The following is a 54,424-nucleotide window of genomic DNA, read 5'->3' on the forward strand; positions in this document are numbered from 1 at the left end:
CACTTCCTGCGGCGGCAGGGGGGTGGCTCCGTCGATATCCTTGACCGGAATGCCCAGCAGCGTGTCGCGCACCGCGCCGCCGACCCAGCGCAGATTGCCGGGGCCAAGCGCTTCGACCAGCCCGGCCAGATCGGCGCGCGCGGTCCATTCGGCGGGGGGCAGAGCGTCAACCATGGCGGGGCCGATCCCAGGCAATCCGTTTGGAAAGATTGGCGATGATGCCCGCGGTGACGCCCCAGATACGATGATCCTGCCACATGATTTCGGTGAAAGTCCGCCGTTTTCCGCCCCATTCGGCGGACTGGCGGTGCTGGTTCGCCGGATCGAACACGAAATCGACCGGGGCTTCGAACCATTGCGCGACTTCGCTGGGATTGGGCTGCAACTGCAAATCGGGGGGCACCACCGCCAATACCGGCGTGATCGCATAGCCCGATCCGGAATGGTAGACATCGCTTTCGCCGATGATCGTCACATCGCGTTCGCGGATGCCGAGTTCTTCCCATGCTTCGCGCAGGGCCGCTTCCACCGCCGATTCCGTGCCGTCGATCTTGCCGCCGGGGAAAGCCACCTGCCCCGGATGGGCGCGCATGTTGCTGGGCCGGTGGATGAACAGGAAGCCGGGGCGCTCCCGCTCCGTCACCGCCACCAGCACCGCCGCCGGGCGATAGGGCTGCGTGAAATAGCCGCTTTCGTCATGCAGGTCGGCCACGGCGGCATGGCCGGTGACATGCAGATGGCGCAGGCGATCGGCCAGCCCGCTCATGCCTCGGGCACCAGCGAAAAGCGCATGCCCTGGCTGGTCACGGCCAGATCGCCGTTCGCCAGCGCCAGTTCGGCCAGCTGGGTGTAGGTGCTCCGGTTGAGGCGGGCTTCGGTGCCGTGGCGCACGGCGAGGTAGAGCGCGGGCGTATCGGCATCGCCGCGCGCGATGATGGGATGATCGGGGCCGGCGATCAGCGTATCATCGGTGTTGAGCCGGAACGCCAGAGTATCGCCCTGCCGCACCATGTCGGTGGCGATGAACGCGGCATCGTCCACCGCTACCGATTGCTTTTCGTGCGGGGTGACGAGCCAGTGCTGCCCCGCATCGTCACGCCAGAGGAGCGAGGAAAAGGCCCGCACCATCGCCGGGCGGGTGATTTCTCCGCCATCGTGGAACCAGCGCCCATCGGCCGCGATCCGCATCAGGCTGTCGCCGGTGTGCGCCGGTTGCCACCGGTCCACCGGCGGCAACTCGCGCGCCTGCGCCAGCGCGGCGATTTCGCCCGGCGAAAGCGAGGCAAGGTCAGGGGGAGGTTCGTATGGCATCGTTTGCGATCGTCAGAGCGACTCGATGCCAGAACTGGTCAGCCGCGCCAAGGCCCCAACGTGCCTTCGCGGGGCAGCACGGCCGGATTGTCGCACCGCACCAGCAGCCGTTTGTGATCGACAGGACCGGGAACCTGCCATTGCTGGGTGGGGGCGGCGGTGAAACCGAAGAAGCGGCCATAATATTCGGCATCGCCGATCATCACCAGCGGCAGCGGCGCCCGCTGGTCGAGCGCGCCGATCAGCGCCAGCATCAGCGCCTGGCCATAGCCTTCGCCCTGCCGTTCGGGCACCACGGCCACCGGGCCGACCATGACCATCGGATGGGATCGGCCATCGGCATCGGTCAGCGCCACCGGCCACGACTGGATCGTGCCGACGAGATAGCCATCGGCATCGATTGCCGCGAAGCTGAGCCCGGGCAGCCAGTCCATCCCTTCGCGGATGCGATAGGCGGTGCGTTTCTGGCGGCCCGGCTCGAATGCCCGGTCCAGCAGTTCCTCGACCAGCGCGGGATCGATATCGGCAAGGGGAATGAGATCAGCCATGGATCGCGCGCGGATAGGGTCGCGGGCCCGCGTTGTCGATAGCTTTCCAGCATCGCCGCCGGTTTCGGGACAGGATCACCGGCGGTGTCTAGCGCGGTGTCACTTTCAGTAGGCGCGCGCCTTTGCCGTCTTCCGCCACCCACAGCGCGCCATCCGGGCCCTGAATCACCGCTCGCAGGCGTTTGCCGAAGCGGTAGCGGGCTGCTTCGTACGGGGCGTTGCCGTCCACGGCGACACGCACCAGGCCTTCGCTCATCAGGCCGGAAATGATCGCCTGCCCCTGCCAGTCGGGGAACAGCGCGCCGGTGTAGAAGATCATGTTGCCCGGCGCGATCACCGGCGTCCAGCTGACCGCCGGGGCGACGTATTGCGGCCCGGTGGCGTGGCGGGGAATCGGCTTGCCATCATAATGATCGCCGTTCGATACCAGCGGCCAGCCATAGTTCTGCCCCGGTTCGACCAGATTCAGTTCGTCCCCACCGGCAGGGCCATGTTCGAGATCCCACAGCCGCCCCTGACCATCGAAAGCGAGGCCAAGAATGTTCCGGTGGCCATAGGACCAGATTTCAGGCGATGCGCCGCTTTTCTCCGCAAAGGGATTGCCCGGCGCAGGCTTGCCATCGCGCGTCAGCCTGACGACGGTGCCAAGCGTGTTGGAAAGGTCCTGCGCCGGGGCCATTTTCTGCCGGTCGCCCGAAGCGATGAACAGGTGGCGCGCATCGGGCGAAAAGGCGATGCGGTGGGAATAATGCCCTTGTCCGGTGACTTTGGGCGTCTGCCGCCAGATCACTTGGAGGCTGGAAATGGCGCAATCGCCGCCGGGCGCGCATGTCAGCGTGCCTTTGCCGACCGCCGCGCCGCGCGTGTCGTTCCCGCCCGCTTCGGCCCAACTGAGATAGATCGGCCGCGGCCCTTGCGGATCGGAGGCGTCGGCCGGATCGAATGCGATATCGCCGAGCCCGCCCTGGCCGCCATAAGCCACCTCGGGCGCGCCGGTGACGGTGAACTTGCGGCCCGTCTGCGTATCCCAGCCGGTGATCGACCCCGCCTTCTGCGTGACCAGCAAAGTTTGCGTGCTGGGGATGAAGGCCATCGCCCAGGGTTCGTCCAGCGTTCCCTGTTCCGCGATAGTGAATGTCTTGGCGGCGTCGGTTTCGCTGGAGCGGGACGGTGTGGCGCCGTCCGCCGTTTGCTTGTCTTCTGGCTCGGCGGCACAGGCGGTGGTGGCGAGAGCCAGCGAGGCAAGGAAGGATGGGAAGGGTCTGTTCAACATCGGTCTGTCTCTCCTTTCCCCATCCAGCAACGATACTAGGCAGGCATGGCCCCGATGTGCAAGACTACGCGGGCAAGGTCAGGCCGGGGCGGACACAGCGCCGCGTATCGGAAAGTATAGGCCGGAAAAGGGAAAAGAGGCGCATATGGGGTTCACGGCAGGCGATGTGCCGTCGCAGCAGGGCAAATGTTTTATCGTCACCGGCGCCAACGCCGGGCTGGGGTTCGCGGCGTCTTCGGTGCTGGCGGCGCGCGGCGCGCGGGTGGTGCTCGCCTGCCGCAGCGCGGACAAGGCGCAGGCGGCGATGGCGCGCATCCAGGCGGACGTGCCGGGTGCGGATCTGGCTTTCCTGCCGCTGGATCAGGCCGATCTCGCCAGCGTGCGCGCGGCGGCGGAACAGGCCCATACAGAGCCGCGCATCGATGCGCTGATCAACAACGCCGGGGTGATGTATCCGCCGCTGATCCGCACAGCGCAGGGGTTTGAGCCGCAATTCGGTGTCAACCATCTCGGCACATTCGCGCTGACGGCGCTGTTGCTGCCCAAGCTGGCCGAAACGCCGGGCGCGCGCGTGGTCGTCACCGCCAGTCTGGCGCATCGTTTCGGCAAGATCGACTGGAACGATCTCGATGCGCACAAGAGCTACAAGACCTCGCAACGCTATGCCGACAGCAAGCTGGCCAATATGCTGTTCCTCTATGAACTGGACCGGCGGCTGCGCGCGGCGGGATCGCCGGTCATGGCGGTGGGGTGCCATCCCGGCGTCGCGGCCACGGAACTGGGCCGCCATTCCGGGGCGACGCAGTTTGCGTTCCGCTATTTCCGCCGCTTGCTCAACACTGCGGAAATGGGCGCCTGGCCGGCTTTGCAGGCGGCAACCGATCCGGTGGCCGAAGCGGGCGGTTATTACGGGCCGCAGGGTTTCGGCGAAATGCGCGGGGATTCCGGCCCGGCCAAGCGCAAGGCCACGGCCCGCGATCCGCAACGCGCCCGCCGCCTGTGGGATGTGTCCATCGAAAAGACCGGGATCGATCCAGGCCTGCCGCCTGTCTGAGGGAGGCGGCCATGTGGAAAGGCCGCCGATACCCCCTTGCCATGAGGGCCCTCTGCGCGCGATGGGCAGGGGATGAGCGAGCACGTGATCCTGACCCGGCAAGGCTTCGTCGCGGGTGTCGATGAGGCCGGGCGCGGGCCGCTGGCGGGGCCGGTGGTCGCGGCTGCCGTCGTGCTCGGGCGCGATGTGCCGGTGGGGCTCGACGATTCCAAGAAACTGACGGGCAAGCGCCGGGCGGTGCTGGAAGGCCAGATCAAGCAAAGCTGCCATTGGGCGCTGGGCGTGGCCGAAGTCGAGGAAATCGACCGGATCAACATCTTCGCCGCCACGATGCTGGCGATGACGCGGGCGATGGCCGCGCTTTGCACCGCAATCGGTTGCGATCCGGCGGACGTGCTGATCGACGGCAATCTCACCCCCTCCGGGCGGTGTGATGGCTGGCGCTGGCCTGCTCGCCCGCTGGTGGGTGGGGACGGGATCGAACCGTGCATTTCGGCCGCATCGATCATCGCCAAGGAACACCGCGACCGGCTGATGCGCGAAGCGGCGGCGCGGCATCCGCACTACGGCTGGGAACGCAACATGGGCTACGGCACGAAAGAACATCTTGCCGCCCTGCGCATCCACGGCCCGACCCCGCTGCACCGCCGCAGCTTTGCCCCCGTGGCGCAGCTCGCGCTGCTCTAGCCTCCGCAGGGCCTTCCCGGGTGGCATGAGGCGGCATGGTCTGCTAAAGGCCGTTTCGTATCCGGTTAAAGTGAAGGAGTGCCGCATCGTGAATGACAGCCTGGAAATCCGTTCGATTCCCCACGCTGCTTCCATGGTGCCCTATGCCTTCCTTCCTGACTTTCGACCGCATTGCCGCCAACCGGCCTGACGGAACCCCGCTTTTTTCCGAACTGACGCTCGCTCTCGGGCGGGAACGTATTGGCCTTGTCGGCCGCAACGGCAGCGGCAAATCGACTTTGCTGACCATCGCCGCCGGGCTGCGCGCGCCCGATCATGGCGCGGTCACGCGCCATGGGCGTATCGGCCTGCTGCGGCAGATATTGCCCGATGCGGGGCAGGTGGCGGATGCGCTGGGCGTTGCCCCGGCACTGGCGGCCATGGCCCGGCTGGAAGCGGGGGAGGGCACGGCGGATGATGCCGCGGAGGCGCAATGGGATCTGCCCGAACGGCTGGAACAGGCGCTGGCCGATGTCGGCCTGCCCGGCCTCGGGCTGGAGCGCGATGTCGCGAGCTTGAGCGGGGGTGAGCGCACCCGGCTCGGCCTGGCGGCGCTGTTGCTCGATGCGCCCGATGTGTTGCTGCTGGATGAGCCGACCAACAATCTCGATGCCGAAGGGCGTGCCGCGATCCATGCCCTGCTGGCGCGCTGGCAGGGCGGGGCGCTGGTGGTCAGCCATGACCGGACCCTGCTGGAGGATATGGACCGGATCGTGGCGCTCAGTCCCGTGGGAGTCATGGTGCACGGCGGCGGGTGGAGCAGTTTTGCCGCCGCCCGCGATGCGGCGCGCGAACGGGCCGGGGAGGAACTGGACCGGGCCCGGCGCGCTGTCGGCCAGCAGGCGCAGGCGGCGCAGAGACAGGCCGAGAAACAGGCCCGGCGCGACAAGGCGGGCCGCGCGGTCAAAGCGCGGGGCGATCAGCCGCGTATCCTGTTGGGCAAGCGGCAGGAGCGTGCGGAAAACACCGCCGCCAGCGGGCGTGCGCTGGCCGAACAACAGGCGCAGGAAGCGCAGGGCGCGCTCGATGCGGCCCGGCGGCAGGTCGAAATCGTCACTCCGCTGACGATCGTTTTGCCGCCTAGTGGGCTGCCCGCCGGGCGCACCGTGCTGGCGTTGCATGATGTGGTGGTGGCCCACGCGGGGCAGCCGCTGTTCAAACCGGTTTCGTTCACGATCACCGGGCCCGAGCGGGTGGCATTGCGCGGCCCCAACGGCAGCGGCAAGACCAGCCTGCTGCGCGTGGTGGCAGGCCTTGCGGAACCCGCATCCGGCGGCGTGCAGCGCGTGGAAGGCGCGGTGGCGATGCTCGACCAGCATGTTTCGCTGCTCGATCCCGATCTCTCTCTGCTTGACAATATCCGGTCGTATTATCCTGAAATGACGGAACATGATGCCTATGCGGTGCTGGCGCGATTTGCCTTCCGCAACCGCGAGGCGCTTCGCCTTGCCGGGACATTGAGCGGTGGGGAGCGTCTGCGCGCGGGGCTGGCGATCGTGTTTTCCGGCCAGAAACCGCCACAATTGCTGGTGTTGGACGAGCCGACCAACCACCTCGATCTTGAATCGCTCGAAGAATTGGAGCGGGCCCTGATAGGGTATGACGGCGCGCTGCTCGTCGTCAGCCATGACGATGCGTTCCTCGAAACGATCAGCGTCGGGCGCCATATTACGCTGTGTTAGAAAAATTTTTTGTGCCGCGAGTCTGCTTTGCCACACCCCTAGATATCGAGTCTTGCGTTTGCGCCATGACTCCAGATGCTGTGGCGGACTCGTTGTGTTCCGTTTTCGGGAAAGGTATTCTGACCCCGCTGCGCCAGGGCGCGTGGCCGCAGCCGGCTTGACGCGGACTCCGCGAGGACTCACCCTAGGGGCCACTCAAGGGGGTTTGCATCCGGATGGAACAGGTACTGACGAAACTTCGCGCGCCGCTGCGCACGGAAACGAGAAAAGCGGCGGTGGCCAAGGCAGACCTGCCGCTGGGCCGGATTCTCGATGGCGATTGCGTGGAAGCGATGCGTTCGCTGCCGGACAACTGCATTGATCTGATCTTCGCCGATCCGCCGTATAACCTCCAGCTCGGCGGCGATCTCAACCGCCCGGATGGCAGCCATGTCGATGCGGTGACTGACGACTGGGACCGGTTCGACAGCTTCGCCGCTTACGACCGCTTCACGCGCGATTGGCTGGTGGAAGCGCGCCGTATCCTCAAGCCCGATGGTGCGTTGTGGGTGATCGGCTCCTATCACAACATCTTCCGGGTCGGCGCGATCCTGCAGGATCTGGGCTTCTGGATTCTCAACGATATCGTCTGGCGCAAGTCCAACCCGATGCCCAATTTCCGCGGCACGCGCTTTACCAATGCGCATGAGACGCTGATCTGGGCGAGCATGGGCGAAAAGGCGAAGTACCACTTCAATTATCGCGCGATGAAGACGCTGAACGACGAATTGCAGATGCGCTCGGACTGGGTGATCCCGATCTGCGGTGGGCAGGAACGACTGAAGAAGGAAGGGCACAAGGTCCATCCCACGCAGAAGCCTGAAGCGCTGCTTTACCGGGTGATGCTGGCGACGACGGAGAAGGGCGATGTCGTGCTCGATCCGTTCTTCGGTACCGGCACCACCGGCGCGGTGGCCAAGCGTCTGGGGCGCGAATGGATCGGGTGCGAGCGGGAAGGCATTTACCGCGAGGCGGCGGTCGAGCGTATCGAAATGGCCCTGCCGCTGGATGAAAGCGCGTTGACCACGATGCAGAGCCGCAAGGATGCGCCGCGCGTGGCGTTCGGCGCGCTGGTTGAGGCCGGGCTGATCCCGCCGGGCGCACAGGTGTTCGACAAGCAACGCCGCTGGACCGCCACCGTACGGGCCGATGGCTCGCTGGAAAGCGGCAAGGAGGTCGGCTCGATCCACGGTGTCGGCAAAGTCCTGCAAGGCGCGCCGAGCTGCAACGGCTGGACGTTCTGGCAGATCGAGCACGAAGGCGCGGTCAAACCGCTTGACGCGCTGCGCCAGCTTTACCTGCTGAGCGTGGAAGACTGATCGTGCCGCCGCTGTCGCGGGCAATGGCGGCGGCAGCGGCTGAACGAGGCGGATGAGGGCCATGCCCGCGACCGAGCAACTCTATATCCGGCCGATCGGTTTCGCTGCCAGCCCGCAAAGCGAGGAAGGCGAAGCGATCCGCCTTGCCGGTGGGCTGGTCTATGCCACCCGCTTCGCTCTGATCCGGCGTGAGGGAAGCCGGGTCGTGGCGCGGGAGCGGGTGGCTGTGCCAGACATGGCGGCGGCGCTGGCGCGGTTGCCGGACAGTCTTGCCGCGGAGGGGGAGCGGCAATGGGCGGCCCTGGGCATGGCGCACCCGCCTCTCGTATGCGGTGCACGCACCATCCGGCTCGATCAGCCGCAGGTCATGGGTATTCTCAACCTCACGCCCGACAGTTTTTCCGATGGCGGGGCCTTTCTTGACAATGCGGATGTGGCGAATGCCCATGCCGCCGCGATGCTGGAAGCCGGGGCGGCGATTATCGATGTCGGCGGGGAAAGCACCCGTCCGGGCGCCCCCGCCGTGTGGGAAGGGGATGAGCTCAAGCGCGTGATCCCGATGATCGAACGGCTCGCAGCCGCAGGCGCGGCGATCAGCAGCGACACGCGCCGGGTGGCGGTGATGGACGCCGCGCTCAAGGCCGGGGCGCATATCATCAACGATGTTTCGGCCCTGCGCCACGATCCGCGCGCCATGGAATTCGCGGCGGCGAGTGGGGCGCCGGTGATCCTGATGCATGCGCCGGGCGAAGGCGATGATCTGCACGACGGCGGGCCATATGCCGATGTCGTGCTGGACGTGTTCGATTGGCTGAAAGCCCGGCGCGATGCGGCTGTGGCCGCAGGGATTGCGCGCGAGCGGATCATTCTCGATCCCGGCATCGGCTTCGGCAAATCGCTGGCGGACAATCTGGCCCTGCTTAACGCGCTGCCGCTCTATCACGCTCTGGGCCAGCCGTTGTTGCTGGGCGCCAGCCGCAAGAGGTTCATCGGCGCGTTGGCGAAAGAGGCCCCGGCGCACCGGCGGCTGGGCGGTTCGGTGGCCGTGGCCTTGCACGGCATGAACGCCGGGGTGCAATTGCTGCGCGTGCACGATGTGGCGGAAACCGTGCAGGCGCGCGATATCTGGCGCGGCCTGCGCGATGGCGCGCTGACCGATTTCAGCGATCTCGCCGATTGAAAGCGATCAGGCGGCGGTGCCTTCGATCCCGAGATCGGCCAGCTTGCGGTAAAGAGTCGAACGGCCAATGCCGAGACGGCGGGCCACTTCGCTCATCCGGCCGCGATAATGGCCGATGGCGAGCCGGATAACGTCCGCCTCGATATCTTCCAGCGGGCGCAGATTGCCGTCTTGGGTGTAAAGCTGAATGCCCGCGCCATCCTGCATCGGTTTGAGCGAAGTCTGCGCATCGCCCAGCATTTCCGACAATTGCGGGAAATCCTGCGCCGTCAGCGCATCGCCGTCGCAGAACACGGCCGCGCGGAACAGCGTGGCCTGCAACTGGCGGACATTGCCCGGCCAATCGTAAGCGGACAGCAGCGCCAGTGCCCCATCGGTCACGCCCAGCGGGCGCAGGCCCGGCTGTTCGCCGATGTGGTGGAGGAAATAGCGGGTCAGCGCGGGAATATCGCCCGGCCGCTCGCGCAAGGGCGGCATGGTGATTCGCGTTCCCACCAGCGCTTCGTAAAGGTCGGCGCGGAAATGGCCCGCCGCGACCATCTCCTCCAGCGGCCAGTTGCTGGCGGCGATAATACGCACATCGACGCGGAACCGGTGGTTCGCACCGATGGGGCGAACCTGGCGCAATTGCAGCGCTTCGGCCAGCCGGTCCTGCGCCATCGGGGGCAGGCGGTCGATCTCGTCGAGCACCATGGTTCCGCTGTCGCAGTGCTGCATCGCCCCGATCTGGCGGTCGAAAGCACCGGGGAACGCGCCTTTTTCATGGCCGAACAGGACGGATTCGATCGAATTGACGGGCACGCTGCCGATGTTGACGATGCGCAGTTGCGTCTTGGCGCGGGGGCTGGCGGCATGGATCGCGCGCACCAGCATTTCCTTGCCGGTGCCGCTTTCCCCTTCGATCAGGATACTGCCGTGCCCGCGCGCGGCCTTGGCGGCCTTGGCCAGCGCGGCGCGGAAATCGGGATTGGCGCCGATCATCGCATCGAAATCGAGCGTCGCAGCGATCTTCTCGGTCAGCGGTTGCAGTTCGTCGCGCGGGGCCTTGGGCGTTGTCGCGCTGCGCAGCGCCAGCATCAGCCGGTCGGGCGAAATGGGTTTGACGAGATAATCGGTCGCGCCCGCGCGCATCGCTTCCACCGCCAGCAGAGGGCTGGCGCTGGTGGTGAGCATCAGGATCGGCATCGCCGGGCGGTGGGCTTTCAGCTCGGCGATCAGGGCGCAGGCGTCATCCCCCGGCACCCATTGGTCGAGAATGATCGCACCCACGCGCATCCCCTGGCGCGTGCCGAGCGTGTCGAGCGCGCTTTCCGAATCGCGCACCACGACGGTGCGCCAGCCTTCGCGGGCGGCAAACGTGCTGATCAACCGGCTTTGCGCCGGTTCATCGTCGATCAGCATCAACAATCGCTCTTGGCTGTCGCTCATAGCTCCCATCTGTCCCTGTTTGGCACGGTTTGGCACATAATGCATGGGGGTAAAGAGCAGATTAAGCCTAAAGCGATGACAAGGAAAAATTGTCGGGCACCGGAGGCCTGACACAAAGGCGGGGCATCGTAAGCACGCCAAGCCTTGACGGGCGGCGGCGGAAAGGTAGATCAGAACCCGGTATAGCTGGATATTTTGGCCAGCATGACTTGGGGAAGGGTATCTATGGCTTCGGGCAATGATATGAAGGCCGCGCGGCAATCCTACGAAAATTTTGTCACTATGGTGAAATGGGCAACACCGGTTTGTGCGCTGGTGGCTTTGTTCGTCGTTGTGCTGATCGCGCAATAAGATGGCGGCTCAGACCAAGATCGCGGTCCTGAAAGAACGGACCGCAGGCGAGACGCGCGTTTCCGCAATTCCCGAAACGGTAAAGAAATTTATCGCCCTTGGCGCCGTGATGGCTGTCGAGGAAGGCGCGGGCGTAAACGCTTCCATCACCGACGAGGCGTTCCGCGAAGCCGGAGCGCAGGTCGGCCCGCTGGAAACCGTGCTGAAAGACGCCGACATCGTGTTCGGGGTGCAGGGCGTGGAACCGTCCTTGCTGGCCGGCGCGAAGCCCGGCGCATGGTTTGCCGCCGTGCTCGACCCGTTCGGGCAGCGTGCCCGCATCGATGGCTATGCCACCGCCGGGGTCGAAGCGCTGGCCATGGAATTCATGCCCCGCATCACCCGTGCGCAATCGATGGACGTACTGTCCAGCCAATCGAACCTCGCCGGTTACAAGGCGGTTCTGGCCGCGGCCGACACCTATGGCCGGGCTTTCCCGATGATGATGACGGCGGCGGGCACGATCACTGCCGCGCGCGTTTTCGTCATGGGCGTTGGGGTGGCCGGGCTGCAGGCGATCGCCACCGCGCGTCGCCTGGGCGCGCAGGTGTCCGCCACGGACGTGCGTTCGGCCACCAAGGAACAGATCCAGTCGCTCGGCGCTAAACCGGTGTTCGTGGAGAACGTCGCCGGGATCGAAGGCGAAGGGCAGGGCGGTTATGCCACGGAAATGTCGGAAGAATATCAGAAGGCGCAGGCCGAACTGGTATCCTCCCACATTGCCAAGCAGGATATCGTCATCACCACCGCTCTGATCCCCGGACGGGCGGCGCCGCGGCTGATTTCCGACGCGCAGATCGCCACCATGCGGCCCGGCAGCGTGATTTTCGATCTCGCGGTGGCGCAGGGCGGCAACGTGGAAGGGTCTGTTCCCGATCAGGTGGTGGACCGCCATGGCGTGAAGATCATCGGCTTTTCCAACACGCCGGCGCATCTCGCGGCCGACGCATCGGCGCTTTTCGCGCGCAATCTTTACAACTTCCTGTCCGCTTTCTGGGACAAGGAAGCGGGCAAACCCGTCCTGGACGAGGAAATCGGCAATGCCGTGCGCCTCACGCAAGGCGGCAAGGTCGTCAACGAACGGCTGCTGGGGTGAGGGGGAAAACTCAGTCATGGATTTCATAGGCATCTTGTCAATCTTCGTATTGGCCTGTTTCGTGGGCTACTACGTTGTCTGGTCGGTGACACCGGCCCTGCACACACCGCTGATGGCGGTGACCAACGCCATTTCCTCGGTGATTATTGTCGGCGCGCTGATCGCGTCGGCTTCCGCCGGGTCGGAAGGTGGCATGTGGCTCGGCCTCGGCGGGGTCGTGCTGGCCAGCATCAACATTTTCGGCGGTTTCGCCGTCACCGAACGCATGCTCGCCATGTATAAGAAGAAGGAGCGCAAGTGATGCTTCATGCAGCTCCTCCGGCATGGGTCATGCTGGCTTATCTCGTTTCGGGCATCTGCTTCATCCTTGCCTTGCGCGGGCTCAGTTCGCCCGCCACCTCGCGGCGCGGCAACCGGCTCGGCATTTTCGGCATGGGCGTGGCGGTTTTCACCACGCTGCTGATCAACGCGCCGGTGCCTGAAGGGGCGTTCCTGCCGCAACCGACGGCCGAAGATCTCGCCACCCTGATCCGCATTATCGCGGCCATCGCGCTGGGCGGGGCGATCGGTTTCTTCATCGCCCGCAAGATCGCGATGACCGACATGCCGCAACTCGTCGCCGCATTCCACAGTCTCGTCGGCCTTGCCGCCGTGCTGGTGGGCCTGGCGGCCTATCTCAACCCGGTGGCTTTCGGCATCGCCGAAATGGACGGCACGATCCATGTGCAGAGCCGGATCGAAATGGGCCTGGGCATTGCCATCGGTGCGATTACGTTCTCCGGTTCGGTCATCGCGTTCCTGAAACTCGCCGGGAAGATGAGCGGCGCGCCGATCATGCTGCCCGCCCGCCACGTGATCAATCTCGGCACGCTGGTGGCGATCCTCGGCCTCGTGGCCTACTTCACGCAGGATCAGGCGCTGTGGGTGATCGTCACCATCACGGCGCTGTCGTTCATCATCGGCTTCCTGCTGATTATCCCGATCGGCGGCGCGGACATGCCGGTGGTCGTCTCGATGCTCAACTCGTATTCGGGCTGGGCTGCGGCGGCGATGGGTTTCACTCTGCACAACACCGCGATGATCATCACCGGTGCTCTGGTCGGTTCGTCGGGTGCGATTCTGTCGTACATCATGTGCCGGGCGATGAACCGCAGCTTCATTTCGGTGATTGCGGGCGGCTTCGGCGCGGATGACAGCGGCAGCGCCGGCGGCGCGGCCAAGGTCGACCGTCCGTGGAAACGCGGCAGCGCCGAAGACGCGGCGTTCCTGATGAAGGAAGCGAGCCAGGTCATCATCATTCCGGGCTACGGCATGGCCGTGGCGCAGGCGCAGCATGTGCTGCGTGAAATGGGCGATCTGCTGAAGGAAGCGGGCGTCACCGTGAAGTACGCCATCCACCCGGTGGCGGGCCGTATGCCGGGGCACATGAACGTGCTGCTGGCCGAAGCCAACGTGCCTTACGATGAAGTCTTCGAACTGGAAGACATCAACGGCGAATTCGCGCAGACCGATGTCGCGTTCATCATCGGCGCGAACGACGTGGTGAACCCCGCCGCCAAAACCGACAAGTCCAGCCCGATCTACGGCATGCCCGTGTTCGATGTGGACAAGGCCAAGACGATCTTCTTCGTCAAGCGGTCGATGGGCGGCGTGGGCTATTCCGGCGTCGACAACGATGTCTTCTACATGGACCAGACGATGATGCTGCTGGCCGATGCGAAGAAGATGGTCGAAGAAATCAACAAGGCCCTGCAGCACTAGGGCCAGCCATCCGCTTCCCGATTTTTCGGGGATCCGGTGTTTCAGAGGGCGGTCCTGCCACGGCGGGGCCGCCCTCTTGTTGACAAGGGGGGAGCACTCGGGGCACGGGGGCGCCACGGGTGGCCGCATTGTCCCCTCGTTTGGGCATTGCGGCGCTGGTGACGGCTTGCCGCTGGCAGCGCCATAGTGAACTAGAGAGCGTGGCTTTCATTTTGAACAAACAGGACAAACCTTTGCGCAAACTCGGCCTGATCGGTGGCATGAGCTGGATCTCGACCCGCACCTATTACGAACAGATCAACCGCATCATTCAGACGCGGCGCAACCCGCATGCCAGCGCGCCGATGCTGATCGAAAATCTGGATTTCACCGATCTGTGCGGTCTGAGCAGCAGCGAGGATTGGGACCGGGCGGCGCGTATCCTGACCGCCGCGGCGCTGCGGCTGGAAGTGGCGGGCGCGACCGCGTTGCTGATCGGGGCCAATTCGATGCACAAGGTCTATGATCGGGTGGCCGCGGCGGTGAATATCCCGATTCTGCATATCGCCGATTGCGTGGGCGAACGCATGGCGCGCGACGGCGCGCGCAACGCGGCGCTGCTGGGCACCAGCAACGTGATGACCGAAAGTTTCTATCGCGAACGGCTGGTCGCGCACGGGGTCGATCTCCTGCCGCCCGATCTCAAGGTCCTCGAAACGCTGGATCGGATCATCTACAACCAGTTGACTTGCGGCAAAGTGACCCGCGACGCGGAACGCACGCTGAAAACGATCATCACCGTGAAAGGGCAGGAAGGCGCCCGCGCGATCGTGCTGGCAGCCACCGAACTGGAACTGGTGGTCGATGTCGATGCCAATGTCCTGCCGATCTACGATGGCACCCGCATCCATGCGGAAAAGGGCGCGGCCTGGATTCTGGGCGAGGATTGAACGCCGATTCCGGGCCGGGCCGGGTTGCCATGCTGTGCGCCCCGGCCTAGGTCGGGGCCGCATGAACCGCGCGCCTTACGCCTCCGATCCCGCGCAAACGCGCGGCCGCGAATTTCCTGAAGACCGTGCCGGGACCCGTGGGCCCCGCAGCGAGTTTCAGCGCGACCGCGACAGAATCATCCATTCCATCGCTTTTCGCCGTCTGCGCCACAAGACCCAGGTTTTCATCGCGCCGGATGGTGACCATTATCGGGTGCGGCTGACGCACAGCATCGAGGTGGCGCAGATCGGCCGGGTGATCGCCCGCACGCTGGCGCTGGACGAGGATCTGACCGAGGCGCTGTGTCTGGCCCACGATATCGGCCATCCGCCGTTCGGGCATGCGGGGGAAAACGCGTTGAACGCGGCGACCCGCGCGCATGGCGGGTTCGATCACAATGCGATGGCGATGCGTATCCTGATGCGGCTGGAAAGCCCCTATTGCGATCATGTCGGCCTTAATCTGACATGGGAACTGCTGGAAGGGCTGGCCAAACACAATGGCCCCGTGGCCGCGCCGACCTGGGCCTTGCGCGAACTGGACGACGCGTTCCCGCTCGATCTCGCAAGCTGGGCTTCGCTCGAAGCGCAAGTGGCGGCGCTGTCCGACGATATTGCCTATGACAACCACGATATCGACGATGGCCTGCGCGCCGGGTTCCTCGAACTGGAAGACCTGTTGACGCTGGATTTCGTCGCCGATCAGTGGCGGGTGGTCGAAAAGCGCTTCCCCCATGCTTCGCGCGAAAGCCAGCTACGCGAACTGGTGCGGGGACAGATAGGTTTGATGGTGAACGATCTGCTCGATCACACCCGTGCGCAGCTCGGGGGGATCGCTTCGGCGGACGATGTGCGGCAGGCCGGGCGCGCTCTGGTGGGTTTTTCGCCTGCCGTCGCGGCGGAGGAACGGCGGCTCAAGCGGTTCATGTATGCCCGGCTCTACAACCACGCCGATCAACTGGCCACGGCGGAGCGCGCGGACCACGTCGTCGCCTCGCTTTTCGATGCCTACGATGCGGACCCGGTGCTGATGACCGGTGGCTGGGCCGGGGCGCTGCCCGCCGAGGAACCGGCCCGCAGCCGCCATATCGCCGATTTCATCGCCGGCATGACCGACCGCTTCGCCATCGATCGTTATGCCGAGATTTTCGGCGAGGCGCCGGACGGGCTACGCAATGTCTAGGCGGCGGATTCTTCTGATCGGCGCCACCGGGCTGATCGGCCGGGCGGTGATGCAATGCGCCGTGGGCGATGACGATATCCATCTGGCCGCCGTGGCCCGGCGCCGCGTGGGCTTGCCCGAAGGGGCGCGGATGGAAATGTTCGTCGCCGGGATCGAGCACTGGGCGGAAATCATCGAATCGCTCCAGCCGGATTGCGTCGTCTGTGCCCTGGGCACGACCTGGGCCAAGGCGGGCGAGGATGAGGCGGCGTTTCGCGCGGTGGACGAAAAGCTGGTTCTGGATGTCGCGCAGGCGACCAAGAACGCCAATATCCGCCAGTTCATCTGCGTGTCGGCGATAGGGGCGGATCGATCGAGCCGCCATCTCTACATGCGGGTGAAAGGCGAAGTGGAAGCCGCTTTGCAAAAGATGCGTTTCGTCCGGCTGGATATCCTGCGCCCCGGCCAGTTGCGCGGGGAACGGGTGGAGGATCCCCGCCCGCGTGAACAATGGCTGGCCCGGCTGAGCCGCGTGCTCGACCTGTTCCTGCACGGCGGAATGCGCCGGTTCCGCTCCATTTCCGCCGCGCATATGGCGGAGGCAATTCTCGATCTGGCTCAGGAAAAGGCCGGTGGCCGTTTCGTCCATGAATATGACGCGCTGATGCGCGCGGCGCGGCGGCTGGAACGCAGCCGGGCCGAACGTGCAGCCATTGAACAAGGCGAGGTAGGTAAGGGCGGGAACGGGAAACTGGCCTGATCCGCCCCGATGCTGCTACGCATCCTCAAAAGGTGGAGGGTTCGAGCATGTGGCAGGCGTATCTGGGTTTCGCGACGGCGGTGGCATTGGTTGGCTGGGCCATTCTGATCTTCCTGCCCCGGCGGCCGTTCCTTCTATCGCTGGTGCTTTACGCTGGCGTCGGCGTGTTGAGCCTGACTTACGTTTTGGGGCTGGTGTCGGTGCTGACCGGCTTGGCCGATCCCGGTGGGCCCTATACCAGCACAGTGAGCTTCTTCACGGTGGAAGGGCTGCGCGCGATCTCCACCAACGATGCCGGAGTAGTGATCGGCTGGATACACTATCTGGCGTTCGATCTCTTCATCGGCCTGTGGATCGCGCGCGATGCCGATGCCAAGGGCTTTTCCCGGACTATTCAGGGTATTGTCCTGCTTCTGGTGCTGCTGGCCGGGCCGTCGGGCCTGCTGCTGTGGCTAATCCTGCGTGAACGCGCGGCGCGGCGGGCGGCCCGCAAGCCATGAAGCAACATGCGCCCGCGGCGGCGCGCAATCGCGAGCCTATCGCGGCGGTGTTGGCCGAGGAATTGCCGGCAACCGGCCTTGTTCTGGAAGTGGCCAGCGGAACGGGCGAACATGCGCTGGCATTCGCCCGCCGCTTCCCCACACTGATCTGGCAGCCGAGCGATCCGAATGCGGCGGCCCGGGATTCCATCGCAGCCTGGCGGGAGGAGAGCGGGCTGGATAATCTGCGCTCGCCTCTGGCGCTGGATGCGGCCAGCGCCGCATGGCCTATCGCCTATGCCGATGCGCTGCTGTGCATCAACATGCTCCATATCAGCCCGTGGGAAGCGGCTGAGGGCCTGTTCGCAGGCGCGGCTCGTATCTTGCCACAAGGGGCGCCTCTGTTGCTCTATGGGCCTTATCGTGAAGAGGATGTAGCCACGGCGCCTTCCAACGAGGCGTTCGACGCCAGCCTGAAAGCCCGCAATCCCGCTTGGGGGCTGCGCGATCTGGCGGCGGTGGACCGGCTGGCGGAACGAAATGGCCTTGGCCGGGCACGCAGAACCGTGATGCCCGCCAACAATCTCATGCTGATCTATCGCAAACAGTGAAACCGGCCGGGTGGCGCGGCTTCACTGCGTGGCCTCGATTTCCGGATCAGATGGCGCGATCGGCCGCGTCGCCAACCGATTCGATATCGCGCCCGACGCCCTTGACGGTGTTGCAGGCCGTTGCGGTGAGGGCCACACCCCCGAGGGCGAGAGCCAGGATGAATTTGCGGATCATCGACTTGTCCTTCTTCGTTGTTTGCCTCTGCATTGCGTCATGCAAGAAAAACGCAGGGTGAACGCCCGAGTTCCTCCGGCCGTTCAGCGCCCGAGCATGTTCTCCGCATGCAGTTCGGCTTTCTGCAAGCTATGTTCGCGCCAGACGATCAGCAAGCCCGCCGCGACAATCAGCGGCGCACCGATCCAGGTCGCAGCGGGTGGATACTGGCTGAACAGAAGCACGCCATAAAGCGCCGACCAGCCCAGCCCGGTATAGTCCATCACGATCACGCTCGACACGGGGCCGAGGCGCAGGGCCAGCGTCAGCAGCATTTGCCCGACCAGCCCGCACAGGCCCATCGCCAGAATGAGCAGCCAGGTGCCGGTGTCGTGCGCCATATCGACGAACGGCAGGCCAAGCGCGAGCAGCGGAGTGGTGAATGCGGCAAAATAGAACACGATCGTCAGCGGCTTTTCGGACCGGTTAAGATCCTTGATCAGAATCGACAGCAGCGCGATCGCGAAAGCGGAGCCGAGCCCGGCGGCGAGGCCGAGCGGATGGATCGCGATCTCGCCCGGCTGAGTGATGACGAGAATCCCGGCAAAGCCCATGAACAGTGCCGAAAGCCGCCACGCACCGACCTTTTCCTTGAGCAGGAAGACCGACAGGATGGTGGCGAACAGCGGCGCGGTGAATTGCAGTGCCTGCGCTTCGGCCAAAGGCAGGAGAATGGCGGAGCCGAAGGTCATCGCCATGCCGGCAAGACCCAGTATGGCGCGGCGGAAATGGTGGGTGACGCGGCTGGTGCGGAGCCGGATGAGTTGCCCCTGCATCATCACGAAGCCGAGGATCAGCGGCACCGTGATGAACTGGCGCCAGAACATGATTTCGATGAAGCTGACGCCGCGTTGGCTGAGCAGTTTCACCAGCGCCATCAGCGTTGCCAGCATCGCCACGGCCGCGATGCGGATGGCCAGAGCGAGAACGGGGCGTTGTTGCGGCGGCGCGGCGGACATGGCCCCTGCCTTAGCCGCGCCTAACCGGCGATCAATCCCTTTTCACAGACTTACAGGCAGGCTTCGAGATAGGCCTGATCGAACCCGTATTCGCGCGCTTTTTCCAGCGTGTAGGGGCGCAGGCCCGAACTGCGGAATTCGCCGATGATCTTGCCGTCTTCGCTTTCGTCCAGATATTCGAAGTGGAACAGTTCCTGCGTCACGATCACTTCGCCTTCCATGCCGATCACTTCGGTGATGTTGGTCGTGCGGCGGGAACCGTCGCGCAGGCGTTTCACCTGAACGATCAGATCGACCGATTCCGCGATCTGGCGTGAAATCGCTTCCTTGGGGATTTTGATGTCGCCCATCAGGATCATGTTTTCCATACGCGCAAGGCATTCGCGCGGGCTGTTGGAGTGCAGGGTGCACATCGAACCGTCATGGCCGGTGTTCATCGCGGCCAGCAGGTCGAAACATTCCGCGCCGCGAATTTCGCCCAGGATGATCCGGTCCGGGCGCATACGCAGGGCGTTCTTCACCAGATCGCCGATGGTGATTTCGCCCTGGCCTTCGAGATTCGGCGGGCGGGTTTCCAGCGGCAACCAGTGCGGCTGTTGCAGGCGCAGTTCGGCCGCGTCCTCGATCGTCAGCACGCGTTCGCCCGGATCGATCATTTTCGACAGGGCGTTGAGCATCGTCGTCTTGCCCGAGCCGGTGCCGCCCGAAATGACGATATTCATTCGGCTCGCGCCCGCGATTTTCAGCGCGGTGCACATCTTGTCGTTCATCGAACCGAAGCCTTGCAGCATGTCGAGCGTGATCGGCTTCTCGGAGAATTTGCGGATCGAGATCGCGGTGCCGCGCAAGCTGAGCGGGGGCACGATCACGTTGACGCGGCTGCCGTCCTTGAGCCGGGCATCGGCCAGCGGCGTGGTCTGGTCCACCCGGCGGCCGACCTGGTTCACGATACGTTGCGCGATCTGGAACAGGTGCCCTTCGTCGCGGAACTTGATCTTGGCGAGCTGGAGCTTGCCCTTCTTTTCGATGTAGGTCTGGTTCGGACCGTTCACCATGATGTCGGTCACATCCGGGTCGCTCAGCAGTTCCTCAAGTGGCCCGAAGCCCAGCAGCTCGTCGACCAGAACCTTTTCCAGCGCGAACTGTTCGCGCCGGTTCAGCGTGATTTTCAGTTCCGCCAGCACTTCGACGATGATCGGGCGGAACTCTTCGGACAATTCGGCCTTGGTCAGCGTTGCCGCCGCTTCGGGATCGACCCGTTCGAGCAGCGGCGGGAGGACCTGCTCCTTGATCCGGTGGACGCTGGCTTCGAACCCTTCGTTCGCTGCTTCGCCCGGCACGGCGATATTGGCCCGGTCGGCCAGCCGGGCCATTGCCTCGCTGACCGCGCTATCGGTGCGCAGCCCGGCGGCCTGCGTGTCTGGATCGCTGGCTTCGGAGATGAGCGGAAATGGTTCGGGCTCCACCGGATGGAGAGTGTTGGCCGCTTGAACGGCGGGGCCGGACATGGGCCGCGCGAGTCCGAATGCAGGCCGCCCGCTGGCTGCATTGGCCCTGCCAAGCCCGGATTTTCGCCCGAATGCTGTCATTTCTCACCCCTGCAAGACACTGCGGCCATCGGGTCCTCCCGATGCGTTTGCCCGTTATTAATGATAAAATCTTTGAGAACTTCCTAACGCCGCCATTTCAGCCCTGTTGTGGCCTGTGACGGAAAAACGGCTGCCCACTTTCCGCGCGATGCAGTAAGCGGCCTCTGGGGCTGGCAGGGGATAGACGCGTTGCGGCAGAATGAGCGGATGGGCCTGCTGTACGGGGCGCTGGGCTTTGCCCTGTTCCCGGTGGGTGATACCATCGTGAAAAGCATGAGCGGACAATGGGCGCCGATCGCGCTGGCGGGCCTGCGCTATTTCATTGCGGCATTGGGGCTTGGCCTGATTCTCGCGCTGCGGGAAGGGCGCCGGGGGTTCGCATTGCCGAGGCCCGGCATCCAGATCATGCGCGGGGTGGGGGTGGGCTGCGCTGCCCCGGCCTTTTTCACCGCGGTGATGCTGATGCCGTTGGCGGAAGCGACGGCGATCACGTTCACCCAGCCGATGCTGACCGGGCTTCTGGCCCCGCTGTTCCTGCGCGAACCGGCGCGCAAGGAAACCTGGATCGCCACGTTCGTGGCGTTCACCGGCGTTCTGGTGATTATCCGGCCCAGTCTGCTCGAACTGGGATGGGTGGCATTCCTGCCGCTGATTTCCGCCTTGGGTATGAGCCTCACCATGATCGGCAACCGCATGGTCGCCCATCTGGGAAGCCCGATAGCGATGCAGTTCGCGATCACGGCGATCGCCACGGTGACGCTGGGCGTGATTGTCGCTGCCGGGCACCTGAGCGGGATTCCCGCACTCCATGTCGGGAAGCCGCCGGTGATCGTGGTGGGCAAATGCATCGTTGTGGCCGTGGTGCTGACGATAGGACACTGGCTGGTGTTCAAAGGCACGACCCGGGTCGGGGCGGGAACGCTGGCCCCGATGACCTACATGCAATTGCTCGGAGCGACCGTGATGGGCTGGCTGGCGTTCGATGATCGGCTCGATCGTGCGACACTGCTCGGCATGGGGATGATCGTCGCGGCAGGGCTCTACATGTGGTGGAATGGGCGGATGCGCGATGGCGCGGAACTGCCTTGATGACGGTTGGCGTCTTGCCGCGCCGGAAGGGGAGTTTTACTGTCATTCCGATGAACGAGGCCGGGGAACAGTGCTGGCTGTGCCACAGGGAACTGGGGCGGAAGAGGGAATGGCATCATCCGGTGCCACGGCAGAAAGGCGGGCGGGCGGTGGTACCGCTGCACCCGATCTGCCATCGCACGATCCACGCGCATCTGACCAATGCCCAACTGGCCAGACTGGGCGCGGACCGGGAGGCGATCCTGCGCTGTGAACCGATTGCCCGCTTTGTCGCATGGGTTGCGAACAAGCCCGCCGATTTTCATGCGCCGACGTATGGCAGGCGGTGATCGCTTGGCGGGGGCTCCCCCGTCACTCTGAACTTGATTGGCATGTATCTTCTTTAGAAATATTCCCCCCTCGTCATTCCCGCGAAAGCGGAAATCCCGTTCCGCCGTTGCAGCTGGATTCCTGCGGGAATGACGAAGGTTACTTGTTCCAGTGGAATAAGCGCCAACTTGATTCAGCGGCCATTTCTCCGATTGGCAAACCGCTTGCGGGGAGAGGTGGATGCTGAACCGAGTTCAGCATGACGAAGGAAGGGAGATGACGCGGGACTTTCCTCGCACACCGCAAACTCCCAAAAGAAAAGGGCGCCCGGTGGGCGCCCTTCCTTTATCCGATATGCCGGTGGCGATCAGCCGTCGACATGTTCCGCCAGGACGGTGAGGCCGTTGGCTCCCACTTCGGCGAAGCCGCCGCGGACCTGGATTTCTTCCGGCTGGGCGTTTTCGGTCTTGTAGACCTGAACGGCGCCGTCGCGGATGGTCGACATGAAGGGCGCGTGGCCCTCCAGCACGCCGAATTCGCCTTCCGAACCGGGAACGACCACCATGTAGACGTCCTCGGAGCGGACCAGCTTGGCCGGCGTGACGAGTTCGAAGTGCAGAGCCATGGCCTCAGGCGTCCTCGGCCAGCTTCTTGGCCTTTTCGACCGCTTCTTCGATGCCGCCGACCATGTAGAAGGCCGCTTCCGGCAGGTGGTCGTATTCGCCGTCCACAACCGCCTTGAACGACTTCACGGTGTCTTCGAGCTGGACGAACTTGCCCGGGATGCCGGTGAAGACTTCGGCCACGTGGAACGGCTGCGACAGGAAGCGCTGGATCTTGCGCGCGCGGGCCACGACCGTCTTATCTTCTTCGCTCAGTTCGTCCATGCCGAGAATGGCGATGATGTCCTGCAGCGACTTGTACTTCTGCAGCGTTTCCTGAACGCGGCGAGCGGTTTCGTAGTGCTCCGCACCGACGACGCGCGGTTCGAGAACGCGGCTGGTCGAGTCCAGCGGGTCCACCGCCGGGTAGATGCCGAGTTCGGAGATGGCGCGCGAAAGCGTGGTCGTTGCGTCGAGGTGGGCGAACGAAGTTGCCGGCGCAGGGTCGGTAAGGTCGTCGGCCGGAACGTAGATGGCCTGCACCGAGGTGATCGAACCCTTGGTGGTGGAGGTGATGCGTTCCTGCAGCTGGCCCATGTCGGTCGACAGGGTCGGCTGGTAACCCACGGCCGAAGGAATACGGCCGAGCAGAGCCGACACTTCCGAACCCGCCTGAGTGAAGCGGAAGATGTTGTCGACGAAGAACAGCACGTCCTGGCCTTCCTGATCGCGGAAGTATTCGGCCATCGTCAGACCCGAGAGAGCGACGCGAGCGCGGGCGCCCGGGGGTTCGTTCATCTGACCGAAGACGAGCGCCACTTTGGAACCGTCGGAAGTCGGGTTGCCTTCGGCGTCCTTGGCGATAACGCCCGCGTCGAGGAATTCGTGATAGAGGTCGTTGCCTTCACGGGTCCGTTCGCCAACGCCCGCGAACACGGACACGCCGCCGTGGCCCTTCGCGATGTTGTTGATCAGTTCCTGAATAAGCACGGTCTTGCCCACGCCGGCGCCGCCGAACAGACCGATCTTGCCGCCCTTTGCGTAAGGCGCGAGAAGGTCGATCACCTTGATGCCGGTGACGAGGATCGCGGCTTCGGTCGACTGGTCGATGAAAGCCGGGGCTTCGGCGTGGATCGGGGCGAACTGGTCGGCGCCGACCGGGCCGCGTTCGTCGATCGGTTCGCCGACGACGTTGAGAATGCGGCCGAGCGTCTTCGGGCCGACCGGCACGGAGATTTGCGCGCCGGTGTTGGTCACGCTCTGCCCGCGGGTCAGGCCCTCGGTCGAGTCCATCGCGATGGTGCGGACGGTGTTTTCGCCAAGGTGCTGAGCAACTTCGAGAACAAGGCGGTTGCCGTTGTTGTCGGTTTCCAGAGCCGTCAGAATGGCGGGCAGTTCACCTTCGAAGGTCACGTCGACGACGGCGCCGATGACCTGGCTGATGGTGCCGTTGGTGGTCTTGTTGAGAACGGGGGCGGTGGCCATGGTCTTATCCTTGCCTGTGATCTCTTACAGCGCTTCCGCGCCGGCGATGATTTCGATGAGTTCGGTGGTGATCGCGGCCTGACGGCTGCGATTGTACTGGATGGTCAGCTTGTTGATCAGATCGCCCGCGTTGCGCGTGGCGTTGTCCATCGCCGTCATCGACGCGCCCTGTTCGGATGCGGCGATTTCCAGCAGCGCACCGAAGAGCTGCGTCTTGAGATAGCGCGGCAGCAGTTCGGCGAGGATTTCCTCCTCATCGGGCTCGTATTCCACCACGGCGCCCGAGTTGTCCTCAGCAGCCTGCTTCGGGGCGGGCACGGGGATGATCTGCTGCTCGGTCGGTTCCTGAACAAGCGCCGACTTGAACGTGGCAAAGACCAGATGCGCGATATCGAACTTGCCGCCTTCGTAGAGGCCGACCAGTTCGTTGGCGATCGCTTCTGCTTCCTCGTAGCCCGGCGTGCGGACCACCGACGTATCGAAACCGCCGATGATCGCATCGGGGAACGCGCGCCGGATCGGAGCGCGGCCCTTCTTGCCGACGAGGTAGAAAGCGACTGACTTGCCATCGGCCTGCAACGCGCGGGCCTTGGCCAGCGCGGCGCGGACGACGTTGGAGTTGAGGCCGCCGCACAGGCCCTTGTCGGTGTTGATCACGACCAGCAGATGACGCTGGTCGGAGCCGGTCCCGGCAAGCAGGCGGGGGCTGTTTTCGCTAACCGTGATCTTGCTGGCGAGCGAGCCCATCACGTCGGCCAGCCGTTCGGCATAGGGACGCGCGGCTTCTGCCGCGGCCTGCGCCTTGCGCAGTTTCGCGGCAGCAACCATCTGCTTGGCCTTGGTGATCTTCTGGGTCGACTTGACCGAGTTGATCCGGCCCTTGAGTTCCTTAAGCGAGGCCATGACGGCTCCCTGTTAAGTGTGGCTCAGGCGAACTGCTTGGCGAACTGGTCGAGCGCAGCGACGGTCTTGGCCTTGGCATCATCGCCGAAGTCCTTGGTGTCGCGGATCAGGGCCAGAACGTCGGCATGTTCCGAACGCATGAAGCTGAGCATGGCGGCTTCGTATTCGGTCACGCGGTCGACGGGCAGAGCATCGAGGTAGCCGTTGGTGCCGGCGAAGATCGACAGGGTCTGCTCTTCGAACGGCAGCGGCGAGAACTGGGCCTGCTTGAGCAGTTCCGTCAGGCGCGCACCGCGGTTGAGCAGCTTCTGCGTCGCGGCGTCGAGGTCCGAACCGAACTGCGCGAAAGCCGCCATTTCGCGGTACTGCGCGAGTTCCAGCTTGATCGAGCCGGCGACCTTCTTCATCGCCTTGGTCTGGGCCGAACCGCCGACGCGGCTGACCGAGAGGCCGACGTTGATGGCCGGACGGATACCCTGATAGAACAGGCCGGTTTCGAGGAAGATCTGGCCGTCGGTGATCGAAATCACGTTGGTCGGAATATAGGCCGACACGTCGCCCGCCTGGGTTTCGATGATCGGCAGGGCGGTGAGCGAACCGGCGCCGTTTTCGTCGTTCATCTTCGCCGCGCGTTCGAGCAGGCGGCTGTGGAGATAGAACACGTCGCCCGGATAGGCTTCGCGGCCCGGCGGACGGCGGAGCAGCAGCGACATCTGGCGGTAAGCGACGGCCTGCTTGGAAAGGTCGTCGTACACGATCACGGCGTGCATGCCGTTGTCGCGGAAGAATTCACCCATCGTGGCGCCGGTGTAGGGCGCGAGGTACTGGAGCGGAGCCGGTTCCGAAGCGGTGGCGGCGATGACGATGGAGTATTCCATCGCGCCGTTTTCTTCGAGCTGGCGCACGATCTGCGCCACGGTCGAGCGCTTCTGGCCGACCGCGACGTAGATGCAGTAGAGCTTCTTGCTTTCGTCGCCGCCGGCGTTCGGGCCCTTCTGGTTGATGAAGGTGTCGATCGCGACAGCGGTCTTGCCGGTCTGACGGTCGCCGATGATCAGTTCGCGCTGGCCACGGCCAACGGGAACGAGCGCGTCAATGGCCTTGAGGCCGGTCTGCACGGGTTCGTGCACCGATTTGCGCGGGATGATGCCCGGAGCCTTGGTTTCCACGCGCATGCGCTTGTCGGCCACGATCGGGCCCTTGCCGTCGATCGGGTTGCCGAGCGCGTCGACCACGCGGCCGAGCAGGCCCTTGCCCACGGGAACGTCCACGATAGTGCCGGTGCGCTTCACGCTGTCGCCTTCGCGGATTTCGGCGTCCGAGCCGAAAATCACGACGCCGACGTTGTCGGCTTCGAGGTTCAGCGCCATGCCCTGAACGCCGTTGGCGAATTCGACCATTTCACCGGCCTGGACGCTGTCGAGGCCGTGGATGCGGGCGATACCGTCACCGACCGACAGCACGCTGCCGACTTCGCTGACCTGCGCTTCGGTGCCGAAGCTGGCAATCTGGTCCTTGATGACCTTGGAGATTTCTGCGGCGCGGATTTCCATGTTCAGCCTTTCATCGAGCCTTTTGGCATCAGCCCTTCATCGCGTGGGCGAGACTATTGAGACGGGTGCGGATCGAGCTGTCGATCCGCTTGGAACCGATGGTCACAACGAGCCCGCCGAGAAGGTCGGGATCGACGTTGGTGCGGATTTTCACGTTGCGGCCTTCGCGGGCCTTGAGCTTTTCCTGCAGGCTGGCGACCTGGTCTTCGGAAAGCGGGTGGGCGCTGGCGACTTCGGCCGTGACTTCGCCGCGCTGGGCGGCGGCGATGGCGGCGAAAGCGCGAATCATCGCGGGCAGTTCCGCCAGGCGGCGGTTCTGGGCGAGCACGCCGAGGAAATTGCTGGTCAGCATGTCGAGGCCAAGCAGCCCGGCAAGCGCACCCATCGCCTTGCCGAGATCGGCGCGGCTGACTTCGGGGTTCTTGATCAGTGCCGCGAGATCGGCCGATTCGCCAAGGGCGGAACCGAGCTTTTCAAGGTCGGATTCGACCGAACTGACATTGCCCGCCTCCGATGCGAGATCGAATAGGGCGACGGCATAACGCCCTGCTAGGCTAGCCTGAATACCGGCGGAAATCTCCACGCGCGAAGGTCCTCTTGGGTCCGAAAGAACGGAAAGTTTTTCCCCACGCAAAAGGCTCCCGAAAGGGCACCCTCCGCCAAGGTTGGGCGGCCCCTAACACCGCGTGGAAAGGGATGCAACCCGAGTCGACCGGCCAGATGCGACTATCTTGTTGAGACTCTGTATCGTGGATTAATCGGCGGGCTTGCAGCTATAGACCAGCCGCTCGTTGGGCTGGGTCGGCAGCAGCGCCGCGACCGACGCCTGCCGTTGGCCGAAATCGCCCGCGCGGTCACGCCCGCCGCCGCAGGCGGGCGGTTCGTACTTTGCCCGTTCGGTGCGCACGGCGGCCATCGCATCGTGGCCCAGCAGGTAGCGTTCGACGCGGTATTCGTGCCGTTCAGGGGCGTAGCGAGCGACGGACACCACCTCTTCGTCCTGCGGCACCAGAATGCGCGACCATTGCCCGCTCGACATGCCATACTGGCTGCGGCCGTTGACACAGCCATCTTCGGACCAGGTGAGCGGCACGTCATTGGTTTCGGCGGTGGTCACCCGGCTGCGGGCGAGATCAATCGTGCAGACGAGCGAATGCGCCGCCTGTTTCGGTGCGGGCTTGGCAGGGGCGGGCTTGGCGGGCTCCGCTGCCTTGGAGCCCTTCGCAAGAGATGCCACGGCGCGCTGCTCCACTTCGTTCTCGGTCATTCCGGGGCGCAGGACCCAAACGACCAGTGCGGCGAGCACTGTGGCGGCGGTGACGCCGCCGGCGATTCCGGTCCGGCGCCGATCGCCCTGTTCGCGCATCTGCCAGGCATAGAGCCCGGCGAGGACTGCGACAGCAAGCAGCAGCCCGGCCAGTGCCATGCCGTTGTCGCGTTCCTCGATCAACGCGAATGCCGCCGTGCGTCGGGCCTTTTCCCGTGCCAATGCGGTTTCGGCTTCCTGCTTGCGGGCGAGTTCCATCGCGGCCTGTGCTTCCCGTTCGGTCTGGGCGCGCTCCTGCGCGTCCAGTTCTGCCAGGCTGCGGCAGGGCAGGCCGTTGACCATCGGTTCGACCCCGTTGGCGCGCAGGAACGGCAGGATCTCCCGCGCCGAAACGGCGAAGAAGAATTCCGCGTCGGCGCCTTGCGAATCGGTGCCGAAGCTGTTTGCGCCGACCACCCGGCCGCAATTGTCGAGCAGCGGGCCACCCGAATTGCCCCGGGCAATGGGTGCTGTGTGGAGAATCGTGTCGAAATTGCGCGTTGGCCGTTCGCCGGAGATATAGCCCTGACTTTTTACCGGCGGTTGCGGGCGCAGGACATCGGCGACCGACAGCCCCTGCGCGCGGTCGACATTCATCGGATAGCCGACGGCGGAAACCAGTGTGCTGTCCTGCGGCGGAGCGCTGGCGATGGAAAGCGCGGGAAGGTGCATCGGCGTGTCGGCTTCGATCAGAGCCAGATCGTTCTTCGGCGAATAGGCGAGGACACGCCCCGGCACGGCCTCGCCGCCCTGTGGCGGCACGATGCCGAGAGTCAGCCCGGGAAGCTGGAGCACTTCCTCCACCACATGCGCATTGGTGACGATCTTGCTGTCTTGCACGACGAATCCGGTGCCGTGCGATACGGGGAACAACTGTTCCCCATTCTGGCCGAGAACCACCACGCGCACCACGCCCCGCGCCGCAGCGGCGATGTCGGCCGGGTCCGCGCCCGCCGGAGCCGGGAGAACGGCGAGGCCGAAGACAAGCGCGAGCGTGGCGAGGAAGCGATGGAAAAACCGTGCGATCATGCGCGCCTACATGCCATTATCTGATTGGAGCGCAAGAATCGGAACGCCTTTGCGGTGCATGATCGCTTAAGCAGGGGCATGTTCGAAGGCTCGTGAAGGAAAGGTATCGCCGATGAAACCGTCTCGTGTGGGCAAAAGCTATGCGGGTGAGACAATCGCCTGGGCCGTGGTGGAAACGAGCCTTGGCCCGGCCATGATCGCGGCCACCGAAAAAGGCATCTGCCGTCTGTCCTTCGGGGAAGGGGGCGAAGATCTGGCGCGTTATTTCGCCGGGGCCGAACTGATCGAACAGGGCGATTCGCTGTCAGGCGTGCTGGACAAGGCGATCGCCGCGATCGAACAGCCCGGCCATGCGACCGACATTCCACTCGATCTGCGCGGTACACCGTTCCAGCAGAACGTCTGGCGGGCGTTGTGCGCCATCCCGGCGGGTGAGACGCGCAGTTATACCGAACTGGCCGCCGCTGCGGGGCGGCCCAGGGCGATGCGCGCGGCAGGCAGCGCCAACGGCGCCAACCCCGTCGCCGTGCTGGTGCCGTGCCACCGCGTGATCCGCTCCGACGGCGGTATCGGCGGCTATGCCTATGGCACGGCGATCAAGCAGGAACTGCTGCGGCGGGAAGGTGGCGCATAGCGCCACCGCCTGCTTCCTGCTTCATCGTCACACGAAGCTGTAAGGGTCGATATCCACGCTGACCCGCACGCTGCGCGGCAGATCGAAGCCGCCGAGCCATTGGCGGATCACGTCCTGCACTTGCGCCGTGCGCCGTGCGTTGACCAGCAGGCGATAGCGATAGCGCCCGCGCAGCAGCGCTAGCGGGGCCGGGGCGGGGCCAAGAATGGCGATATCGGCGAGTTCGGGGCGTTTGCCGCCGATGGCGCGGGCGGCGTCGCGGGCTTCGGCTTCATCTTCGCTCGACACGATGATTGCCGCCCAGCGGCCGAACGGCGGGGCGCCCGCTTCGCGCCGGGCCTCCGCTTCCGCCGTATAGAACGCATCGCGATCCCCGGCGGCCAGCGCGGTGATCACCGGCGCTTCAGGATGGCGGGTCTGGATCAACACTTCGCCCGGCTTGGCTCCGCGCCCTGCGCGGCCTGCCACCTGCGCGATCTGCTGATAGGTCCGTTCCGCCGCGCGTAGGTCCCCGCCTTCGAGGCCGAGATCGGCATCGACCACACCCACCAGCGTGAGTTCGGGGAAATGGAACCCTTTCGTCACCAGTTGCGTGCCCACGATCACGTCGATTTGCCGCGCTTCGGCAAGAGCGATGAATTCGGCTGCGCGTTCGGGGGTGTTGAGCGTGTCCGAAGTCGCCACCGCCACGCGCGCTTTGGGCATCAGTTCGGCCACTTCATCCGCGATCCGTTCGACCCCGGGGCCGCAGGCGACGAGGCAATCTTCCGTTCCGCATTCGGGGCAGGCGGGCGGAGGCGGGGTTTCGTGGCCGCAATGGTGGCAGGCGAGCCGCTGGGAAAAGCGATGTTCGACCAGCCAGGCGCTGCAATTGGGACATTGGAAACGATAGCCGCAATGGCGGCAAAGCGTCAGCGGAGCATAGCCGCGCCGGTTGAGGAACAGCAACGACTGCTCCCCGCGTTCGGCACGCAATTCGAGCTGTTCAACCAGTTTCGGTGCGAGCCAGCGCCCGCGCGGCGGCGGATCGGCGCGCAGGTCGAGCACGGCGATATCCGGCAATTGTGCGCCGCCATAGCGGGCGGCCAGTTCGATTTTCTCGTAAACGCCGCTGTCGGCCATCTGCAGGCTTTCCAGCGCCGGGGTCGCGCTGGCGAGGATTACCGGAATGCCCGCAAACCGGCCGCGCATTACCGCCACGTCGCGCGCGTTGTAGCGCACGCCATCGTCCTGTTTGAAACTCACTTCGTGCGCTTCGTCGACCACGATCAGGCCGAGCCGGGCATAAGGCAGGAACAAAGCCGAACGCGCGCCGACCACGACTTGCGCCTCGCCGCTGGCAATGGCGCGCCAGGCCCGCCGCCGCTCCGTCGATTTGAGCGAGGAATGCCATGTCACCGGCGCCGCGCCAAAACGAGCCTCGAAACGCTTGAGAAAAGCTTCCGTCAACGCGATTTCGGGCAGGAGGACGAGCACCTGCCGCCCTTCTTTCAACGCGGTGGCGATGGCTTCGAAATAGACTTCGGTCTTGCCCGATCCGGTCACCCCGTCGAGGAGGAAGGGAGCGAATCCGCCATTCGTGATCGCTTCGCTGAAACGGTCCGCGGCGGCCTGCTGCTCGGGATTGAGAGCAGGCACCGCGTGATCCGGTTCGGCGCGGGGGAAGGGGCGGTCGCAATCGACCGCGACCGCTTCCAGCGCGCCCATGTTGGCCAGTCCGCGCAGCACCCCTTCGGACACCTCGGCGATGGCGGCCAGTTCGCGCAGCGTGGCCTGTTCGCCTTCCAGCCGTTCCAGCGCCTGTTCGCGCTGAGCGGTCATCCTGTCTGGCATGGTGCCGGTCAGCCGATATTCGGTCATCGTGGCGGGCCCTTTGAGCGCCCCGCCGCTCGACAGCACCATCCGCGCGACGGAAGCGGGCGCGGCGCAGTAATAATCCGCCGTCCACTCCACCAGCCGCCGCAATTCGTCCGTCAGCGGGGGCACCGGCAGGATACCGAGGATCGGGCGCAGCTTGTTGTCGGGAACCGAGGCCGCTTCCAGCCGTCCTTCGTCCCAGACGATTCCGATCACTTCGCGCGGCCCCAGCGGCGCGCGCACCACGCTCCCCGGCTTGACAACCGTGCCTTCGGGCACACGATAGTCGAGCGGGCCAAGCGCGGCATTGAGGACGAGAAGGCGAACGCGGTTCATGGATCGCGCTATATGGGGCGGGGCACACCCCCACGGCAAGAATGGAGAGGCGGAAATGCGGGCATTGTCGAAAAGCATGATCGGGCGCCGGTCCATATTGGCCGGCATGGCGGGGCTGGGATTTATGGCTTTGCCCGGCTGCGCGACGGTGCAGCGCGACAGCTTGACCGAAGCCGTGCGCCGGTTGCTGCTGGTGGCGAGCGAGAACGCCTTCGCCCGGCTGACCGCGCCGGGCGGCTTCTACGACGATGCTTTCAACCGCATCGAATTGCCCGGCCAGTACCGCAAGAGCGGCAACGCGGTGGCCGATTTCCTGACGTCCGCCGTGTTCAAGACGCGGCTGGAAAAAGCGTTCGGCCGAATGGCGGAACGGGGCGCGGACCGCGCGGCGCCGCTGGTGGTCGATGCGATCCGGCTGGCCACCATCCCTGATGCCCAGCAGATCATCCATGGCGGCCCGACCGGGGCGACGGAATTCCTGCGGCGGGCGATGGGCGGTTCGCTGGTCGAAGCGATGGTGCCTGAATTGGGCGATGCCATCCGCCTGACGGACGAACCGCTGGTGGCGCAGGCGATTGCAAGCTTCACCGGAATCGACAACGCGGGCAGCGTGGCCCGCAATCTTGCCGGGCAGGTGGACGACAGGATCTGGAACGCCATCGGGCGGGAGGAAGCCGCGATGCGCGCCAATCCGGGCAGTATCAGAGACCCGATGCTGCGCCGCCTGTTCAGCGCGCCGTGACAGGGTGGCGGCGCTGAAGCAGCGCGATTGGCGAAAGGCCATCGCCGCTTTCCCTAGCGGACGGGGGCAGGCTTGGCTAAGGCAGCAAGGAATCGCTTTCCCACCCGGAGCCCGCTCATGAAGTTCTTCGCCGACACCGCCGAAATCGCCGACATCAAGGAACTGGCCGCCACCGGCCTGCTCGACGGCGTCACCACCAATCCCAGTCTGATCGCCAAGTCGGGCCGCGATTTCATGGAAGTGACGAAGGAAATCTGCGGCATCGTCGATGGTCCCGTCAGCGCGGAAGTGGTCGCGCTCGATCACGAAACGATGATGAAAGAGGCCGAAGTGCTGCGCAAGATCGCGGACAACGTCTGCATCAAAGTGCCGCTGACGATCGACGGCCTCAAGACCTGCAAGGCGCTGACCGACGATGGCACGATGGTCAATGTCACGCTGTGTTTCTCGGCCAATCAGGCGCTGCTCGCGGCCAAGGCGGGGGCGACGTTCGTTTCGCCCTTCGTCGGCCGGCATGACGATAACGGCTTCGACGGGATGGAGCTGATCCGCGATATCCGCCTGATTTACGATAATTATGCGTTCGAAACCGAAATCCTCGTCGCCTCCGTGCGCAATGCGGTTCATGTGCTGGAATCGGCCCGGATCGGCGCGGATGTCGCGACTATGCCGCCCGCCGTCATCAAGGGGCTGGTCAAGCATGTCCTGACCGACAAGGGTATCGAAGGGTTCCTGGCCGATTGGGCCAAGACCGGCCAGACGATCATAAGGTAAAGGGCGCTTCCCCATAGCCGCGAACCGGGCCCGGCGGGTCCGGCAGGCTGTACGGAAGCGTTATGAAGAAAAGATGTCCGAAGAATCGCCGCTCGACAGGTTCAAGTCCGCGCTGACCAGCGCCAGCCGCGCCATCGCCCACGAGGCGGAGCTGGAACTGGCATGGACGGCGGATGCCCCCGCGCAAGTGGGCAAGAATCTGCGCGTGCCGATGCCGGGGCGCAATCTGCCGCGCGACAAGGCAATGGAAGCGCGCGGCTTTGCCGACAGTTTCGCACTGCGCATGCGCCATCATGACGATGCGCTGCATATGCGCCATGCCCCGCTCGATGCGGCGGCGCGAGCCTGTTACGATGCTGTTGAGAACGTGCGCTACGAGGCGCTCGGCTCCCGCGATTATGCCGGTATCCGGCAGAATATCGGCGCGGCTGAAGCGATCCGGCTGGCTTCCGATCCGATCGCGCGGGCCAGCACGCCGGGCGAAGTGCCGGTGCAGGTGGCGCTGGGGCTGCTGCTGCGCGAACGGCTGACCGGCGAAGCCGTGCCCGAAGTGGCGCGGGCCGGGGTCGATATGGTGCGCGGCTGGATCGAGGAGCGGGCGGGCGCCGATTTCGACAAGCTCGCCACGTCGCTGGACGATCAGCAGGCATTCCAGAGCCTGTCGCTCGACATGCTGCGCCATCTCGAACTGGTGCAGGCCGAACCGCTCGAACCCGATACGCTCGACGACGATGACGAGCAGGAGGACGAAGACGGCGGCGAGGACGAGGAAGGCGAGGAAGATACCGAATCCGGCGATGACATGCGCCGCGAGATGTCGGGTGAATTCGAGGACGGCGACCAGAGCGACGAGACCGATTCCGAACCCGATCTCGATGGCGAAATGGGCGAAGCCGACATGGAGGACGAAGGGCAGGAGGGCATGCTGCCCGTGCGCCCCAATCGCCCCTGGACGGAGATCCCCGCCAATTTCGAATACAAGATCTATACCGAACGGTTCGATGAGGTCATCGGCGCCGAGGAACTGTGCGACGACGAGGAACTGACGCGTCTGCGCGCTTACCTCGATAGCCAGTTGACCGGGTTGCAGGGCGTCGTCACCCGGTTGGCCAACCGCCTTCAGCGCCGGTTGATGGCGCAGCAGAACCGCAGCTGGGATTTCGATCAGGAAGAAGGCATGCTCGATGCCGCGCGGCTGGCGCGGGTGATCGTCTCGCCGGGCCATTCGCTGTCCTACAAGATCGAGCGCGATGTTGAATTCAAGGATACCGTCGTCACGCTGCTGATCGACAATTCCGGTTCGATGCGCGGGCGGCCGATCTCCATCGCCGCGATCAGCGCCGATGTGATGGCGCGCACGCTCGAACGCTGCGGGGTGAAAGTCGAAATCCTCGGCTTCACCACCCGCGCGTGGAAAGGCGGGCAAAGCCGCGAGGCGTGGCTGGCCGAAGGCAAGCCCGGAAACCCCGGTCGCCTCAACGACTTGCGTCACATCGTTTACAAGAAGGCTGATGAACCGTGGCGCCGCGCGCGCCGCAATCTCGGCCTGATGATGCGCGAAGGGCTGCTCAAGGAAAACATCGATGGCGAAGCGCTGCTCTGGGCGCATAATCGCATGCTCGCCCGGCCGGAGGATCGCCGCATCCTGATGGTGATTTCCGATGGTGCACCGGTCGACGATTCCACGCTCTCGGTCAACAACGCGGGCTATCTCGAAGCGCACTTGCGCAATGTGATCCAGTGGATCGAACGGATGAGCCCGGTCCAGTTGATCGCCATCGGCATCGGCCATGATGTGACGCGCTACTACAAACGCGCGGTGACGATCATGGATGCCGAACAACTGGGCGGCACGATCATCGAACAGCTTGCCGACCTATTCGAAGTGGAATAATCCTTTGCAGACGCCCTGTTCGTGGCGTCTTGGGGGATATCTTGGGGCAATCGATAACCCGCATCGGGCGCGGCGGTCTTGCCGCCGCTGCTTGTCTGGCCGGCATGGGCCGGCTTGCGATCGCTCAGGATAGCGGGCCGGGTGAAACCGCCGTGCGCCTTGCCGATCATTCGGCGGATAAGCTGCCGGCTACGGTCATTCCTGCGCTGACACCGATCACGATCCGGATCGAACAGGAACTTGGCAGCAAGCTCAGCCATCCAGGCGATCCTTTCCGGATCAGTCTTGCGGAACCTGTCGTCGTCGAAGGGACTGAACTGGTGCCCGCAGGTGCGCAGGGCATGGGCGAGGTGGTGCATGCCAAGAAAGGCGGTTTTGGGGGCGCTGCCGGAGAACTGGTGCTGCCGCGCGCTATCTGGAAGTTGACGGCAGGCGTCTCCATTTGCGCAGCCTCGCATATCTTGGGCGAGGCAAGGACAATACGGACCTGACGGCTGTCGTCGGGATCGCCGCGGGATTTCCAGCGCTGTTTATCAACGGGGGTAACACTGTCGTGCCGTCCGGCACGATCGTGATGGCTAAGACGAGGGAAGAGTTCACACTCGGCCCGGTCGAGGCACGCCAGCCGGATAGCGATAGTTCATTTAAGGGAGGGGCTGACCAATGAAAACCAGGTTTGTGACGATGGCGCTTGCGGCATCCGTAGCGTTTCCGGCGATTGCGGGAAACTAAGAACCAGGAGCCGATCGCCATTCCGGCGCCGCCGGCGGGCAAAGGGCAGATCGTATTTTTCCGGCCGGGAGGAATGGGATTCGCGTTGGGCTGCTCGGTCAATGAAAACGGCCAGAAAGTCAGCTCCCTGGGGGCGGGAACCTACTTCATCATGGTGACCGATCCGGGCAAGCACGCGTTTTCCGTGAAAAGTGAAGCGACCGATACTCTGGCGCTGGAAGTCGAGGCCGACGAAACCCAGTACGCCAAATGCAAGATCAAGATGGGCATCATGGTGGGGCGGCCCGATATCGCGCCGGCAACGGAAACCGAATTCCGCGCTGTGAAGCGTCTCAAGATGGTTGATGCCGATGATATGGGGCCCGGGCCGGGTGCGTTGCTGCCTGAGCAGGTCACGGCCGCTCTGGCCCCGGCTCCGGCGTCTCAGCCAGAGTCAGAGCCGGCTACAGCGGCCCCGGATGCAGTACCGGAAACCCCCGCCGATGCATTAGACGAACAGGCAACCCCCGTGGCCGATGCGGTTCTCGCACAATAGCGCGTCGGTGGGGAAGCAGAGTGGCGGCCGCAGCGGTCATGGCCCCATCGCTGGCTTTGCCGAATGGTGAACGGAAACGGTCTCCCGGCTTGCATGCCGATCCTTGGGCTTGCCGCCTCGGCTAACCTGGCCTAGCCCGCCGCCCATGCTGTGGATTCCCATCACGCTCGTCGCCTGTGCGGCGCAGGTGCTCCGCAACGGTGCGCAGGCGTCGCTGACCGGGCGCATCGGCACTTTGGGGGCGACGCAGGTCCGGTTCGTTTTCGGCCTGCCGTTCGCGGTGCTGTTCCTGCTCGCGGGGCTGGCGATCACGGGTGAGGGCCTGCCGCATCTCAATGCGGGGGCGCTCCGCTGGGGTATGCTCGGGGCCGTGGCGCAGATCGCCGCCACCGCGCTGATGCTGTGGGTGATGCACAAGCGCGCGTTCGGCGTGGCTTATGCCTATATCAAGACCGAGCCGGTGATCGTGGCCCTGCTTGGCGTGCTGCTGCTGGGCGATCATCTGCCCGCGCTGGGCTGGGTGGCGGTGGTTGTGGTGACGGCAGGGGTGCTTTGCGCTTCGGTCAAGCCGGGGGAGTTTTCCCGGCTGCTGAGCGAAAAGGGGATGATTGCGGCGGGCGTGGCGGCTGGCGGGCTGTTCGGCCTGTCCGCCATCGCCTTTCGCGGGGCGATCAACAGCCTGCCCGAAAGCGGCTATGTCGTCCGCTCGCTGACCATGCTGGTTGTCACGTTGGCGATCCAGGCGGGATTGCTCGGCATCTGGCTTGCCTTGCGCGATCGGGCGGCGTTTGTCGGATCGCTGCGCGAATGGCGGCGGAGCCTGGGCGCCGGCTTCTTGGGTGCGCTTGCTTCCGCTTTCTGGTTCACCGGTTTCGCGCTGACGGCGGCGGCCAATGTCCGCACGCTGGCGCTGGCCGAAATGCCGATGGCGGCGCTGCTGTCGGGCAGGCTGACCGGCAAAGGCATGGCGCGGCATGAAGTGACCGGCCTCGCGCTGGTGATGCTGGGCGTGGGGCTGCTGCTATGGTCGGCCGCCGCCTGATCGCTGCTCGCCCGATCTTGCCCGCTTGACGTTTGGAAGGCGGCGCGTAAGTCCCGCCCCATGCAAGACACCGCCCCGCTGAAGCTGTTCAACAGCCTGACCCGTCAGCTCGAAACGTTCGAGCCCGTCCACCCCGGCGAGGCGCGCGTCTATTCCTGCGGGCCGACGGTCTATAACTATCCCCATATCGGGAATATGCGGGCCTATGTCTTTGCCGATCTGCTGGGCCGCACGCTGACATGGAACGGCTACAAGCTGACGCATGTCATCAACATCACCGATGTCGGCCACCTGACGGACGATGCCGACGCGGGCGAGGACAAGATGGAAAAGATGGCGGCGCAGAAGGCGCAGTCCATCTGGGATATCGCCCAGCATTATACGGAAGCCTATTGGGCCGATATCCGCGCGCTCAACATCCGCCAGCCGGCGGAATGGACGGTGGCGACCGACTATGTCCCGCAGATGATCGAATTCGCTAGGTCGATCGCTGACAAGCACTGCTACGAACTCGACAGCGGGCTCTATTTCGATGTCGCCAGCGTGGCCGATTATGGTCGGCTGGCCCGTGCCGCGTCCGACGATGAAGGCGAAGGACGGATCGAGAAAGTCGAAGGCAAGCGCCACGCGGCCGATTTCGCCATCTGGCGCAAGACTCCGCCGGGCGAAACGCGGCAGATGGAATGGGATTCGCCCTGGGGCCGGGGCGCGCCGGGCTGGCATCTGGAATGCTCGGTCATGTCGGGCGCGGTGCTCGGCTTCCCGTTCGATATCCACACTGGCGGGATCGATCACCGCGAAATCCATCATCCGAACGAAATCGCGCAGAATCAGGCGTTCTGCTGCTCCGGCGGGCTGGATGTGCCCGCCAACAGCGGCGCAAGGCTGTGGATGCACAACAATTTTCTCGTCGAACGCAGCGGCAAGATGAGCAAGTCGAGCGGGGAATTCCTTCGCCTGCAATTGCTGATCGACAAGGGCTATCACCCGCTGGCCTACCGCATGATGTGCCTCCAGGCGCATTATCGCAGCGAACTGGAGTTTTCGTGGGAAGGGCTGGGCGCGGCGCTGACCCGGCTCAAACGCCTGCTCGCCGCCGCGCGCCCGCTGATCGACGACGTGCCCGAGGGAGCCACGCGTGCCGCCACCGCCGCAGTGGTGACTCATCCCAAGCTCACCCCGCTGCTCGAAAAATTCGACGCCGCGCTGGCGGACGATCTCAACACCGCCGTGGCGCTGACCGTGCTGGAAGAAGCGGTGGCGATGAAGAAAGTCGATGCCGCGCAGAAGGCGGCGCTGGTGGCCGCGATGATGAGCGTGCTGGGCATTGCCTTGCCCGCGCGGGAGGATTTGCGCATCCGGCCCAAGGCGGCGCAGATGGACGAAGCGGCCATCGAACAGGCGATGGAGCGGCGCAAGCTGGCCCGCGCGGACAAGGATTTCGCCCTGTCCGACGCGATCCGCGATGAACTCGCGACAAAGGGCGTGGACGTGATGGATGGCGATCCGCTGGGATGGGAATGGAAGCTGGGGTGATCCACCAGCGCTCTTGCCGCGTGGGGCGGTGCGGGATTCTGTCACGACAGGACTCGCGCACGGCCAGCGCGGCAAGAACGTCACGGGAAAATGAAGGGCATGGCGGTTTGGAATAAAGGCGGCATCTCTCCCTTCGTCATTCCCACCTGCGCGGGAATGACGATTCAATTGAGGATCACGCTAACGTGACGCGTGGCCTTCGACATGCTCAGGCCGAACGGGTTCGGAGGGGCCGCTTTGTTGGGGCTAGCGGACATTATTGAGAATTCACCTCACCCCACTCCATTCCAGAATGTGGCGGGAACTGCTCAGCCATTCCCGGATTGTTTTTCACCTTGCGCAAGCGGACTTCCTGATATCGGAAGAAACCGTAATACGTGTCACCCCCAGCACCGCTAATCACATAGTTCGTGCCCGACACTAGTTCGTTTGCCGGCACGGTGGTTCGCCACCCATCCGGCTCACTTCCAAAACGTAGAGGAAAAAGTTCGCACGGGTGGGTCAATTCATCGGTTTCGATCTGCCAAACGAGCTGACCATCATCAGACCGAACAGAAAATTCGGTTGGGCAAAAGCCGGTGCGTCCGAAATACCAATCGTCCGAAGCCCCTTCGAAGTAGGGCCCGCCGTCCTTAAACACTGCCTTGAGCGGGTAATCGGCGCTACAGCCTGCCAAGAGTATGCTGGCCAAGATCGCATTGAGAATATAGCGACGCATTCACGCAAATTGCCTGAATGCATTGCTTGTGACAATGTCCGCAATGTTGGCGTATCCGGACAGCCCTCTCCCTCTCGCGGAAGCCCACCCTCTTCCCATTTGACGCAGCGGTGCGCACGCGGGACAAGGGGTGATCCGCGCCCATAGCGGCGCGCAAACAAAACAACATGGAGCCAGGATGACTGTTGCCGTTCTCCCCGGATCGATGAAGCCCCTGCTGGCGCCGCATTTGCCCGATTGGCTCGATGCGCGCTTCTTTGACGATGCCGACGAATTGCTCGCGCTCGCGCCGGAGGCGGAGATTGGCTGGCTCGATTATTACGTCAACGGTTCCACCGCCACGATCGAGGCAGTGAAGCGGGCGGAAAAGCTGCGCTGGCTGGTGACGATCGGGGCCGGGGTGGATTACCTGCCGCTCGACGTGCTGCTCGCCCGCGGGGTGATGATTACCAACGGCACGGGCCTTAGCGCCGCGCCCATTGCCGAATATGTCCTGATGGCGATGCTCGCTTTCACCAAGGATTACCGCGCGGTGATGCGGATGCAGGACCGGCGTGAATGGCTGAACGATTCGCCGGGCAAGCGGCAACTGGCGGGCAGCCGGGCGCTGGTAATCGGCTATGGCGCCATCGGCCGCGAAGTGGCGCGGCGGCTGCGTGCGTTCGATGTGGAGGTGCAGGCGGTGACGCGTTCGGGCGGGAAAGGGCTGCTGCACCCGGACGAATGGCGCGCGCACCTAGGCCGGTTCGACTGGGTGATCCTGTCCGCCCCGGCCACGGCGGATACGCGGCATATGATCGGCACGGCGGAACTGGCGGCGATGAAAGCCGATGCGGTGCTGGTCAATGTCGCGCGCGGCACGCTGGTCGACCAGCAGGCGCTGACCGAAGCGCTCGCCGCCATGCGGATCGGCGGGGCGATTCTGGATGTGACCGACCCCGAACCGTTGCCCGCGACCGATCCCCTGTGGGAACTCGACAATGTCCACATCACCATGCATCTCAGCGGGCGTTCGCAGGATACCGTTTATGCGCGTGCGGCGGAGCGGCTGCTGGCCAATCTGGAAGCGTACCGCGCCGGCGATCCGCCCCAGCCGCTCTATGATCGGGTGAGGGGGTACTAAGCGCGCCGCGGGCTGAACATCCCGCCGTCACAGGACGAAGCAATCCTGGGCGGGCCCCCCATCAGCATTCCTCCACCAGCAGGATTTCCACCCGCACGGTCATATGCGGATCGGGGCTCAGCCGATGATCGACCGCGACCACCTGCGCGTCCGCCACCAGATGGCGGGGCAGGGTGAATTCATGGTCGGGCAGCGCATCGATCAGCCGCTCCCCCGCCGCTACCGCATCCAGCCCGGCGAATTGCAGGGTGAGCCGGTGGCGGGTTCCGGCGAAAGTGACGCTGGCCCACGGCGTTTCGCTGTGGATCGGAATATCCGCTGTCCCTTCGGCCAGATGGAGCAAGGCGGCGCGCAGCCGTTCGGCAACGGTTCGGCGGGGGCTGCGGAGCGGACGGGGAATCATCGGTTCAACGGACATTGGCAGGCTCTCCGGCAGAGTTGGTATCGTATATGTTCATGAAATGTTCCACCCGTTTTTCCGTGCGAGTGCGGGGGGTGCGGCCGTTGCGCAGATCGAGCACGAAACGCGGGTCCCGCGCCGCCAGCCGCCCGAATTTGGTGGCGGGCATGCCGGTACGGCGGAGGAATTTCTCGATTTTGCGGATCAGCATCTCTCTCACCCCTGAAAAACGATTCGCGGCAGGAGGATTCGTCCTACGTGAAATCCTACTTGTCTAGGAAAAATCCTACGTGTAGGATAAATTTACCACGAATGCCGGGGATTGCCTTATGGCCGATGCACGAATGCGCCTGCTCGAACTGTCCGAAAGGCAAGGGGTCAGCTTGGCCGCGCTGTCACAAATGATAGGGCGTAACCCATCGTATTTGCAGCAATATATCCGAAAGGGTAGCCCGCGCAAGCTGGATGAAGCGGACCGGGCGCAACTGGCCGGTTTCTTCGGTGTGGCCGAATCGGAATTGGGCGCGGTGGAGGAAATATCCCATGCCTTGTCCGCGAATCGGCACAGGCGAGACTGGGTGGCGGTCCCCCGCCTGGCCTTGGGGGCTTCGGCCGGGCCCGGCGCGCTGGCGGGGGAGGAAGAGCCGTTCGACAGTTTCGGTTTTTCAGACCGCTGGCTGCGTGAACACGGGCTTGATCAGGCGAATCTCTCGCTCATTTCGGTGGTCGGCGATTCGATGGAACCGCTTCTGCGCGACGGGGATGAGATTCTCGTCGATCATGGCTGGCGGCCGTTGCGCGATGGGGTCCATGTCGTGCGGCTGGGCGATGCCTTGCATGTCAAGCGGGTGCAGCAGGGGCAGGCGGGCGAAATCCGGCTGATCAGTGTGAACGAAGCCTATCCCCCGATCGATGCCGCGCTGGCCGATATCGAAGTGATAGGGCGTGTCGTCTGGAAGGGGGGGCGGTTGTAACCGCTTTGCAGGGTGCTTGCAGCGCCGGTCCGCATGGGCTTGCATTCGGCGGTGCGCGCGGCCACATCCCGGCCATGTCCGAAAAACCCACGCCTCCGATGCGCGCCGCGATTATTCCGGTCACTCCGCTGCAGCAGAACTGTTCGCTGATCTGGTGCACCAAAACGATGAAGGGCGCGCTGATCGACCCCGGCGGCGATCTCGACCGGCTGAAGGCCGGGGTGGAAAAAGCCGGTGTCACGCTGGAAAAGCTGCTGGTGACGCATGGCCACCTCGACCATTGCGGGCAGACCGGCATTCTCGCCCGTGAACTCGGCCTGCCGATCGAAGGGCCGCATGAGGCGGATCGGTTCTGGATCGCGCGGCTCGGCGATGATGGCGCGCAATACGGTATGCACGGTGAAGTGTTCGAACCCAACCGCTGGTTGCAGGACGGCGACACGGTTACGGTGGGCGAACTGGAACTGGATGTGATCCATTGCCCCGGCCATACGCCCGGCCATGTGGTGTTCTATCACGCCCCTTCGCAATTCGCGGTGGTGGGCGACGTGCTGTTTCAAGGCTCCATCGGGCGCACCGATTTTCCCATGGGCAACCATCAGGACCTGATCGATTCGATTACCCGGAAGCTGTGGCCGCTGGGCAGCGACGTGACGTTTATCCCCGGTCATGGCGGGGTCAGCACTTTCGGGCAGGAACGGCGGACGAATCCCTTCGTCGCCGATTCCGTGGTTGAGCGCGCCTGAGGCGCGCCCAGCACAGCGGACGAGCCGGTTACAGCTTTCCGAGGGAAACCAGCACGGCGACGACGGCAAGGCCGATCAGGGTAAGCGCGGTCACGATAATGGCGCCTGCACGGAAGGGGTTGCCGCCTTCCCGGTCCATGCCGATCGGGTGGGCCACACGGGCCAGCAGATAGACCGCTGCCACGTAAGGCAGCCAGTTTCCGCCCTTTCCGGCCAGTTCGATGGCGCCGATCAGGATCAGCACCAGCGGCGTATTCTCGATGAAATTCGCATGGGCCCGCATGCGCCGCGCCAGCAGCGGATTGCCGCCGTCGCCGTGCACGATCTTGGCGGATACGCGCACCTGTCCGCACCGGACGATAAGCCAGATATTGATGATGGCGGCGGCTGCGGCGGCACTCAGGGTCGTTGTCAGTATCATGTTTGCCCCTCCCTTTCGTGAATGGGTGTTAGCAAGCGAGAGGCGGTGCTTGCAACATGGGCAAAATTCGCTATAGGCCGCGCCTTCGCCGCCTGATGGACCGATGCGCAGCGCCAGCCCCTTGGGCTTGTGCGGTTTCGGCTCATCGCCTAGGGCGTCCATATAGTTTGATTTTGCAGGAACAGGTGCCGCAATGGCTGTCCCCAAGAGAAAAGTTTCGCCTCATCGCCGGGGCAACCGCCGCGCTCATGATGCTCTCAAGGTCGAAGCATTCCACGAATGCTCCAACTGCGGCGAACTGAAGCGCCCGCACAATCTGTGCTCGCACTGTGGCCATTACAACGGCCGCGAAGTCGTTGCGGTGGGCCTCTAAGCCTCTCTAGCTGGAGAACGCCGCCATGAGTTTGCCGCGTATCGCCGTCGATGCGATGGGCGGTGATGAGGGCGTGCGTGTGATGGTTGAAGGCGCCGCGCTCGCGCGGCGCCGCCATGACCGGTTCAAATTCCTGCTGGTGGGGGACGAGACGCGAATCAAGCGCGCGCTCGACAACCATCCCAACATGCATGCCGCCTCCGAAATCCTCCATGCCGAGGATGTCGTGTCGGGCGAGGAAAAGCCGACCCAGGCCCTGCGCCGCGCCAGGACCACATCGATGGGAATGGCCGTCAATGCGGTGAAGCAGGGCGATGCGGGGGCAGCGGTCAGCGCCGGCAACACCGGCGCGCTGATGGCCATATCCAAGCTGGCGTTGCGCACGATGCCGGGGATTGATCGCCCGGCGCTTGCCGCGCGCTTGCCGACATTGGGCGAACATGACGTGATCATGCTCGATCTCGGCGCCAACACCGAGTGCGATGCGCGCAATCTCGTGCAGTTCGCGGTGATGGGTGCGGCCTATTCGCGCATTATCACCGGGCTGGACGCGCCGCGTGTACGCCTGCTCAATATCGGCACAGAAGAAATCAAGGGCACCGACGACCTGCAACAGGCTTCGGCCCATTTGCGCGCGGCCACCGGGCTTTCGCTGCATTTCGAAGGCTTCGTCGAAGCCGACAAGATCACGCATGGCGATGTTCAGGTCGTGGTGACGGACGGATTTTCCGGCAACATCGCGCTGAAAGCGATTGAAGGCGCGGCGCGTTTCGTGGGCGATCTGCTCAAACGCAGCTTCCGCAGTTCGCTGCGGTCGAAATTCGGCTTCCTGATCTCGCGCCCGGCGACAGAGTTGATTCGCCATCATCTCGATCCCAACAACCACAATGGCGCCGTGTTCCTCGGCCTCAACGGCATCGTGGTGAAAAGCCACGGCAGCGCCAACGCCGCGGGTGTGGCCAATGCCGTGGCGGTGACTGCGCGCATGCTGGAAGAGAATCTTACCGAACGGATCGCGGCGGACCTTGCCGAGCTTGCTGCGCGAACCGTAAACGGGAATGTCGGCAATGGCGCCGATGGACAGGGAGATCCCGTAAAGTGATCCGTTCGATCGTTCGTGGAAGCGGTTCGGCTTTGCCGAAGCGCGTTGTGACCAATGCTGAACTGGCGGCGCAGGTCGATACCAGCGACGAATGGATCGTCGAACGCACGGGCATTCGTCAGCGCTATATCGCGGACGACAGCGAAACCACCTCCAGCCTGGCTATCGATGCCGCGCGCAAGGCGCTGGAAATGGCGCAGATGGATGCGAAGTCGATCGATCTGATCGTGCTCGCCACCGCAACGCCGGACCAGACGTTCCCTTCGACCGCATCACGTGTCCAGGCGGCGCTCGGTTGCCAGGGTGGGGCGGCATTTGATGTGGCGGCGGTCTGCTCGGGCTTCCTCTATGCGCTGGGTGTCGCCGATTCGATGCTGCGCACCGGGATGGCCAGGCGCGCGCTGGTGATCGGGGCGGAAACGTTCAGCCGCATTCTCGACTGGGAAGATCGCACCACCTGCGTGCTGTTCGGCGATGGCGCCGGGGCGATGGTGCTGGAAGCGGCTGATGTCGCGGAAGAAGGGCCGGGAATCCTTGCCAGCCGGCTGCACGCCGATGGGGATCATAACGAGTTGCTTTATGTCGATGGTGGCCCGTCGACGACCGGGACGGTGGGCAAATTGCGGATGAAGGGGCGCGAAGTGTTCCGCCATGCCGTGGTCAACCTCGCCGAAGTGCTGGAAGAAGTGCTGCAGGAAGTCGGTGTCGGCGCGGCGGAACTGGATTGGGTGGTTCCGCATCAGGCCAATGCGCGGATTCTCGATGCGACCGCGCGCAAGCTCGGCCTTCCGGCGGAAAAAGTCATCAAGACCGTGGAGAAGCACGCCAACACTTCCGCCGCTTCGGTGCCGCTGGCTTATGACGAGGCCGTGCGCGATGGCCGAATCAAGCCCGGCGACCTTGTCATGCTGGAGGCGATGGGTGGCGGATTTACGTGGGGCGCCAGCCTGTTGCGGGTGTGAACCGTCGTAATTCGCAGGCGATAGATGGGGAATTCGTGGCGCATATCTGCGCATTCATCGAATATTCGATCGTTAGCCATTGATAATTGGTGTGAAACGGGTACTCTCCGCGCGCGGTATAACCCCATAACTGCTTTAAAGAAGGTATGGCCATATGATGCGTTCGGTGGGCACTCTCACCCGCGCTGACTTGGCAGAGGCGATCAATCGTAAGGTCGGCCTGTCTCGCGCGGAATCGCTGGCTCTTGTTGAATCCATTCTCGACCGAATGAGTGACGCCATGTCCAATGGCGAAAATGTCAAGATTTCCGGTTTCGGCACATTCACCTTGCGTGACAAGAACGAACGGATCGGGCGCAACCCCAAGACCGGCGTCGAAGTTCCCATCACACCGCGCCGGGTGCTGACTTTCCGCGCCAGCCAGATCCTGAAAGACCGGATTCTGGGATAATGAGTGATCTGTTCGACCTGCGGTTTGCCGACGGCAAGGACGCAGGCGCGTTGCGTACTATCGGGGAAGTGGCAAGCGCGCTCAACATCGCGCCGCATGTTCTGCGTTACTGGGAACAGCAGTTCCCGACGCTCAAGCCGGTCAAACGCAGCGGCGGGCGCCGTTATTACCGGGCGCAGGATATCGCTCTGATCGAAACCATCGATCGGCTGGTCAATCGCGAAGGCTACACGCTGAAAGGTGCGAAGAAGGCGCTGTCGGCGGGTACGGCGGAAGAGCAGGAGCCGCACGAGCCGACAGCGGCCGATCTCCTGCCGCGTCTGCGGCTTATTCGCGAACGGTTGGCGGCGGCGCTGGACAAGGCCTGATGGCCACGGCCGTTTCGGCGGCCGCTTCTTCCCTCAAGCGCTAACGCATTTCCAGCTTCGGGCCGAGCGCGGGATCGAGATCGCGCGGCCGGACGAAATGGACCAGGCGGCCGCGGCCTTCATCGGCATCGGCCCATTGCGCGATGTCGAGTTCCAGCACAGCATAGGCCGCGGTGGGGAACTTGCGCATCGCCTCGTCGAAAAGATCGTCACGCGCGGCATCGGCCACGAGTGCGGCCAGCAGGTCCTGCAAACCCGGATTGTGGCCCGCCAGCAGCACATTGCCGGGATCGCCATCGATCTGCCGCAACAGGTCCAGCATGGTCGGCACATTGGCGAGATAGAGCTGGTCTTCCCAGATGACTGCGGGCGGTTGGGGCAAGGCGGGAAGGGAGCGGTCCAGCGTTTCCCGCACACGCAGCGCCGGGCTGGCGAGCAGAAGGTCCCAGACGGGTCCATGATCAGCGATATGCCGCCCCATGACCACGGCGCCCTTGCGCCCGCGCGTGTTCAGCCCGCGATCGAAATCGCGCAGGTCGGTGTCCTTCCATGAGGATTTCGCATGTCGAAAAAGTCCGAGCCGTTTCACGCTCTCAATCTTACCCTTCATCCCGCGCGGCGGGTTCCCGTGCCGTTTCGCTCGCCCCGTCATCCCGCGTCTCGCCCGTCGAGCAAACACTGGCGGCGATGCGTTGTAAAGCCTCATCCAGCGTCAATCTGATGACAGGCGTGCCTGCGGGAAAGGCTGATAGCAGGCGGCTGGGGAAGGCGGCCGAAAGGACGACGAAATGGCCCCGATCCTCCTTGCTGCGGATCAGCCGTCCGAACCCCTGGGCGAGGCGGGCGCGGATGATCCGGTCATCGTGGGAAGAGCCGCCGTTCACCGCGCGGCGCGCCCGGTGCAGGATCGAAGGCTTGGGCCATGGCACCTGTTCCATCACCACGCAGCGCAGCGAATGGCCGGGCACATCCACCCCGTCGCGCAGGGCATCGGTGCCGAGCAGCGAGGCGTGGGGATCGTCGCGAAAGATATCCACCAGCGTGCCGGTGTCGATCGGATCGACATGCTGGGCATAGAGCGGCAGGCCGACACGGGCGAGCCGGTCGGCGATCCGCCCATGCACCGCGCGCAGGCGGCGGATCGCGGTGAACAGGCCCAGGACACCGCCATTGGCGGCTTCGATCAACCGCGCATAGGCCCCGGCGAGCGCGGGAATATCGCCCTTTTTCACATCGGTGACGATCAGAACTTCAGCCTGCGCGGCATAGTCGAACGGGCTTTCGGCTGCGGTTAGCCGGGGAGAGACGTCGATATGAGGGGCGCCCGAGCGGGCGACGGCGTTGCGCCAGTCGTCCTCCTCCCGCCCGCTGCGGTCGGTCAGCGTGGCGCTGGTCAGCATCACCCCGTGCGCGGGTTCCAGCACCACACGGGCAAAGGGCTTCATCGGATCGAGCCAGCGGCGATGGATGCCGATGTCGAATTCGCGCGCGTCCGAGCGGTCGACCGCCAGCCAGTCGACGAAATCGGGATCGACCGGCCCGCCGAGGCGATTGAGCAACGCTTCCCACGCGGCGATCAGATCGATCCGCCAGGCGAGCGAATGGCGCGCGCCCTCTATTCTCGCGCGGCCTTGCCCGTCGAGCCAGTCGGGCGGTTCTTCCAGCAGCGCCTCCAGCCTTCCCGAAAGCTTGATCAGCGGATGGCGCAGATCGGCCAGCGCGGCCTGCGCCTGCCCCGCCAGTTCGACGAAAGGCCCATCAAGCTGGGCCGCTTCGGTTTCGATGCCGTAGCCTGCTTCCTGCCCCCCGCTTTCATCGCGGGCATACGTGACTGCGCGAACGGCGGCGAGCAACGCTTCCACCGGGCCGAAAGGTTCGCCGTCATGCAGGCGCTGAAGCCATCCATCGCCGGGTAGCGCTTCGGCGGCTTCGCGCGCGGCGGTGATCGCATTGGCGCCCTGATCGTCATAGGAGGCGACATCGGCGAGGCGTGCGGCGAGCCCCCGCCGCCGCCCTTTCGCCCCGCGTTCCGGCCCGATGATCCAGCGGCGCAGTTCGATCGCTTCGGTGCCCGACAGCGCGGCGGCGAATGTGGAATCGGCCGCATCGAATACGTGATGGCCTTCATCGAACACGATCCGCGTGGGGCGCTGGGCATGATCGCGGCCGCGCGCGGCATTGACCATCACCAGCGCGTGATTGGCGATCACCAGATCGGCCTGCGCGGAGGCACGGGCGGAGCGTTCGATGAAGCATTTGCGATAATGTGGGCATCCGGCATAGACGCATTCGCCGCGCTGGTCGGTCAGCGCCCTGATCCCGCGCTGGCGGAACAGCGTGCCGAGCCAGCCAGGCAGATCGCCGCCGATCATATCGCCATCCTGCGAATAGGCGGCCCAGCGCGCCACGAGTTGCGCCATGATCGCCGCGCGCCCGCCGAAGCCGCCTTGCAGGGCATCCTCCAGATTGAGCAGGCACAGATAATTTTCCCGCCCCTTGCGCACGACGACGCGCTGGCGGGCATTGCTGGCGGTGCGCGCAGGCGAGATGGCGGCTGGAGGGGCGGGCATGCTGGCCGGCGGCGGCGTGGCATCGGGCCAGGCACGGCGGCTTTCGTGACGCAACTGGCGCTGCAGGTTCTTGGTATAAGTCGACACCCAGATCGTGCCGCCCGACCGTTCGGCCCAGAGCGAGGCCGGAGCGAGATAGCCCAGTGTCTTGCCCGTGCCGGTGCCTGCCTGCGCCAGCAGCAGGTGTGGCGTGCCATGGGCTGGGCGGGGGGCGAAGATATGGGCGACATCGCGGGCATAGGCCTGCTGCCCGGGGCGGGTTTCGGCGCCGTTGCCGGTCAGCGCGGCCAGACGAGCGTCGATATCCTCCGCCGCGATCTGCACTTGCGCGGGCTGTGGGCGTTCGGGTGCGTCTTCCCATTCGGGCAGGCGGGTGAACAGCCAGCGTTCGGCCCGTTCCGGCTGCGCGATATGCGGGCTGAGCACCTGTGCCCAAGGCCAGCGTAGCCGTGCCAGCGATTGCAGCGCGCTCCACGCCCCTTCGCGCATCGGCCAGGCGGGGCTTTCGCATGTGGCCAGCATCGCCCCCGCGGCGCGCTGGAGAAATTCGGGCACCGCATCGTCGCCCGCAGGCGCCGCGATATCCAGCGCGGTGGCCAGCCCCTTGGGGGTAGGCACGCAAAACCGCGCGGGGAACACGAACGCGAACAGTTCCAGCAGATCGAGCCCGGAGAGATCGGGATAGCCGAGCCGGGTGGCGACCAGCGGCGCGTTGAGCAGCAGCAACGGGGTGTCGGCGGCCGCCATGATCGCTTCGCCTTTGCCTGTCGCGCGGGTTTGCCCGTCAGCCGCGCGCAGCCAGCAGCCGCCATGGCTGGCGTGGAGCGCGGGAAGGGCGAGCGAAGCGGCATCGGCAGCCATGGCGTTGCGATAGGCTCCGCAATGGCCGGTCCGCAAGGCGTGGGAGAGCGCACATGGCGGATTTTGCCCGGCTTCGGAGCGGTGCAGGAAAAAATTCTGTCCGGGGTCTTGTTTGGATCGTTTCAAGATATATCTTAAGTGCATCTTGAAGCATAGGAGACTCACTTTGAGATCAGGATCTCATCATCGCGGGCGCGGCGCACGGCGCGGGCCCGGCGATCATTTCGAAACCGGCGGCAGGCATGGCCACCATGACCACTCGCACCACCGTGGCGAACACGGGGAGTGGAGCGAGCGTGGCGAACGCGGCCGGGGGCAACGGCGCAGGCGGCTGTTCGATGCCGCTGAACTGCAACTCCTCCTGCTCAGCCTGGCGAGCGAGCAACCGGCCCATGGTTACGAACTCATCCGCAGCATCGAAGCCCGCTCGCACGGCGGCTATTCGCCCAGCCCGGGCGTGGTCTATCCCGCGTTGACCTTCATGGAAGAAGCGGGCCTGCTCGAAGCGGTGCAGGACGGCGCGCGCAAGAATTACCGCGCGACGGCGGAGGGCGAAGCACGGATCGCGGCCGAAGCGGACACGGTGGCCGCCTTGCAGGCCAGGCTTACCTCTATGGCCGCGATGCGCGAACGCACCGATGCGGCGCCGGTCCGCCGGGCGATGCAGAATCTCAAGACGGCGATCTTCGACCGTCTTTCCCAGGATCGGGTCGATCGGGAAACCGTGCTGCGGGTTGCTGAACTGATCGACGATGCGGCCCGCAAAATCGAAAGGATCGATGTATGACTCATGTCACCGCGACCGTGCCCACCGCCCATGGTGGCAAGTATGCCCGCCAGCTCTGCAAGCATTGGGCCCACAAACTCGATGTGACGCTGGATGGCGATACCGGGGTAGTGCGCTTCCCCAATGCCGTGGCAACGATGACGGGCGAAGCCGGCGCGCTGCGGATCGATCTCACCGCCGACAGCGCCGAAATGGCGGAGCAGATGAAGGGCGTGATCGAACGCCATCTCGATCGCTTTGCTTTTCGCGAGGCGCCGCTCGCCTACCGTTGGAGCGCAGGCGCCTGAACAACGCCCGCTTCACGCCTCGGGTGAGGGATCGCGTTCCTCTTCGGTGTGGGATTTGTGGTTGTCCCGCTCGATGAAAATGTGCGTGGCCTGATCGCTGGAGAACGGAATCTGCGCATCATCCAGCGCTTTCTTCACCGCGAAAATGATGTTGCTTTTGACCGCGCCGAAATCGTTCTCCGACGTGTTGGTCCACCATTGCACCAGGAAATCGATCGAACCGCCGCTGAACTGCTGGGCATAGATGCCGATCGGGTGGTTGCGGTTGACCTGCTCGACCCCGCTCACCGCTTTGCGGATCACGGCTTCGGCGGTCGGCAGATCGCAATCGCTGGCCACTTTCACCACCACTTCGTTGCGCCGCACCGGCGTGTCGGTGATGATCTTGACCGGGTTCTTGAACATCATCGAATTGGGCAGGATCGTCAGTTCGTTGGTCGGCTGGCGGATATGCGTTTCGCGCAGAGTGATCTTCTCCACCCGGCCTGAAATGTTGTTGGCTTCCACCATGTCGCCGATCTGCATCTTGTCGCGCAGCATGATGAGCACCCCGGCAAGGAAGTTTTCCAGAATGTCCTGAAACGCGAAACCGATGGCGACCGCGCCGACACCCAGACCGGCGACGAGGCTGGCCGGGGTCAATCCCGGCATGACCACGGTCGCCGCGATCAGCAGGCCGAAAATCCAGATGGCCAGCCGCACCAGTGTTTCGATCAACTGGCGCAAGTCGGGGCGCAGCGATGTGCGGCGGGTGATGCGGTTGGCGATGTGCACGGAAAAACGCGCAATTCCCCAGGTGAACAGGATCACCAACATCGCGATGACCAGGCTGGGCAGAGTGGCCACGAAATTGTCGATCATGGAATCGGTCTGCCGCTGAAGAGTTGTGAGGTAACGCAAATCTGAAACTCCCGTTCGGCCCCGCTTGCCGGATGGCAACAATCGCACAGTGGGTAATCGTTCCCTGGGGCGCTGCCAATCTCCGGCGGAACGGCGCCGGGGCGGGGTATCCGCCGGATAACGCGCGGTGCCCGGAAATGGCGCTTGCGAAACCGGCCGCAAGGCGCAATGGACGCCCGCTATGACTGACACATCCCTGATCGAAGCCGCACAGACATCCAAGGCATGGCCGTTCGAAGAAGCCCGCAAGCTGGCCAAGCGTTATCCCCAGGGCAAACGGGGCAAGGATGGCGCGCTGGAACCGGTCTTGTTCGAAACGGGATACGGCCCTTCGGGCCTGCCGCATATCGGGACGTTTCAGGAAGTGCTGCGTACTACACTGGTCCGTCGTGCTTATGAGGTGTTGACCGATGGCGCGCCGACCCGGCTGGTCGCGTTCAGCGACGATATGGACGGGCTGCGCAAGGTGCCCGACAACATCCCCAATGCCGATGTGCTGGCCGCCAATCTGGGCAAGCCGTTGTCACGCATTCCCGATCCGTTCGGCAAGTACGAAAGCTTCGCCCATCACAACAACGCGATGCTGCGCGAATTCCTCGACCGGTTCGGGTTCGATTACGAATTCGTTTCGGCCTCGGATCGCTACAATTCCGGCGCTTTCGACGATGCGCTGCGCAATGTCCTGCGCAATTACGGCGCGATAATGGACGTGATGCTACCGACGCTGCGCGCCGAACGGCAGGCGACCTATTCGCCCGTGCTGCCCGTCAGCCCGACCAGCGGCGTGGTCCTGCAGGTGCCGGTTGAGGTGATCGATGCCGAGGCCGGGATCGTCCGCTTCGAGGATGAGGGCAAGAACGTCGAACAGTCGATCTTTGGCGGCAATGCCAAGCTACAATGGAAAGTCGACTGGGCGATGCGCTGGGTCGCGCTCGGCGTCGATTATGAAATGTGCGGCAAGGACCTGACCGACAGCGTCACCCAGTCGGGGAAGATTGCCAGGGTGCTCGGCGGCCGCAAGCCCGAAGGGCTGATCTACGAACTTTTCCTCGACGAGAAGGGGGAGAAGATATCCAAGTCCAAGGGCAATGGCCTGACGATCGACGAATGGCTGCGCTACGGCACCGAGGAAAGCCTCGGCTTCTACCTCTACCGCGAACCCAAGAGCGCCAAGCAGTTGCACATGGGCGTGATTCCGCGCGCGGTGGACGAATACTGGCAATTCCGTGAAAAGCTGGGGGCGCAGCCGGTCGAACAGAAGCTCGGCAACCCGGTGTGGCATCTGGCGCGCGCCAACGGCGGAGCCGCCGGATCGGAAGCGCCCGGCGAGGGGGACAAGTTGGCGGTGACGTTCGGCCTGTTGCTCAATCTCGTGGGCGTACTGGGGCCGCATGCCACGCATGAACAGGTCCGTTCCTATCTCGGCAACTATGTGCAGGATCTGGATGCGGCCGATCTGGCAGGGCTCGATGCGCTGATCGAACCGGCGCTCGCCTACAATCGCGATTTCATCCTGCCCACGCTCAACCGGCGCGCCCCGGCCGCGAACGAGGCGGAGGCGCTGAAAGCGCTCGACGCCGAACTGGCGGCGATGACGGAAGAAACGCCTGCCGAAGATATCCAGACGGCCGTCTATGAAATCGGCAAGAACGAAGTCTACGGTTTCGAAAGCCTGCGCGACTGGTTCAAAGCGCTGTACGAAACGCTGCTGGGCTCTTCACAGGGGCCGCGCATGGGCAGTTTTGTCGCGCTTTACGGCGTGGCCAATACGCGCAAGCTGATCGAGGAAGCGCTGGCTCGCTAGTAGAGGCGCGGCTCGCGCCTGCCCGGTTGGCGCGCAGGCTCCGATCAGGCCCATTCGCGCACTCTGTACCAGCGTGTGACGATATGCTTGCTGCCCTTGATGACGGGGAGGGCGGCATGCATCGTCATTTCGTTGGGCGTGCCGTCCACTCGGGCGTTGTTCCACATCAGCAGCGCGCCCTTCTGCGGAGTGACCTGCAGGCCGAGGTGCGTGAACAGCGTCTCCCCGCCTTCCTCGACATCGTTGAGGTAGATCATCGCCGTCCAGCAGCGTTGCCCGCCGTGGCGCTTTTCCACTTTCCAATGCGGTTCGCTGGTGTGGAACCAGTCGCAGTGCTGTTTGTATTCCTGGCCCGGCATGTAGCGCTGGCCTTGCAGCGTTTCGCCGTTTTTGGACGGCAGGCCGAGCAGATCATCAATCCGGCGCGAGGCCATCTGTACCACGGGATGGTGGGGGTCGAGATTGCCTGAATAGCTGGTGCGATAACCGGCGGCGGCATCTTCGGCCGAAAACAATGTGGAAGGCTGCGCCACCATGTCGATCATGGCGGTGAGCTGCCAGCATTCGGTCTCATCGAGAAAGGCGCCCATCGCATAGATTTCGGCCTTGTCCGTCGGCAGCTTGTGAATGTGCGGATCGGCGTCCAGGCGGGTTCGGACAGCCGCGCCCA

General features: G+C 64.4%; 59 protein-coding genes (2 of these 59 cut by a window edge). 35 read left to right on the plus strand and 24 right to left on the minus strand.

The features are described 5' to 3' along the window. From K5X80_RS07580 to K5X80_RS07600, 5 genes are all read right to left on the minus strand, one after another. Positions 1 to 174, minus strand: partial view of a CCA tRNA nucleotidyltransferase gene (locus K5X80_RS07580; protein ID WP_222560235.1) — the 5' portion only. 1,008 nt of this gene lie to the left of the window's left edge; the window shows 174 of its 1,182 coding nt (coding positions 1-174); the start codon lies at positions 172 to 174; its stop codon lies off the left edge, out of view. After that, on the minus strand, positions 167 to 766 hold the full coding sequence (locus K5X80_RS07585) for a CoA pyrophosphatase (protein ID WP_222560236.1): 600 nt from the start codon (positions 764 to 766) through the stop codon (positions 167 to 169). The genes K5X80_RS07580 and K5X80_RS07585 overlap by 8 nt, the downstream gene beginning before the upstream one ends. Next, on the minus strand, positions 763 to 1,311 hold the full coding sequence (locus tag K5X80_RS07590) for a DUF1285 domain-containing protein (protein ID WP_222560237.1): 549 nt from the start codon (positions 1,309 to 1,311) through the stop codon (positions 763 to 765). Before K5X80_RS07590 ends, K5X80_RS07585 begins: the two co-directional genes overlap by 4 nt. Before the next feature lie 38 nt (positions 1,312 to 1,349). Further along, entirely contained in the window at positions 1,350 to 1,859 is a 510-nt protein-coding gene (locus K5X80_RS07595; RefSeq protein ID WP_222560238.1) for a GNAT family N-acetyltransferase, read from the minus strand. Between the two features lie 88 nt (positions 1,860 to 1,947). Next, positions 1,948 to 3,132, minus strand: coding sequence for a PQQ-dependent sugar dehydrogenase (locus K5X80_RS07600; protein WP_222560239.1), 1,185 nt, complete (start codon positions 3,130 to 3,132; stop codon positions 1,948 to 1,950). A gap of 145 nt (positions 3,133 to 3,277) precedes the next feature. On the opposite strand from K5X80_RS07600, the gene K5X80_RS07605 reads away from it, so the two are divergent. The 5 genes from K5X80_RS07605 to folP all read left to right on the plus strand — a co-directional run bounded on the left by K5X80_RS07605 (position 3,278) and on the right by folP (position 9,132). Next, positions 3,278 to 4,186: an oxidoreductase gene (locus tag K5X80_RS07605; protein WP_222560240.1), complete on the plus strand. Its 909-nt coding sequence runs from the start codon at positions 3,278 to 3,280 to the stop codon at positions 4,184 to 4,186. Between the two features lie 72 nt (positions 4,187 to 4,258). Next, positions 4,259 to 4,873, plus strand: a complete 615-nt coding sequence (gene rnhB / locus K5X80_RS07610) for a ribonuclease HII (protein WP_222560241.1) — start codon at positions 4,259 to 4,261, stop codon at positions 4,871 to 4,873. 143 nt (positions 4,874 to 5,016) lie between these two features. Next, positions 5,017 to 6,594, plus strand: coding sequence for an ATP-binding cassette domain-containing protein (locus K5X80_RS07615; RefSeq protein WP_222560242.1), 1,578 nt, complete (start codon positions 5,017 to 5,019; stop codon positions 6,592 to 6,594). Between the two features lie 215 nt (positions 6,595 to 6,809). Next, positions 6,810 to 7,952 (plus strand): site-specific DNA-methyltransferase, encoded by a 1,143-nt coding sequence (locus tag K5X80_RS07620; RefSeq protein ID WP_222560243.1) that lies wholly within the window; start codon positions 6,810 to 6,812, stop codon positions 7,950 to 7,952. Between the two features lie 61 nt (positions 7,953 to 8,013). Then, the gene (gene folP, locus K5X80_RS07625) at positions 8,014 to 9,132 is read left to right on the plus strand and encodes a dihydropteroate synthase (RefSeq protein WP_222560244.1); all 1,119 of its coding nucleotides are present in this window, start codon (positions 8,014 to 8,016) and stop codon (positions 9,130 to 9,132) included. Between the two features lie 6 nt (positions 9,133 to 9,138). On the opposite strand, the gene K5X80_RS07630 is transcribed toward folP, so the two are convergent. After that, a complete protein-coding gene (locus K5X80_RS07630) occupies positions 9,139 to 10,560 on the minus strand; it encodes a sigma-54-dependent transcriptional regulator (RefSeq protein ID WP_222560245.1) in 1,422 nt (473 codons plus the stop codon). Positions 10,561 to 10,785: 225 nt separating this feature from the next. Here K5X80_RS07630 and K5X80_RS07635 point away from each other — a divergent pair, with 225 nt between their 5' ends. The 9 genes from K5X80_RS07635 to K5X80_RS07675 all read left to right on the plus strand — a co-directional run bounded on the left by K5X80_RS07635 (position 10,786) and on the right by K5X80_RS07675 (position 17,787). Beyond that, positions 10,786 to 10,911, plus strand: coding sequence for an aa3-type cytochrome c oxidase subunit IV (locus K5X80_RS07635; protein WP_222560246.1), 126 nt, complete (start codon positions 10,786 to 10,788; stop codon positions 10,909 to 10,911). 1 nt (position 10,912) lies between these two features. Beyond that, positions 10,913 to 12,046 carry an NAD(P) transhydrogenase subunit alpha gene (locus tag K5X80_RS07640; protein ID WP_222560247.1) on the plus strand — a complete coding sequence of 378 codons (1,134 nt, stop codon included), beginning with the start codon at positions 10,913 to 10,915 and terminating at the stop codon, positions 12,044 to 12,046. A gap of 16 nt (positions 12,047 to 12,062) precedes the next feature. Next, the gene (locus K5X80_RS07645) at positions 12,063 to 12,347 is read left to right on the plus strand and encodes an NAD(P) transhydrogenase subunit alpha part 2 (protein WP_283249250.1); all 285 of its coding nucleotides are present in this window, start codon (positions 12,063 to 12,065) and stop codon (positions 12,345 to 12,347) included. Further along, positions 12,347 to 13,807 carry an NAD(P)(+) transhydrogenase (Re/Si-specific) subunit beta gene (locus K5X80_RS07650; RefSeq protein WP_283249251.1) on the plus strand — a complete coding sequence of 487 codons (1,461 nt, stop codon included), beginning with the start codon at positions 12,347 to 12,349 and terminating at the stop codon, positions 13,805 to 13,807. The genes K5X80_RS07645 and K5X80_RS07650 overlap by 1 nt, the downstream gene beginning before the upstream one ends. Positions 13,808 to 14,040: 233 nt before the next feature. Next, a complete protein-coding gene (locus tag K5X80_RS07655; RefSeq protein WP_283249290.1) occupies positions 14,041 to 14,736 on the plus strand; it encodes an aspartate/glutamate racemase family protein in 696 nt (231 codons plus the stop codon). 61 nt (positions 14,737 to 14,797) lie between these two features. Continuing rightward, positions 14,798 to 15,958 (plus strand): deoxyguanosinetriphosphate triphosphohydrolase, encoded by a 1,161-nt coding sequence (locus tag K5X80_RS07660; protein ID WP_283249252.1) that lies wholly within the window; start codon positions 14,798 to 14,800, stop codon positions 15,956 to 15,958. Beyond that, positions 15,951 to 16,697 (plus strand): NAD(P)H-binding protein, encoded by a 747-nt coding sequence (locus K5X80_RS07665; RefSeq protein WP_222560251.1) that lies wholly within the window; start codon positions 15,951 to 15,953, stop codon positions 16,695 to 16,697. The genes K5X80_RS07660 and K5X80_RS07665 overlap by 8 nt, the downstream gene beginning before the upstream one ends. A gap of 47 nt (positions 16,698 to 16,744) precedes the next feature. Next, positions 16,745 to 17,197, plus strand: a complete 453-nt coding sequence (locus K5X80_RS07670) for an abscisic acid-deficient protein Aba4 family protein (RefSeq protein ID WP_222560252.1) — start codon at positions 16,745 to 16,747, stop codon at positions 17,195 to 17,197. Continuing rightward, positions 17,194 to 17,787 (plus strand): DUF938 domain-containing protein, encoded by a 594-nt coding sequence (locus tag K5X80_RS07675; protein WP_222560253.1) that lies wholly within the window; start codon positions 17,194 to 17,196, stop codon positions 17,785 to 17,787. Before K5X80_RS07670 ends, K5X80_RS07675 begins: the two co-directional genes overlap by 4 nt. Before the next feature lie 46 nt (positions 17,788 to 17,833). Here K5X80_RS07675 and K5X80_RS07680 read toward each other — a convergent pair whose 3' ends face one another. From K5X80_RS07680 to K5X80_RS07690, 3 genes are all read right to left on the minus strand, one after another. Continuing rightward, on the minus strand, positions 17,834 to 17,962 hold the full coding sequence (locus K5X80_RS07680; RefSeq protein WP_222560405.1) for an entericidin A/B family lipoprotein: 129 nt from the start codon (positions 17,960 to 17,962) through the stop codon (positions 17,834 to 17,836). Between the two features lie 83 nt (positions 17,963 to 18,045). Then, positions 18,046 to 18,960 carry a DMT family transporter gene (locus K5X80_RS07685; protein ID WP_222560254.1) on the minus strand — a complete coding sequence of 305 codons (915 nt, stop codon included), beginning with the start codon at positions 18,958 to 18,960 and terminating at the stop codon, positions 18,046 to 18,048. Between the two features lie 50 nt (positions 18,961 to 19,010). Next, a complete protein-coding gene (locus K5X80_RS07690; RefSeq protein WP_283249253.1) occupies positions 19,011 to 20,549 on the minus strand; it encodes a TadA family conjugal transfer-associated ATPase in 1,539 nt (512 codons plus the stop codon). Positions 20,550 to 20,738: 189 nt separating this feature from the next. Between K5X80_RS07690 and K5X80_RS07695 the strand changes: the two genes are divergently transcribed. Together K5X80_RS07695 and K5X80_RS07700 are read left to right on the plus strand one after the other, a co-directional pair. Beyond that, a complete protein-coding gene (locus K5X80_RS07695) occupies positions 20,739 to 21,638 on the plus strand; it encodes a DMT family transporter (RefSeq protein WP_222560256.1) in 900 nt (299 codons plus the stop codon). A 50-nt stretch (positions 21,639 to 21,688) separates the two neighbouring features. Further along, positions 21,689 to 21,967, plus strand: coding sequence for an HNH endonuclease (locus K5X80_RS07700; protein ID WP_261390673.1), 279 nt, complete (start codon positions 21,689 to 21,691; stop codon positions 21,965 to 21,967). 347 nt (positions 21,968 to 22,314) lie between these two features. Here K5X80_RS07700 and K5X80_RS07705 read toward each other — a convergent pair whose 3' ends face one another. From K5X80_RS07705 to K5X80_RS07730, 6 genes are all read right to left on the minus strand, one after another. Further along, entirely contained in the window at positions 22,315 to 22,572 is a 258-nt protein-coding gene (locus K5X80_RS07705; RefSeq protein ID WP_222560257.1) for an ATP synthase F1 subunit epsilon, read from the minus strand. Positions 22,573 to 22,576: 4 nt separating this feature from the next. After that, positions 22,577 to 24,034, minus strand: coding sequence for a F0F1 ATP synthase subunit beta (gene atpD, locus K5X80_RS07710; RefSeq protein WP_222560258.1), 1,458 nt, complete (start codon positions 24,032 to 24,034; stop codon positions 22,577 to 22,579). Positions 24,035 to 24,058: 24 nt separating this feature from the next. After that, positions 24,059 to 24,937 carry a F0F1 ATP synthase subunit gamma gene (locus tag K5X80_RS07715; protein ID WP_222560259.1) on the minus strand — a complete coding sequence of 293 codons (879 nt, stop codon included), beginning with the start codon at positions 24,935 to 24,937 and terminating at the stop codon, positions 24,059 to 24,061. A gap of 23 nt (positions 24,938 to 24,960) precedes the next feature. Then, positions 24,961 to 26,490: a F0F1 ATP synthase subunit alpha gene (gene atpA / locus K5X80_RS07720; protein ID WP_222560260.1), complete on the minus strand. Its 1,530-nt coding sequence runs from the start codon at positions 26,488 to 26,490 to the stop codon at positions 24,961 to 24,963. Positions 26,491 to 26,518: 28 nt separating this feature from the next. Continuing rightward, complete coding sequence (locus K5X80_RS07725; protein ID WP_222560261.1) at positions 26,519 to 27,073, minus strand: F0F1 ATP synthase subunit delta; 555 nt, start codon at positions 27,071 to 27,073, stop codon at positions 26,519 to 26,521. 171 nt (positions 27,074 to 27,244) lie between these two features. Continuing rightward, a complete protein-coding gene (locus tag K5X80_RS07730) occupies positions 27,245 to 28,825 on the minus strand; it encodes a S1C family serine protease (protein ID WP_222560262.1) in 1,581 nt (526 codons plus the stop codon). 112 nt (positions 28,826 to 28,937) lie between these two features. On the opposite strand from K5X80_RS07730, the gene K5X80_RS07735 reads away from it, so the two are divergent. Further along, positions 28,938 to 29,459, plus strand: coding sequence for a methylated-DNA--[protein]-cysteine S-methyltransferase (locus tag K5X80_RS07735; RefSeq protein ID WP_349306072.1), 522 nt, complete (start codon positions 28,938 to 28,940; stop codon positions 29,457 to 29,459). 27 nt (positions 29,460 to 29,486) lie between these two features. Here K5X80_RS07735 and K5X80_RS07740 read toward each other — a convergent pair whose 3' ends face one another. Then, the gene (locus K5X80_RS07740; protein ID WP_222560263.1) at positions 29,487 to 31,652 is read right to left on the minus strand and encodes a primosomal protein N'; all 2,166 of its coding nucleotides are present in this window, start codon (positions 31,650 to 31,652) and stop codon (positions 29,487 to 29,489) included. Here K5X80_RS07740 and K5X80_RS07745 point away from each other — a divergent pair. The 7 genes from K5X80_RS07745 (at position 31,651) to cysS (ending at position 38,907) form a co-directional block, all read left to right on the plus strand. Then, positions 31,651 to 32,394 carry a DUF4197 domain-containing protein gene (locus K5X80_RS07745; protein WP_222560264.1) on the plus strand — a complete coding sequence of 248 codons (744 nt, stop codon included), beginning with the start codon at positions 31,651 to 31,653 and terminating at the stop codon, positions 32,392 to 32,394. The genes K5X80_RS07740 and K5X80_RS07745 overlap by 2 nt on opposite strands. 117 nt (positions 32,395 to 32,511) lie before the next feature. Then, positions 32,512 to 33,168 carry a fructose-6-phosphate aldolase gene (gene fsa / locus K5X80_RS07750; RefSeq protein ID WP_222560265.1) on the plus strand — a complete coding sequence of 219 codons (657 nt, stop codon included), beginning with the start codon at positions 32,512 to 32,514 and terminating at the stop codon, positions 33,166 to 33,168. A 73-nt stretch (positions 33,169 to 33,241) separates the two neighbouring features. Beyond that, positions 33,242 to 35,062, plus strand: a complete 1,821-nt coding sequence (cobT, locus tag K5X80_RS07755; protein ID WP_222560266.1) for a cobaltochelatase subunit CobT — start codon at positions 33,242 to 33,244, stop codon at positions 35,060 to 35,062. A gap of 41 nt (positions 35,063 to 35,103) precedes the next feature. Then, a complete protein-coding gene (locus tag K5X80_RS07760; protein ID WP_222560267.1) occupies positions 35,104 to 35,553 on the plus strand; it encodes a hypothetical protein in 450 nt (149 codons plus the stop codon). A 227-nt stretch (positions 35,554 to 35,780) separates the two neighbouring features. Beyond that, positions 35,781 to 36,329, plus strand: a complete 549-nt coding sequence (locus K5X80_RS07765) for a DUF2846 domain-containing protein (RefSeq protein ID WP_222560268.1) — start codon at positions 35,781 to 35,783, stop codon at positions 36,327 to 36,329. Between the two features lie 145 nt (positions 36,330 to 36,474). Further along, positions 36,475 to 37,371 (plus strand): EamA family transporter, encoded by an 897-nt coding sequence (locus K5X80_RS07770; protein ID WP_222560269.1) that lies wholly within the window; start codon positions 36,475 to 36,477, stop codon positions 37,369 to 37,371. 60 nt (positions 37,372 to 37,431) lie between these two features. Beyond that, positions 37,432 to 38,907 carry a cysteine--tRNA ligase gene (cysS, locus tag K5X80_RS07775; protein WP_222560270.1) on the plus strand — a complete coding sequence of 492 codons (1,476 nt, stop codon included), beginning with the start codon at positions 37,432 to 37,434 and terminating at the stop codon, positions 38,905 to 38,907. 256 nt (positions 38,908 to 39,163) lie between these two features. On the opposite strand, the gene K5X80_RS07780 is transcribed toward cysS, so the two are convergent. Beyond that, on the minus strand, positions 39,164 to 39,625 hold the full coding sequence (locus K5X80_RS07780) for a hypothetical protein (protein WP_222560271.1): 462 nt from the start codon (positions 39,623 to 39,625) through the stop codon (positions 39,164 to 39,166). Positions 39,626 to 39,803: 178 nt separating this feature from the next. Between K5X80_RS07780 and K5X80_RS07785 the strand changes: the two genes are divergently transcribed. Beyond that, the gene (locus K5X80_RS07785; RefSeq protein WP_222560272.1) at positions 39,804 to 40,748 is read left to right on the plus strand and encodes a D-2-hydroxyacid dehydrogenase; all 945 of its coding nucleotides are present in this window, start codon (positions 39,804 to 39,806) and stop codon (positions 40,746 to 40,748) included. Between the two features lie 61 nt (positions 40,749 to 40,809). Here K5X80_RS07785 and K5X80_RS07790 read toward each other — a convergent pair whose 3' ends face one another. Next, positions 40,810 to 41,166 carry a hypothetical protein gene (locus tag K5X80_RS07790; protein ID WP_222560273.1) on the minus strand — a complete coding sequence of 119 codons (357 nt, stop codon included), beginning with the start codon at positions 41,164 to 41,166 and terminating at the stop codon, positions 40,810 to 40,812. Continuing rightward, a complete protein-coding gene (locus K5X80_RS07795) occupies positions 41,156 to 41,359 on the minus strand; it encodes a hypothetical protein (protein WP_222560274.1) in 204 nt (67 codons plus the stop codon). The genes K5X80_RS07790 and K5X80_RS07795 overlap by 11 nt, the downstream gene beginning before the upstream one ends. A 118-nt stretch (positions 41,360 to 41,477) precedes the next feature. Between K5X80_RS07795 and K5X80_RS07800 the strand changes: the two genes are divergently transcribed. Both K5X80_RS07800 and K5X80_RS07805 read left to right on the plus strand, forming a co-directional pair. Then, positions 41,478 to 42,122, plus strand: a complete 645-nt coding sequence (locus K5X80_RS07800) for a S24 family peptidase (protein WP_222560275.1) — start codon at positions 41,478 to 41,480, stop codon at positions 42,120 to 42,122. Between the two features lie 98 nt (positions 42,123 to 42,220). Next, the gene (locus tag K5X80_RS07805) at positions 42,221 to 42,868 is read left to right on the plus strand and encodes an MBL fold metallo-hydrolase (RefSeq protein ID WP_222560408.1); all 648 of its coding nucleotides are present in this window, start codon (positions 42,221 to 42,223) and stop codon (positions 42,866 to 42,868) included. A 28-nt stretch (positions 42,869 to 42,896) separates the two neighbouring features. Here K5X80_RS07805 and K5X80_RS07810 read toward each other — a convergent pair whose 3' ends face one another. After that, positions 42,897 to 43,289 carry an MAPEG family protein gene (locus tag K5X80_RS07810; RefSeq protein ID WP_222560276.1) on the minus strand — a complete coding sequence of 131 codons (393 nt, stop codon included), beginning with the start codon at positions 43,287 to 43,289 and terminating at the stop codon, positions 42,897 to 42,899. 193 nt (positions 43,290 to 43,482) lie between these two features. On the opposite strand from K5X80_RS07810, the gene rpmF reads away from it, so the two are divergent. The 5 genes from rpmF to K5X80_RS07835 all read left to right on the plus strand — a co-directional run bounded on the left by rpmF (position 43,483) and on the right by K5X80_RS07835 (position 46,545). Continuing rightward, positions 43,483 to 43,662 carry a 50S ribosomal protein L32 gene (rpmF, locus tag K5X80_RS07815; RefSeq protein ID WP_222560277.1) on the plus strand — a complete coding sequence of 60 codons (180 nt, stop codon included), beginning with the start codon at positions 43,483 to 43,485 and terminating at the stop codon, positions 43,660 to 43,662. Between the two features lie 25 nt (positions 43,663 to 43,687). Next, positions 43,688 to 44,764, plus strand: a complete 1,077-nt coding sequence (gene plsX, locus K5X80_RS07820; RefSeq protein WP_222560278.1) for a phosphate acyltransferase PlsX — start codon at positions 43,688 to 43,690, stop codon at positions 44,762 to 44,764. Beyond that, complete coding sequence (locus K5X80_RS07825) at positions 44,761 to 45,726, plus strand: beta-ketoacyl-ACP synthase III (protein WP_222560279.1); 966 nt, start codon at positions 44,761 to 44,763, stop codon at positions 45,724 to 45,726. The genes plsX and K5X80_RS07825 overlap by 4 nt, the downstream gene beginning before the upstream one ends. 157 nt (positions 45,727 to 45,883) lie before the next feature. Beyond that, on the plus strand, positions 45,884 to 46,177 hold the full coding sequence (locus K5X80_RS07830; protein ID WP_283249291.1) for an integration host factor subunit alpha: 294 nt from the start codon (positions 45,884 to 45,886) through the stop codon (positions 46,175 to 46,177). Further along, positions 46,177 to 46,545 (plus strand): MerR family transcriptional regulator, encoded by a 369-nt coding sequence (locus tag K5X80_RS07835; RefSeq protein ID WP_222560280.1) that lies wholly within the window; start codon positions 46,177 to 46,179, stop codon positions 46,543 to 46,545. The genes K5X80_RS07830 and K5X80_RS07835 overlap by 1 nt, the downstream gene beginning before the upstream one ends. 40 nt (positions 46,546 to 46,585) lie before the next feature. On the opposite strand, the gene K5X80_RS07840 is transcribed toward K5X80_RS07835, so the two are convergent. Together K5X80_RS07840 and K5X80_RS07845 are read right to left on the minus strand one after the other, a co-directional pair. After that, entirely contained in the window at positions 46,586 to 47,155 is a 570-nt protein-coding gene (locus K5X80_RS07840; RefSeq protein WP_222560281.1) for a SixA phosphatase family protein, read from the minus strand. Next, complete coding sequence (locus K5X80_RS07845; RefSeq protein WP_222560282.1) at positions 47,145 to 49,976, minus strand: ATP-dependent DNA helicase; 2,832 nt, start codon at positions 49,974 to 49,976, stop codon at positions 47,145 to 47,147. Before K5X80_RS07845 ends, K5X80_RS07840 begins: the two co-directional genes overlap by 11 nt. A 166-nt stretch (positions 49,977 to 50,142) precedes the next feature. Between K5X80_RS07845 and K5X80_RS07850 the strand changes: the two genes are divergently transcribed. Both K5X80_RS07850 and K5X80_RS07855 read left to right on the plus strand, forming a co-directional pair. Then, the gene (locus tag K5X80_RS07850; RefSeq protein WP_222560283.1) at positions 50,143 to 50,763 is read left to right on the plus strand and encodes a PadR family transcriptional regulator; all 621 of its coding nucleotides are present in this window, start codon (positions 50,143 to 50,145) and stop codon (positions 50,761 to 50,763) included. Then, complete coding sequence (locus K5X80_RS07855) at positions 50,760 to 51,050, plus strand: DUF2218 domain-containing protein (protein ID WP_222560284.1); 291 nt, start codon at positions 50,760 to 50,762, stop codon at positions 51,048 to 51,050. The genes K5X80_RS07850 and K5X80_RS07855 overlap by 4 nt, the downstream gene beginning before the upstream one ends. 12 nt (positions 51,051 to 51,062) lie before the next feature. On the opposite strand, the gene K5X80_RS07860 is transcribed toward K5X80_RS07855, so the two are convergent. Beyond that, positions 51,063 to 51,950 (minus strand): mechanosensitive ion channel family protein, encoded by an 888-nt coding sequence (locus tag K5X80_RS07860; RefSeq protein WP_222560285.1) that lies wholly within the window; start codon positions 51,948 to 51,950, stop codon positions 51,063 to 51,065. Between the two features lie 181 nt (positions 51,951 to 52,131). On the opposite strand from K5X80_RS07860, the gene K5X80_RS07865 reads away from it, so the two are divergent. Further along, positions 52,132 to 53,754, plus strand: coding sequence for a lysine--tRNA ligase (locus K5X80_RS07865; RefSeq protein WP_222560286.1), 1,623 nt, complete (start codon positions 52,132 to 52,134; stop codon positions 53,752 to 53,754). A 44-nt stretch (positions 53,755 to 53,798) separates the two neighbouring features. Here K5X80_RS07865 and K5X80_RS07870 read toward each other — a convergent pair whose 3' ends face one another. Continuing rightward, positions 53,799 to 54,424 carry the 3' portion of a 2OG-Fe(II) oxygenase gene (locus K5X80_RS07870; protein ID WP_222560287.1) on the minus strand. The gene runs 49 nt beyond the window's last position, so only the last 626 of its 675 coding nucleotides appear in the window; its start codon lies beyond the right edge, outside the window — the gene reads right to left on this strand; it ends in the stop codon at positions 53,799 to 53,801.

This window comes from Caenibius sp. WL, from assembly GCF_019803445.1.
Lineage (GTDB): Bacteria > Pseudomonadota > Alphaproteobacteria > Sphingomonadales > Sphingomonadaceae > Caenibius.

What these genes read in the sequence shown, in the direction of transcription:
- K5X80_RS07845 (WP_222560282.1), bottom strand. Translation starts at nt 49,976, where the DNA reads ATGGCTGCCGATGCCGCTTCGCTCGCCCTTCCCGCGCTCCACGCCAGC.
- atpD (WP_222560258.1), bottom strand. Translation starts at nt 24,034, where the DNA reads ATGGCCACCGCCCCCGTTCTCAACAAGACCACCAACGGCACCATCAGC.
- K5X80_RS07735 (WP_349306072.1), top strand. Translation starts at nt 28,938, where the DNA reads ATGAAACCGTCTCGTGTGGGCAAAAGCTATGCGGGTGAGACAATCGCC.
- plsX (WP_222560278.1), top strand. Translation starts at nt 43,688, where the DNA reads ATGAGTTTGCCGCGTATCGCCGTCGATGCGATGGGCGGTGATGAGGGC.
- cysS (WP_222560270.1), top strand. Translation starts at nt 37,432, where the DNA reads ATGCAAGACACCGCCCCGCTGAAGCTGTTCAACAGCCTGACCCGTCAG.
- K5X80_RS07595 (WP_222560238.1), bottom strand. Translation starts at nt 1,859, where the DNA reads ATGGCTGATCTCATTCCCCTTGCCGATATCGATCCCGCGCTGGTCGAG.
- cobT (WP_222560266.1), top strand. Translation starts at nt 33,242, where the DNA reads ATGTCCGAAGAATCGCCGCTCGACAGGTTCAAGTCCGCGCTGACCAGC.
- K5X80_RS07615 (WP_222560242.1), top strand. Translation starts at nt 5,017, where the DNA reads ATGCCTTCCTTCCTGACTTTCGACCGCATTGCCGCCAACCGGCCTGAC.
- K5X80_RS07620 (WP_222560243.1), top strand. Translation starts at nt 6,810, where the DNA reads ATGGAACAGGTACTGACGAAACTTCGCGCGCCGCTGCGCACGGAAACG.
- K5X80_RS07605 (WP_222560240.1), top strand. Translation starts at nt 3,278, where the DNA reads ATGGGGTTCACGGCAGGCGATGTGCCGTCGCAGCAGGGCAAATGTTTT.
- K5X80_RS07690 (WP_283249253.1), bottom strand. Translation starts at nt 20,549, where the DNA reads ATGACAGCATTCGGGCGAAAATCCGGGCTTGGCAGGGCCAATGCAGCC.
- fsa (WP_222560265.1), top strand. Translation starts at nt 32,512, where the DNA reads ATGAAGTTCTTCGCCGACACCGCCGAAATCGCCGACATCAAGGAACTG.
- K5X80_RS07645 (WP_283249250.1), top strand. Translation starts at nt 12,063, where the DNA reads ATGGATTTCATAGGCATCTTGTCAATCTTCGTATTGGCCTGTTTCGTG.
- K5X80_RS07805 (WP_222560408.1), top strand. Translation starts at nt 42,221, where the DNA reads ATGCGCGCCGCGATTATTCCGGTCACTCCGCTGCAGCAGAACTGTTCG.
- K5X80_RS07715 (WP_222560259.1), bottom strand. Translation starts at nt 24,937, where the DNA reads ATGGCCTCGCTTAAGGAACTCAAGGGCCGGATCAACTCGGTCAAGTCG.
- K5X80_RS07705 (WP_222560257.1), bottom strand. Translation starts at nt 22,572, where the DNA reads ATGGCTCTGCACTTCGAACTCGTCACGCCGGCCAAGCTGGTCCGCTCC.
- K5X80_RS07585 (WP_222560236.1), bottom strand. Translation starts at nt 766, where the DNA reads ATGAGCGGGCTGGCCGATCGCCTGCGCCATCTGCATGTCACCGGCCAT.
- K5X80_RS07785 (WP_222560272.1), top strand. Translation starts at nt 39,804, where the DNA reads ATGACTGTTGCCGTTCTCCCCGGATCGATGAAGCCCCTGCTGGCGCCG.
- K5X80_RS07810 (WP_222560276.1), bottom strand. Translation starts at nt 43,289, where the DNA reads ATGATACTGACAACGACCCTGAGTGCCGCCGCAGCCGCCGCCATCATC.
- K5X80_RS07780 (WP_222560271.1), bottom strand. Translation starts at nt 39,625, where the DNA reads ATGCGTCGCTATATTCTCAATGCGATCTTGGCCAGCATACTCTTGGCA.
- K5X80_RS07865 (WP_222560286.1), top strand. Translation starts at nt 52,132, where the DNA reads ATGACTGACACATCCCTGATCGAAGCCGCACAGACATCCAAGGCATGG.
- atpA (WP_222560260.1), bottom strand. Translation starts at nt 26,490, where the DNA reads ATGGAAATCCGCGCCGCAGAAATCTCCAAGGTCATCAAGGACCAGATT.
- K5X80_RS07630 (WP_222560245.1), bottom strand. Translation starts at nt 10,560, where the DNA reads ATGAGCGACAGCCAAGAGCGATTGTTGATGCTGATCGACGATGAACCG.
- K5X80_RS07740 (WP_222560263.1), bottom strand. Translation starts at nt 31,652, where the DNA reads ATGAACCGCGTTCGCCTTCTCGTCCTCAATGCCGCGCTTGGCCCGCTC.
- K5X80_RS07675 (WP_222560253.1), top strand. Translation starts at nt 17,194, where the DNA reads ATGAAGCAACATGCGCCCGCGGCGGCGCGCAATCGCGAGCCTATCGCG.
- K5X80_RS07650 (WP_283249251.1), top strand. Translation starts at nt 12,347, where the DNA reads ATGCTTCATGCAGCTCCTCCGGCATGGGTCATGCTGGCTTATCTCGTT.
- K5X80_RS07635 (WP_222560246.1), top strand. Translation starts at nt 10,786, where the DNA reads ATGGCTTCGGGCAATGATATGAAGGCCGCGCGGCAATCCTACGAAAAT.
- K5X80_RS07855 (WP_222560284.1), top strand. Translation starts at nt 50,760, where the DNA reads ATGACTCATGTCACCGCGACCGTGCCCACCGCCCATGGTGGCAAGTAT.
- K5X80_RS07660 (WP_283249252.1), top strand. Translation starts at nt 14,798, where the DNA reads ATGAACCGCGCGCCTTACGCCTCCGATCCCGCGCAAACGCGCGGCCGC.
- K5X80_RS07795 (WP_222560274.1), bottom strand. Translation starts at nt 41,359, where the DNA reads ATGCTGATCCGCAAAATCGAGAAATTCCTCCGCCGTACCGGCATGCCC.
- rnhB (WP_222560241.1), top strand. Translation starts at nt 4,259, where the DNA reads ATGAGCGAGCACGTGATCCTGACCCGGCAAGGCTTCGTCGCGGGTGTC.
- K5X80_RS07590 (WP_222560237.1), bottom strand. Translation starts at nt 1,311, where the DNA reads ATGCCATACGAACCTCCCCCTGACCTTGCCTCGCTTTCGCCGGGCGAA.
- K5X80_RS07680 (WP_222560405.1), bottom strand. Translation starts at nt 17,962, where the DNA reads ATGATCCGCAAATTCATCCTGGCTCTCGCCCTCGGGGGTGTGGCCCTC.
- K5X80_RS07600 (WP_222560239.1), bottom strand. Translation starts at nt 3,132, where the DNA reads ATGTTGAACAGACCCTTCCCATCCTTCCTTGCCTCGCTGGCTCTCGCC.
- K5X80_RS07800 (WP_222560275.1), top strand. Translation starts at nt 41,478, where the DNA reads ATGGCCGATGCACGAATGCGCCTGCTCGAACTGTCCGAAAGGCAAGGG.
- K5X80_RS07700 (WP_261390673.1), top strand. Translation starts at nt 21,689, where the DNA reads ATGAACGAGGCCGGGGAACAGTGCTGGCTGTGCCACAGGGAACTGGGG.
- K5X80_RS07840 (WP_222560281.1), bottom strand. Translation starts at nt 47,155, where the DNA reads ATGAAGGGTAAGATTGAGAGCGTGAAACGGCTCGGACTTTTTCGACAT.
- K5X80_RS07685 (WP_222560254.1), bottom strand. Translation starts at nt 18,960, where the DNA reads ATGTCCGCCGCGCCGCCGCAACAACGCCCCGTTCTCGCTCTGGCCATC.
- K5X80_RS07640 (WP_222560247.1), top strand. Translation starts at nt 10,913, where the DNA reads ATGGCGGCTCAGACCAAGATCGCGGTCCTGAAAGAACGGACCGCAGGC.
- K5X80_RS07745 (WP_222560264.1), top strand. Translation starts at nt 31,651, where the DNA reads ATGGATCGCGCTATATGGGGCGGGGCACACCCCCACGGCAAGAATGGA.
- K5X80_RS07670 (WP_222560252.1), top strand. Translation starts at nt 16,745, where the DNA reads ATGTGGCAGGCGTATCTGGGTTTCGCGACGGCGGTGGCATTGGTTGGC.
- K5X80_RS07790 (WP_222560273.1), bottom strand. Translation starts at nt 41,166, where the DNA reads ATGTCCGTTGAACCGATGATTCCCCGTCCGCTCCGCAGCCCCCGCCGA.
- rpmF (WP_222560277.1), top strand. Translation starts at nt 43,483, where the DNA reads ATGGCTGTCCCCAAGAGAAAAGTTTCGCCTCATCGCCGGGGCAACCGC.
- K5X80_RS07835 (WP_222560280.1), top strand. Translation starts at nt 46,177, where the DNA reads ATGAGTGATCTGTTCGACCTGCGGTTTGCCGACGGCAAGGACGCAGGC.
- K5X80_RS07665 (WP_222560251.1), top strand. Translation starts at nt 15,951, where the DNA reads ATGTCTAGGCGGCGGATTCTTCTGATCGGCGCCACCGGGCTGATCGGC.
- K5X80_RS07730 (WP_222560262.1), bottom strand. Translation starts at nt 28,825, where the DNA reads ATGATCGCACGGTTTTTCCATCGCTTCCTCGCCACGCTCGCGCTTGTC.
- folP (WP_222560244.1), top strand. Translation starts at nt 8,014, where the DNA reads ATGCCCGCGACCGAGCAACTCTATATCCGGCCGATCGGTTTCGCTGCC.
- K5X80_RS07770 (WP_222560269.1), top strand. Translation starts at nt 36,475, where the DNA reads ATGCTGTGGATTCCCATCACGCTCGTCGCCTGTGCGGCGCAGGTGCTC.
- K5X80_RS07830 (WP_283249291.1), top strand. Translation starts at nt 45,884, where the DNA reads ATGCGTTCGGTGGGCACTCTCACCCGCGCTGACTTGGCAGAGGCGATC.